The sequence below is a fragment of the Fibrobacter sp. UBA4297 genome (genome assembly GCF_002394865.1).
Taxonomy (GTDB): Bacteria; Fibrobacterota; Fibrobacteria; order Fibrobacterales; family Fibrobacteraceae; genus Fibrobacter.
Genome location: NZ_DGUZ01000021.1, coordinates 40,872 through 98,542, shown reverse-complemented (window position 1 = coordinate 98,542; position 57,671 = coordinate 40,872). Strand labels below are relative to the sequence as shown.

Here is a 57,671-nt window from a genome sequence, read left to right as displayed (position 1 = left end):
TGCATCCTGAAAACTACGCTCTTGTCGAAAAGATGGCTGAAAAGGTCGGCGTTCCGGTCAAGGAAATTGTCGGCAATGCAGACGCTGTGAAGGGCATCAAGCTCGACGAATTCCTCTCCGACGAAGTCGGTCGTGCTACTTTGGAAGATATCCTCAAGGAACTCCAGAAGCCGAGCCGCGACCCGCGTAAGGAATTCCGTTATGCTAAGTTCGATGACCGCATCAAGACCATCAACGACCTCGTGACGGGTAGCTGGATGGAAGGTGTCGTGACCAACGTTGCTAACTTCGGTGCTTTCGTGGACATCGGCGTGCATCAGGACGGTCTCGTTCACATTTCTGAAATCAGCGACAAGTATGTGACGGACGCTAAGGACGTGCTTACGGTCGGTGACGTGGTGAAGGTTCGCGTGGTTGCAGTCGATGCAAACCAGAAGCGCATCAGCCTTTCCATGAAGCAGGAACAGACGGACGGTGTTGCCGGTGCTGGCGCAAACGGTCCTCGTGGTCAGCGCGTGGGAGGCCCGCGTGGTAACTTCGGTCATCGCGACGGTGGTGCTCGCCCGCAGGGTGGCATCCAGGGTCATGCAACGATTGCCGACCTCAAGAACAAGATTGCCGGTAAGGAACGCCCGGGCTTTGCTCCGAAGAAGGCAAACGCCGCTCAGCCCGCCAAGCTGAATGCTCTTCTTAAGTCCATGAAAAAGGGCTTCTAGCCGAGAGTCGCGCTTTACACTGTCATGCCGGACTCCGTTCCGGCATCGCCTTTTTAACGGAAAAGGTGACCCCGGAATGAATCCGGGGTGACAAATGCGAAAACAAACAAAAACAGCACTCGATAGAATCGAGTGCTGTTTTTGTGTTCAATCTTACAAGATAAGCAAAGCTTCGTACCATCGCGGGGTTCCGCGATAACTTTGCCTAAATGCTCGAATTACGAGAACTTGATCACGCCGGCCGGGCAGCTGTCAGCTGCGTCCTTGATTTCGTTTTCGTATGCGCTGTAATCAACGCCTTCCTTAACGACCATCTTTTCCGGAACGGAGAAGACTGCATCGCAAGTTGCTTCGCAAGCGCCGCAGGAGACGCATTCGTCGCTAGATTCATCGAGCCAAACTTTCGTAATTGCCATAAAATACCTCTTATATTGGTTAGGTTTTCCCCAAAAATATAAAAAAATTACGCTTGAAGAGTGAAAAAGTGAAAGAAAAGGGAATATGTTTGCATTTTTTACCCAAATGCGAAAGTTTGTTTGCCTTCTATTACTTCTTTTCGTCGGGATAATAGAGCGTCGGCCAAGGATGGGGAGGGTGCAGGGAGGGGCCCGTGCGGCCTTCGCAACTCCGAGCTGGGGCCCCGCCCGCATGACGTGCTTTTTTTCATTTAAAAAATGAGTCTCTGGCGGTTAGCCGATAATTCCTTTTTCTAAATTTGCGGTAAATTTTTCGGGTTAATCCGGGCAATGGTGCTCGCTTTTCGCCTGAGAATTAAGAGGACATCGTAAGCGATGAAAAAAGTGGTTGTAAAAATTGGTGGCAGCTTGGCAATCGACGAAGCCAAGTTGGCCGATTTTGTGGCGGCAGTCAGCAAGCTTCCGGCTATGGGCTGCCAAGTGGCCGTGGTGCACGGCGGTGGCAAGGACATCAACGAAAACATCTCCTTGCTCCGAGAACAACCCACCTTTATCGACGGTCTCCGAGTCACGACGCCTTCTATCATGAAGATGGTCGAAATGACGCTCTCGGGACACGTCAACAAGAAGCTCGTGCGAATGCTCCTCGAAAACAATTGCAACGCTGTCGGCCTCAGTGGCGTCGATGGCAAGTTGTTTGAAGTGGTCAAGAAGCAGGGCAAGGTGGATCTTGGCCTCGTGGGCGAAGTCAAGAAGGTCAATCCGCAGATTGTGGAAACACTTTGGTCTGCAGGCTTTGTTCCGGTCGTAAGCCCGATTTCTATCGGTCCGGACGAAAACGGCAAGGCTGTGAGCTGGAACGTGAATGCTGATACTGCCGCAAGCGAACTGGCTGTGGCACTCCACGCTGACCAGTTCGTGCTGGTGAGCGATGTTCCGGGCGTGATGGACGACTCCAAGACCGTCATTCCTGAACTCACGGAAGATGCAAGCGAAGCCCTCATTGCTTCTGGCGTCATCAACGGCGGCATGATCCCGAAGGTCCGCGAAAGCTTCAAGAGTATTGAACGCGGCCTCAAGAGCATTCACATTGTCGGCTGGAAGGATGCCGACCACTTTGTAAAACAAATTAATGGAGAACTGAACTATGGCACAATCCTTGGCTAATTCCGTTTTTGAAGAAGACAAGCAGTTTATCGCCCCGCTTTATGGCAAGGCCAATATTGAATTTGTCCGTGGCGAAGGTTCTTACTTGTTCGACAAGAACGGCAAGAAGTATCTTGACTTTGTCGCTGGCATTGCCGTGAACGCTCTCGGTCACCAGAATGCTGCTATCAAGAAGGCTGTCGAAGAACAGATGGACAGCTTCTTCCACATTTCGAACCTTTATCCGAACTACCCGCAGGTGAACCTCGCTAAGGCTCTCCTCGCTGCAACGGGTTTCGACAAGGCATTCTTCTGCAACTCCGGTACCGAAGCTAACGAAGGCTGCATCAAGTTTGCTCGTAAGTATTTCGATCGCAAGGGTGAAAAGAACCGCCAGAAGATCGTAACGTTCATCAACAGCTTCCACGGTCGTACATTTGCTGCCCTTTCTGCAACGGGTCAGCCGGCCATCCGCGAAGGCTTTGGCTCTATGCCGGGTGACTTTGTTCACGTTCCTTGGAACGATGTGGCTGCCCTCAAGGCCGAAGTCAACAACGACACTTGCGCCATTATGCTTGAATCTCTCGCTGCTGAAGGTGGCGTGATGACCGTTTCCGATGAAATGGTCGCTGCAATCAACAGCTTGAAGAAAGAATTCGGCTGCCTCGTGATTGTCGACGAAGTCCAGGCAGGCATGGGCCGTCTCGGAACATTCCTTGGCCTCCAGAAGCATGGCATTGACGCTGACCTCGTGTCGCTTGCGAAGGCTCTTGGCGGCGGTCTCCCGCTTGGTGCAGTGCTCCTCCGCCAGAAGGTCGCTGACCAGCTCAAGGCGGGCGATCATGGCACGACGTTTGGTGGCAACCCGGTTGCTTGCGCTGTCGGTCTCGCTGTCGTGAACCAGATTGCAAAGCCGGAATTCCTCGCCAATGTCGAAGCCCGCTCCGCTCAGCTCAAGGCTGGCCTCGAAGCTATCGCCGCAAAGTTCCCGGCAGTGAAGGGCGTGCGTGGTGAAGGCCTTATTCTCGGTCTCGCTCTTGACGAATCGCTCCCGGTCGGTAACGTAATTGCTGCCGCCCGCGACGAAGGTATGATGGTTTTGAGCGCTAAGGGCAACGTGCTCCGTTTGCTCCCGCCGCTGAACGTCTCTGCTGCTGAATGCGACGAAGCTCTTGCTAAGCTTGGCGCGGCTTTCGCCAAGGTCGCAAAGTAATTTTTACGATAAGCTTCGCATTACGGCGTTGCAGAAATCCAATCGGCTCGGCAATGCATGCGTATAAATACGCTTGCGCTGCGCTCGCCTCATTGATTTTCTCGGACTCTCGCTGTACGATTTGTACAGCTTCGGTCCTGCGGCCTTGTTCTGCTCGCTTCTCCTAAAAATTTAAACAGTTGAATTGTCATGCCCGACCTGATCGGGCATCACCTTTTAAAAACAGCCTATGGATAAACTCCATAGGCTAAATTTTTTGCCATCAGCACGTGAATTTATGTAGTTTATACTGCGATGAAATTGTCCTCGAAGTTAATAAGCGTTTCTGTTGCAATCCTTTTGACCTTGTTTTGCGTTTCTTGTTCTAAATCGAACGAGGAATCAGTTTCTAGTTTAAAGGAGTCGGGATCTGTTTATACAAAAGATTTTTTTGTTCTGCCAGAATTTCATATTGCTTTGCCTAAGGGGTATTCTGTGAAAAAAACTCATCATTTTGAGTTGAGTTTTTACGAGATTAAAGACACTGCAGGGCGTAAGCTTATGACTTTCATTCAAATGACGTACTATCATGGTGCATATCCGATTTCGTTTTTGCCTCCAAAAAATCCTAATGAGTTTAGCGAGGCGGGAAGGCTTGATACGGTTGTAACTATCGATGGAGTAAAAACTAAAAAGCGACAAGTTTATATTTGGTCTGATCGAACTCCGTTAAAGCGAAAAAGTTGGCAACCTCCTGAAATAATTGAGTTTATTTATTATCCCGATCAGGTTGATTCGTCTATTTGTGAAAACATCATTCGTTCTGTAAAAATCCATAGTTATAATAAAGATTATATGTGCAATATTTATGTGCCTGAAAATAATTCTTTAGAAGGTGCAAAAATGTCTAGAATGCGCAATACGCAGATAAAAGATGTTCAATCTCTGACAAAAGATATCGAACTGTTGCCTGCTGTATCTGCAAATCAGGACTTCTTTGAAAAGAGCGGAAAATATCTGTTTCTTGCCGATTGCTTTATGAATGATGAATACAAGGGCTCTTTCCACATCGATGAATCCTGTGAAATCGGATGGAACGGTAAATACGCTGAAAAAGAAGATATCCTTGATTTGCTAGATGCTATGGAAGATAAACAGTTTAAAGAAAAGCTCGTGAAAAAGTGCGGCATTTCGCGATGAATTTTATCTATTGTAAAATTTAAAAAATTTTTGAGAATTTTTAGGCCAAATGGGTTTCTAAAACGTGTTAATATAAAGGACGGGGATCGGTTTTTTGTCTATGAACCCGACATTATCGGGTGTCTTAACACTGGAAAAATATGGGAAATAATATTGAGACCGAAACAAAAAATGGCCATGGTGAAATGATTAGCGAGGCCAAAACTTTCGAAGAATTCAAGGGCGCGGGTGTATTCGCGGACCTTCTTCTCGACAGAACTTTCAAGAAGGCTTTCAATCCTGACTCGCAGAACAAAGTATGTTTGATTGCGCTTTTGAACTCTGTACTTGAAGGAGAAATTGCATCGCCGATTGTGGATGTGCAGTCTCGTAACAAGGAATACAGCGACGGTTCGAATGAAAATCGGACTTCCATCTTCGACTTGCACTGCATCGATTCGGCTCAGCGGAGATTCATCATCGAAGTGCAGATCCTTTTTCAGAAAAACATTGTCAATCGTTCGATTTATTACGCTTCGCAGACGGTCGTTGCTCAGGGACAACGCGGCAAAAAGTACAATTACGAATTGAACCCTGTTGTTACAGTTGTGTTCATGGAATTTAATGTGTTTGCCGATGACCGCTACATTCGTCGGGCAAAGCTTCGCGAAATCAATGGGTCTTGCATTAGTGATACGCTCAATTTTGCGTTTGTGGAGCTTCCGAAGTTCAACAAGCCTTTGGACGAACTTGAAACGACGCTCGACAAGGCGCTTTATGCTCTTAAGAACATGAAAAATATGACGCAGATGCCCAAGCAGTACGCGAATACGGTGTTCGAGCTCTTGTTTTCGACAGCGAAATTGGCTAAATTATCGAAAGAGGAACAGAAAATGATCGATGAAGCTCAGAAAGCCAAGTGGGATGAATACGCAATCCATAAAGCGGCTATTGATAGCGGCTTGCAGCAAGGTCTTGAACAAGGTCTTGAACAGGGTCGCAATCAAAGAAATCGCGAAATTGCGAAGAAAATGCTGTTGAAAAACAAGCCCATCGAAGAAATTACGGAGTTCACAGAGCTTTCTGAAGCTGATGTTTTGGCAATTAAGGCTGATTTAGATAAAACCTGAATTGCTCACGTGCCTTCCTATAAACTTGAAAAAAAGACCTGGACTTAGTTCCAGGTCTTTTTGTATGTTTGGCGCATCGCCGCTTTCTGCGCGCATTCCTATAGCAAATCCTTCCTACCGCCTGCTGTCTACTTCTAACTACCTACTATCTTCCTTCCCGTGACGCCTTCTTTTGCAGGTACATCTGCCTGTCGGCGGCTGCGATGACCTCTTCTTCGGATTGCAAGCCTGTCGTGCGGACCGCAAAGCCGTAGGCGGCGCTTTCCGTAATTCCCTGAACTTGAGTTTGTTTGGATTCCTCAATGAAACGGCTTAAAAACGCTTCACATTTTGCGCGGTTGAATTTGGGAATAATCACCAAAAATTCATCCCCTCCGGTGCGGATGGCTTCGGCGTTTTCGGGGAGAATCTTCTTTAGAATCTCGGCAAAGTTTCGTATGTATTCATCACCCTTGCTGTGTCCGTAGTTGTCGTTAATTTCCTTGAGGTGGTTTAGGTCAAACATCACGTAACTGCATGGGAGCTTGCGCTTCACATCGTCGGGGTGCATCACAAGGTAGTTTCTGTTGAAAAGTCCCGTCATGGCGTCGTTGAAACTCAGCTTTTCGAACATTTTATGCGATGTGTTTTCGCCGACCTGAACACCGACAAAAAGGCAGACAATTACGAAGACCACGCTGACGATATCCACGCGGATCCCTTCGACAAACGGAGCTGCCGAGCCTGCAATAAAGGGCAGAATAAAGTAGATGATAAAGAAGATAAAAGTCCGTAGTCCAAACTGCTTGCGGTAATAAATGATGATTCCCGTCATGAGAATGCCCCAAACGCCTGTGGCAAGCCAAGAAACGATTGTCTCGTTTGAAGTCCAGTCGCGGGTAATGTCGCCTGTAGAGAAGTCTACGCCGACGTTCAGTAAAAAGTCAAGGACGCAAAGCGCATAAATCATGTAGTGTATGATTTTGTGCAGTTCGCATTTCTTGTTTTCGAGGAATGCAATGACGTATTGAGAAAAATAGTATATGCACAGCGCGCTTGAAACAAAGCTGACTAAATCGACAATGGTATAAACTGGGGCCGAAAGTTCACCGTCGCAAAAGTGGATGATGGCGTACGTGATAATCACGCCGTGGTAGGCGATTATCATGCCTGTAAAGTTGTACTGAAGCCTGTCGTTACGCCAATGCCCGACCCAGAGGAGAACCAAAATGAGGAACAATATGGAAAGGCTGAACAAGTCTATACAGATGTTTACCGCCTGGATAATATCGTTCATGGCTCCCTCCATAAAAAAATGTGTAATAAATCGCTAATATAAATATAGTCTATAAATATGGGATGTTTTAAACAGAAGTCGAAATAATTGAAAAACGTGATTAAATTCAGCCTCCATTTTAAACAATTGGAGGTTTTATGCGTTTTTTGGACTGTGCGCTTGACTATTTAAAGAAAGATGCTGATGAACTCGCACCTTTGACGGTACGCACGTATTACTGGAATTTGAAGAAAATTGCGCTTTTTGAACCGGAGCTCGAATGCGATGCTGTGACTTCTGAGACGGTGCGGAATTACAAGCGCTATTTGGAAACGCTCCACAATAAAGAAGCGACTGTGGTCAAGGCGCTTTCGGTGTTCCGTATTTTTTGCAACAAGATGAAGGCGGACGGAGTGATTCATGGCGACCCGTTTGAAAACGTGAAGGTGGGGCGTGCCTATTCGCGTCGTGGATTTTTGACGTTGCGTGAGCTGAAACATCTTTATTTGAGTTACATGGAGTCGCATGTCGCTTTGACGCGGGCAGAAGATGACGTGATGCGCGTGTTCCTGTTCAGCTGTTTTACGGGGCTCCGTTACGGGGATTTGCGTACGCTTGATGCGTCTGAAATTTTTGATTGGAAAATCCGTAAGCAGATGCACAAGACGGGCGAGGCGGTGTACATCCCGATTCCTGTGCAGGCGCGGCTGTTGCTCCCGAACCCGCTAACATCTGGGCGTGTGTTCCATGTGGTGGACAATTCGACATTCAATCGCACGCTCCGCAAGGCCGCTAAAAAGCTAGGGCATTACAAGCATGTCCATTGCCACTTGGCGCGGCATACATTTGCAACAACGTGCATTACAATAGGAATCCCGTTACCTGCGACAAGCAAACTTCTTGGCCACCGCAACTTGGATACGACGCTTATTTACGCCAAGTACGTCGATACCTTTTTGGACAAAGAAATGAAAAAGTTCAATCGGCTGAAATAAAGTGAGGGCGTTGTGTCGCTCTGTTTTGTGTAAAAAAACGACCCGCATTATTGCGAGTCGCTTTTGAAATTTAACTGGATTCTTCGAGGCTATTCGCCTCTCAGAATGACGTATGATTCCAAGGAAGGGAGTCTAGAGGGAAACCTCGGGGTTCCCTCTACTGCTTATTAGTCGGAGCCTGTCTTGCGACCGGGGCGAGTTCACCATGCTTCCTAAACAGGTGCTTCACGAGCGTGCCGAATCCACGGAGAACGCGGTAACGTTCACGCGGGTTCTTGATGGCCATGATGCCCTGACGAATGATGTAGCTCGGACGCAAGTAGAATTCACGGCGGGCCTTGTCGCAGAAGTCCACGAGGGCCTGGCTTGTGAGTTCGCCGCGCTGGATCGTAGTACGGTGGAAACCGTCTTTGTCGAGCCACTGGCTGTAATCCTTCGACTTCAAAGCGCCACTGGCGAGAGCTTCCTTGTAAGCTTCGGTGCCAGGGTATGCCATGATGGGGTAGAACTGGGCAGTGTTCGGGTTCAGCTTCTTGGCGTAGTCGAGCGTCATGCGGAGCGTTTCCGGCGTGTCGCCCGGGTTACCGACCATGAAGCAACCGTGAACGAGGAGTCCTGCCTTGCGGGCATTCTTCGTAAATTCAATAGCCTTATCGGTGTTCTTCACGCCCTTGTGAATCTTTTCGAGAACCTCGGGGGAGGCGCTTTCAAAGCCCACGCACATTTCGCGACCACCGGCCTTCTTCATGAGCTTGAGCAAGTCCAGCGGCACATCGGCGCGGGCGTTGCAACTCCACGTAATCTTGAGATTGCGTTCGAGAATCAAGTTGCAAATCTGGCGCACGTGTTCGTGGCTTGCCGTAAACGTATCGTCTTCAAAGAAAACCTCGCCTAAATCTTCGAAGTTTTCCTTGATGTACTGGAGTTCATCGACAACGTCCTTCGGGTCGCGGCGGCGGAACTTGTGGCCGTTGAGCGTCTGCGGAATCACGCAGTAGCTGCAGTGGTTCGGGCATCCGCGGCCACTGAGAATCACGATAAGCGGGTTCAGGTTTGCGCCGTAGAAATACTTCTTGTAGCAGCTGTAGAGGTGCTTGCGATAGACCTTGGAAACCCACGGAATTTCGTTCAGGTTTTCGATCTTCGGGCCTTCGGGCTGGAAGTCCACCTTGCCTTCTGCGGTGCGGTAGGCAAGACCTGCAAACTGACCGACGGGAGCGCCATCGCCACGGAGGGCGCGGACGAGGTTCCTACAGGTGTAGTCGGCTTCGCCAATTACAACGTAGTCCAAAGACGGTTCCATTTCCATGGATTCGAGCGGCTCTGCGGTCGCGTGCGTACCCATGATGGCCACCTTCACGTTCGGCATTTCTTGCTTGATGGCGTGGACCACCTTGAGGTCATTCAAAATGCTTGGGGTGCTCGTGCTGCAAATAACGAGTTCCGGGCCGAATTTCTTGATGCCCTCGAGCGTCTGGGGCAAGTCGAGTTCCATGGCGGGGCTGTCAATGAGTTGAATTTCATTACCGTCGGCTTCGCATACACCAGCTGCATAGCTCAAAAACATCGGCCAGTAAAGAGTACTGGACTTCGTAACACACGGAGATCTAGATTCCCGACTGAACATCGGGTGGAAGGGGGGATTTAAAAATGTAACGTTCATGACGCTCACAAAATACATAATCTGAATGGATTATGCTACATTATAAAGCAATGGAGAAGCGTTTTTTTACATTTTTAGCGTGTATCGTGATGAGTGGCACTGCAATATCTGCCTTTGCGGCGCCGAAGTCCACTGAAGTTGCGCTTGATACGGTCCGGACGATGTATGATGACGGGCGTGTGGCTCGAGTTTACACGGTCAAAAAGGGAACAGATGTGCGCGAGGGCGTGGCACTTTCTTACCATCCGAACGGGAAATTAGCTGTTGAAGCTCCGTATAGGGATGGCAAGTTAGATGGTGTTTTACGTTCGTACGACGAAAATGGAAATTTGCGCGAAACAGTTGGCTATCTGGACGGCGAAGAAGAGGGCTTTAGCATCGTCTATTTCGAAAATGGCCACAGAAAAAGCCGCGAAACGTATCGTCACGGCATTCTGAATGGCGTTTCGGAGACTTGGGACGAGAAGGGTAAGCTTCGTCGCCAGATTCCTTACGAAAATGGGCAGATTCACGGAGTCTATAAATCGTTTAACGACTTGGGCCAAATAGAAGAGGACATGAATTTTGTCCGCGGCATCCGCAATGGAACTTACCACCGCTACACCTTTGGAAAAGTCGTTTTCGAAGCCGAATTTAAAGACAACCGCTGCGTCAAGAATTGTGATTTTTAGCCATTGGTCAATGGTCGTTGGTCATTAGTTATATAAGTGCGCTGAAAGCGCCAAACTTAAAACTGATTACTAACGACTAACAACTAATGACTAACAACTAATGACTGCCCTCACTTTTTCTTTGGCTTCATGGCGTTCCAGACCATGTAACCGATGAAGAGTACACCGAAGCCGAGCAGCGCGATGGCGAGTTCGGAGTTGTACTTCTCGATGATGTCCTTCTGGCCATGGGCAAAATAGCCGAGCAGTGCAAGGACGCAGTTCCAGATGGCGGCGCCGAGGAACGTGTAAAGGGTGAATGGGGCGAGTTTCATCTTTGCAAGGCCTGCCGGAATCGAAATCAGCTGGCGGATGACGGTGATGAGGCGACCGACGAAAGTCGAGATGGCGCCGTGTTCGCGGAAATAGTTTTCTGCTTTTTCGACCTTTTCAACGTCGAGCAGCAAAAAGTGACCGAGTCGGCTATCGGCAAACTTGTATATAATCGGGCGTCCGAGAATCTTTGCGAGGTAGTAGTTGACGTAAGCACCAATCAAAGCGCCGAGCGTTGCAAAGAATACGATGAGTGCGATATTGAGGCCGGAACCTGGCTGGAGTGCTTTGTAAGCGGCGGGCGGCACAACGAGTTCCGATGGGAATGGAATAAACGAGCTTTCAATGGCCATCAAAAGCGTAATCGTTCCGTAGTTCAAGTTTTCGTTGTACCAGTCGATAATCTGGTTGTAAATCCCTGTCGATTTTGCGGTGTCGGCGGCGTTTGCGACTGCGGCTGCAGTGTCTACAGATGTTGTATCGGCTGCGAGTGAAAATGCGGTAAAGAGGAGTGCTAAAGCAATGGTTGTTTTGATAACTGTGTTTTTCATTGGGACAAATTTAGAAAATTAAAAATAGAAGTAAAGTCCGACACCGAGGAGGGCGGCGCCTGTACCGAGTAAAATGCCGCCTGCAATAGCTTTGTTGTCGCCCTGATCTACGAGTTTCTTGTTCTCTTTGACTTTGTTCTTATAGTTTTCGCCTTTGACGGCTCCTGGAATCTTGAGTTCTTTTTTGATGTCGTCTGCATCGCTATAATCCAGATGCGCAAAATACATCATCAGTGCTCCTATGAGGACTGTTCCTGCGGCGCCTCCAATGAAAGCTTCGCCAAGCGTTTGCATTTTTTTGTCGTGCAACCATTTGTTCTGTTTTTCAATTTCGTCAAAGTCCGTCAGCTTTTCTAGGTTGATGCTTAAGTCGATTTGTGAAACCGGTGCGACAAAGAAATTGATGAGTGTATCGCGATAACCGGCCCTGCGGATGAGTAGGCTGTCCATGCCCATGTTGTAAACCGGGATTTTTTCGGGAGTCTTGGCGATTGCCTTGGAGCGTTTGGTAATCGGTGCGCTTGCCTTGTAAACGTTGGCGCCTTCAGGGAATGTTAGGATTCTTATTTCGGGAGAAACGCGCTTGAGCTTGAGCGAAACGTAGACGGTGTCGCCTGGGAGCGGGAGGACGCTGGTGCTTGCTCCCCACAGATGCCTGTCGACGTTCCAATAGGCGTGAAGCGTAAATTTTGCTGTATCGGTTGTGACGAAAGTGCATGGTGATTTGCAAATGGCATCTTTGTTGGTGCGGGAAATCGTTGCACCGTCAGGGTCCGTCTCTATGTGAATGTAAGAGCGTCCTTTCTTTGTTTTTATGACATCCTTGCCTTGAGCGTCGAGTAACTGGTTCTTTAGTTTGTTGTTCGTAATGGCATCGCTAAATGCTGCGGTGCGCGAAACTTTTACGCTGGACCTGTGCAGCATCGGGAGTGAATCTTCGAAAAAGGCGTGGGTGAGATTTAGCGTCAGGCTGTCGGTCTTGATGTCTTGCACGATTTCGCCTGAGTATATAGACCTGAAACCATAGGCGGCCAGCTGGTTCTGCATGCAAATGTTGTCATTACAGTTGTTGATATCGCTTTTGCGGATGACATGCGGATTTTCGCCAGATTCCATTAGGAGTCTTGCGGTAAGGCCTGTAAACTGGTCGGCAACGGATTGGTCAATACCTTCTGCGGTGTAGGCGACAAGTACTGTCTTGACGGGCTTTGTTGCTGGTTTTTCGGTTGTCTTTGCGGCCAAAGAACTCGATGTGGCTGAGTTTGCAATGGACGAGCTTGAAATATGTGCTACTTTAGCGCTTGACGATGATACCGCCGCACTTGAAATCGGTGCGAGCTTTGCACTAGAGGAGCTTGCCAACAGGTCGATGCCTTTCTCGTCTACAATTCGCTTGAATTGCTTTTTTGCAATTTTGACGATGGTGAACTTGTTCTGGATGTAACCGCCAAGGCTTACGGTGTCATTGTCTATGCCCATGAGCCTTGCACGCTGGCGTGTCCCCGAAAGTAATTCTACGTCGACAAATATCCCTTCGGGGTCGGCGAAGGCGGCGGTTAAAGCGAATGCTAGCAGTAAGAAAATCTTTTTCATAATTTACCTAAAATGAAAGGACGAATCCTGCGGTGAGGAATGCTAAACCTGTGACGAAAAATATTCCTGATACCGTTTTAGCGGTCTTCGCGCTTTCGCGGTGATCGACAAATTTACGCATGTGGGCGTTGTAGCGTTCATTTAAAAAGCGCGTGTTTTCCATTGCTTTTTTATGGTCTTTTGCCTTGCTAATGTTGTAAAGCGAGGCTATTGCAGAAACTCCACTGATAGTAAATGGCACAATCGATGCCCACTTGAAGTACCCACCGAGAATGCGCCTGTTCCTGTGCTTTAGCATGTCGTGCTTGTTGGATATTTCTTCGTCGTCAAAACTTTGACGTAAAGCGACGATGATAAAAGAAGTGTCGTTTAGCGCAAGCGCAATATTTATCGTTGTATCCGCATAATCCGGATGGAAAAAAGAAACCGTAAGTGTATCCTTACCTTCGGGAATAGGAATGAAGGCGGGGGATACGTAATCAGGCTTGTCTGCAAAATCGGGGACAATCGTATTTGTGTATAAATCGACTGTGGATGGATTTGTGGAAATTTGCAAATAGCGCATTTTTTGTTGTGCAAAAATGTTGTTGCAAATTGTTAGTAGCAAAACTATTATGGCAGCGGAGGCTTTCCTAAAGGACATTAGTTTCCCTCCACAGATTTGGTAAATGGCCCTGAAATTTGTGTTGCGGATCCATTGACCTTGATTTTCCAATAAACATCTGGGGTCTTGTTTCGCGCGTAATCTTCAGTGCTTATGGAGAGGTTGCAATCCTTACCGCACTTGTTTGCAAATGTCACAATGTTGTTGTTGAATGTAGACTTGAGTGTGTCTGCGTTTAGGATAACTTGAATTTTCGATGCATTGACTCCGGAACCGTTGTCGAGAATGAAAAATTGTATAGAATCTGAAGAAGAAAGATCTGTTTTTACTGGAACTGTGTTTGGTTTTATTTTGTCTTGTAAAAACAACGTATCCTTGATGTTTTTTGTATTCGGAGCCAAATCAATTACTAGTGAATCACAACCGAATTCAGTACGGCCTTCGTCGCAGACTATAACTTTAATGTTGGATTCTGGTTGTAATGCTTTCTTGATAAGTATGCTCCCTGTGTAGCTTATAAAACTAGAAAGCGTATCGCCTGATGAAGAAACTATCACGCCTGACAATTTGGATTTTTCCGAAAATGGACTGAATTGACAGACTATCGGTAATTCAAGGATTGCTTCCCCGTTATTCTTTAACTTTGTTGAAAAATTGAACACTTCACTGTAGGCGTGTTCTTCGTGTCCTCTTTCATTTTTTGTCGTAGCTTGAACGCCCCAGTAAATTGTCGAAGGCTCGGTTCGGTGATCGATGGTGTCCCCTTTTTCTGTGATGATGGCGTCTAGCTCTCCAATCAAATTTGCGGATTCAGAACAATCTAAATTTCCAAGAGTAGATTCCCAGACCGACTCATAGTCATAACTTGCGTAAACAGTGCAGTAAGCGGTTTCCCAAGGGTCAATGCCTGTGACGTTCCACGAAAGTTCTGTACCGTTTTTGTTTGCTCCGTCAACTTGATTGTAATTGTTTGCGGGAGATTGAAGCGCAACCTTGGCGGGGGTGTTCACGTAAATCGTAGCGTGTGTGCTTAGTGTGTCGCCCAAATGATCTAAGGTCTCAAATGTGACTTCGTGAATTCCAGCTTTGTCAAAACTGTAATAGACTGCGGATGAAGTGGATTCGTCATTGTCTATAGTCCATTTGTGCGAGATGTAATAGGGCGTCGCCTTGTCGGTTGTTACATATTCGCCGTTGATTGCGTAGATGCCGCAAATCTTTATTTTGGCGTTGACATTGACATAGAATTTGTCAGAAGGCAAATAATGTGACGCGTAGGGTTCGCCGTAATAATTTTCAGGAACGATAAAAATGGATTGGGTTATTTCTGGAACATCCGAAGATTGAATTTCGGAATCGGAGCAAGAAAGAAATATTGCGGCTGTTGATGCTGCTAATAATTGGAGAAATTTGAATTTCATTATTCTTCCTCCTTTGTTGCCTTGAATTCCACTCGTAGTTTCCAATTCTTACTTTGTTTTAGACCGTTGCTGTAAACAACGGTTGATCTTATCGTCTGTTCGGGTTCAAAATAATTTGCTGAAATTACTGCGCTGAATTGCTTGTTGCCTGAAGCTGCAGCTGCAACGATAGGCGTATTTGTCGAAACATTGAAGAATTTTAGCGAGTCAGCGGTAAAACCATACGGATTATCGTCTCGTATAAATAGCTTGATCGTGTCATCGCTTGTAACAGTTGTGTCGTTGTTTGTTTTAAACCAAATTATGCTTGGGAAGATATAGAATGACTTGTTGTTGATATTCTTACTTCCGTCTGAAGCAGAAATGGTGAGAATGCGGTACGCCCAACTTTTGTCAGTCTCTTTAAGGATAACCGTTAGAATGCTATCTTGGTAGATCTTTTCAAGAACTGTTTCGTTATCAAGAATGGCGTTTAATGATGAATTTATAATTGATTTAGCGCCGTCTTTAATGACAAAGCGAAGCGAATCCTTAAAGTCAAGCGTGTCGTGCCCAGTTAAAGATGTTATTCTAGGCGGTATGGAATCTAGTAGCTTGAGGTCATTAACCGTTGTTACAAATCCATCTCTTATAACAATGTCTTTTTGTAACTGCCCGAAGTCAGTGTAGTCTGACAAAATTGTTAACTGGTATTTCCCTGCCGGAATTTCATCTAGTGTAAAAGAACTGTTCAATGATGACAATGTGAAGTTGTAGTCGAAATGCTTTTGCGTATTATCTTTGTCTTGTAGAGTCAAATGAAAGGGTGATGCTGGCGCTAATCCGATATTTATTGTGGCCTGTAACGAACCCTCGCCTGGAATGCCTTTGGTGAAAAAAGAGCTTTTAATTGTCTGCGCAGAAACTAGATTGTATTCATTGAAAGCCTGAACAGACCAATTGTATTTTTTTAGAGGATTTAGTTTGTGGTGATATACGAAATAAGGCTCGTTTAAAATGGTATCTATTCTCTTGAAAGTTGATTCCTCGTTTGCGTAACTTTGTTCGCTCAATACAAAACGGTAATGGTGTGAAAGTTTGATTCCCGGCGTCTTTGCGCTCCATGTGAAGTATATCGCTTCGAATGGGTCTATGGCTTGTGTCCCGTTGGCGGGCGTAAATGCACTGTCGTTTAAAACGGGATTGTCGGCAACCCAGATTTCAAGGGAATCGTAGTGCATGTCGCCGAAAAAGTCCTTGAGGATGAATTTGAATTTATGATAGCCGGGTTCGCTAACTTGTTTTTTGAAGTTGTATTCTGACGAGCAATATTTGTCATCCATGAGCCAGTGATAATCCTGGACTTTGATGATTTTGTTCGGATTAATTCTAGTGAGGAAAAAGATGGTGTCGTTGATGTGGAATGTGTCTGCTTTGACGTTCTCGTTTGTTTCGATAAGAGACTTTGCAAGAGTAGCTTGTATCTTAATATCTGTGGCTTCGGATTCGTTGAAAATGTAATCGTCGGAATTGAAGCATGACTGAAAAAAACTTGCTGTAACTGCTATGATGAATAACTTTATGAAATTCATTTTGCCTCCAGCGTATCGAAGACAAAGAATTTTTTATAGGAGAGCGTATCTGTGTCTCCATAGAGATCCCGAACGATGATGCGGAATTTGTGCTCGCCAGGTTTGAAACCAGATTGCTTGACTTGTAAAAGAGTTCCGACATCGTATTGAATGCTGTCAATTTCTAGAATGTGGAATAGCGTATCACCATTGGCTAAATCTAAGTCCAGACTCATCCATTCGAATAAAAATGCGGATTCCAATGCGCCGTAAAGCGTATCGCCATTGGCTGGGATTGTTGTATCGGCAAGGACTGGAGGCGTGTTGATGACAACCATGAAATTTTGAATCTGCTTGTTCCCTTCTCTGTCTGTAGTAATCAGTTTGTTTGGGACTGCGCTTCCGCCTCTTTGCGGGTAGAATGTATAGAATTGCCCGAGCATGAGCGAAGTGTCTCCGTTATTGCCGGTGTGTAGCCATTCAAAATTGAGATCTTCCTGGAATTTTTCGGGAATGACGCTTGCCTTGATCGTTGCGGAATCGGTTGGGTTGACTTTGAGGGTTGTCGTGAATTCGTTGTTTCCTTGTTGAACCATAATGTTGATGGATTCAACGGGCCTGGCCGTTTCTGGGTAGTCGGGGGCGTCGAGACACCCTGCCAAAAACACGTCAAAAAGTGCGGCAACAACAAAAAAGGGTAAAATGGGACGATTGAACAAATTCATTTGGTATAAATCTAACTATATTCGTGGATATGAGTGCGCAAAATTTTGAATATAAAAACGCAATGGAGCGTTTAGAGGAAATTCTCTCGAAAATCGACAATTCCGAGATGGAAATTGATGAACTTGCTGTTGAGGTTCAAGAGGCTACGCAGCTTTTGCGCAAGTGTCGTCAGATTTTGATAGCGACCGAAAAGAACGTTCAGGATGCTCTTGCCGAGTTGGATGGTTGATGAATACCGAAAATTTTGATAAAACGGTGCCGGCCATCGAGGTTAACGGGCTGACGGTCAAGTTCCCGATTCGCGGGGGCGTTTTTAGCAAGGTCAAGGATTATTTCACCGCTGTAGATAATGTTTCGTTCACGCTCCCGCAGGGCAAGATTCTTTCGATTGTGGGGGAGTCTGGCTGCGGAAAGTCGACTCTTGTGAAGTCTTTGGTCGGGCTAGTACCGGTTTCTAACGGTAAGGTTAATTTGTTTGGACTTCCGGTGAATGGCGGCAAGGCCGGCACCGGGAAAGATGCTGTGCGCATATCGGACCTCGTGCAGATGATTTTTCAGGATCCGTTCAGCAGCTTAAACCCGCGCCAGACGGTGACGGAAATCTTGACGGCACCTGTGATTGCCCGAGGTGTTTCGTTTGATGAAGCTTGCAAACGAGCTCGAGAACTTTTGGAACGCGTTTCGCTTCCGGCAGGGGCGATGGACAAGTTCCCCCATGAATTTTCGGGCGGTCAGCGCCAGCGCTTGTGCATTGCGCGCAGCTTGATGGTGCGCCCGAAGGTGTTGCTCTGTGACGAAGTGACGAGCGCTTTGGACGTGTCCGTGCAGGCGCAGATTTTGCATTTGCTCGATGATTTGCGCAATGAACTTGGACTTAGCATTCTCTTTATCAGTCACGATATGCAGGTGGTCCGTGCTTTGAGCGACGAAGTCCTGGTCATGTACTTTGGGCATGCCGTAGAGCATGGCCCCGCCGATATTGTCCTCACGAATCCGCAAAACGATTACACGAAAAAATTGCTCGCAAGCGTCCCGACTATCCGTCGAGATTAAAAAAAGGCGGACCTAAGTCCGCCTTGCAATTCTTCCTACTTCCTACTATTACTTCACTCTTGCGATATTCTCGAGTGCGTCTTGCATGTACTTGGCGTAGAGCTTCGAGAGCGCTTCGGCAGCAGAATGTGCGTCGCGCTTGTTCATGCTCTGGCGTTCGTCGTAGCGCTTTTCCCACAGCGGCGCATCTTCACCGACCTTGCGGAACGTGAGCTGCAAGGCGAGGTGGGCTTCTTGAGAGTTGCCTTCGTCAATTTCTTCAATTGCATCAACATTGCCCAAGAGTTCAAAGTCCGGCTTGCCCATCGGCTTCAAGTCCACGGACTTGAACATGTTGCTCTTGACCAGGTATTCACCTGCGACCTGCGTGAGCATCTGTTCCGGGCGCGTAGCCCAAAGGTCCAGATCGTAGAACATGAAGTCGTACGGGGATTCGCGATAGACAATGTTTGTGCGCTGGTAGGCGGGGTCAATCGTAAATTTCTTGACGTGTACGCGGGCATCGCTAGTCGCGCCTGCGACCGAGATAGATTCTGCCGAAACTGTGTAATAGCGGGAAGGTTCGGTCGAACCGCCGAGGCAACCCGTGAGCGTGAAAACGGAAAGGAGTGCAGCGACTGCTAACAAACGATTTGCTTTAAACATCTTGGATTCTCCTTTTTAGCGACCGTTCTTGCCTTCGGAACGGATAAGTACAGACGGGTTGTTCTTGATTTTCTGTGAAAATTCTTCGAGGTTTTCGAGAATCGTGTTGAGTTCATCCATGGCGTTTCCGACCTGGTCTTCGTTCTTGTAAACGATGGCGTCCACGCGCTGGGCGAGCTTGTTCATCGATTCGGCTGTCTGCATCAGGTTCTCGTTCAAGCCCTTGGTGTCTATTGCTTCGAGCTTTTCCTTGAGCACGGTGAGATTCTGTTCGGTCTTTGCGGCGAGTTTCGCTTCTTCGATTTCTGCAAGGATCTTCTGCAACGAAGCGGCGGACTTGCTCATGTTGCTGAGCGGCTTTCCGAGGTTTGCTGTTACGTAGCTCAAGTTTGCGGTCGTCTTTTCGAGATTTTGGAGAGTGCGCGAAATGCTTTCGGCGTTTTCTGGATTCAGTACACGGACTAGCCCGTCTACAATCGGATTGACTTTGCCAAAGATGTCGCCCATCTGGCCTGTAATCTGGTCGAACATCGAAGCTGCTGCCGGGACGAGGCCACCTTCGGGAACATTCGGTTCGCTGAAGGCTCCGCCGGAGAGAATCACCTGCTTTTCGCCGGTGAGGTTCATGCCTGCGGTCATGCCTGCGCGTGTACCAATCTTGATCGGGGTGCCGCGTTGCACCTTGAATTCAACGACGACCTGGTTCAAGTTCTGTTCGTTGATGGTAATGTTAGTCACGCTACCGACGGCAATACCGTTCAACTTCACCTTGGCATCGACAAAAAGCCCGTTCACGTCTGTGTCGAAAATGGTGTAGTAGTTGTCGAATTGCTCGCTCAGGTAACGCTTGAGCACGTAACCCAGGAACACGCAAATAAGCACTCCGCAAAAGAGCATAAATGCGCCAAGTTTTATTCTTTCGGATCGGGTGGTTTCCATTATTTCTCCAACTCAATCAATAAAATCAAAGTGGTAAAAGTCTTCGGCATTGTATTCTTTGGGGCACTGCCTATTGAAAAAATGCCTGAGGATGGGATCGTCGGATTCCATGCCTTCTTTCAAGGTCGCGTCTTTCAGGACGTAGCCGTCCTTGAGGTACACAAAGCGGTCGCAGACAATTTTGATGCTCTCGAGTTCGTGGCTCACAATCACCATCGAAACGCCGAGCGTGTCGCGCAGTTCGAGGAGCAGTTCGTCGAGCGAACGGGCGGTCACCGGGTCAAGACCTGTGGACGGTTCATCGCAGAACAAAAGTTCTGGCTTGAGCGCAATCGCGCGGGCAAGTGCGGCACGCTTTTTCATACCGCCCGAAATCTCGCCGGGGAACTTGTGGAACGCGTGGAGCAGGTGCACCTTCTCGAGGCGGTCTGCGACAATCGCTTCCATCTGGCTCTTGGGCATGTAGGGCATGCTACGCTTGAGTGGGAGCATCGCGTTTTCGGCGACGGTCAAGTCTGCTAGCAAAGCGCCACTCTGGAAGAGCACTCCGGTGCGCATACGCGTTTCGCTATCGAGGCCTTCTTTGGGCCCGAACGACTTTCCGAAGTACGTAATTGTACCTTCGTCGGACTTGATGAACTTGAGCACGTTGTTCAAAAGCGTCGACTTACCGCAACCGGAACTGCCGAGCACCATGCGGATTTCGCCCTTCTTGACGCCGAACGAAATATCCTTGAGGATAGTCTCGTTACCGTAGCTCGCTTTCAAATGGTCAACTTTTAGAATTTCGTCCATATTGACCTCTAATAGAAAATGAAGGCGAAAAGGGTATCCGAAATCACGATAGTACAAATGGCCGCCACAACGCTTGAAGTCGTCGCTTTACCGACAGCTTCTGCACCGCCGTGGGCGTTGAGGCCCTTGTTGCAGGCGATGAGTGTTACAATCCAGCCAAATACAAGCGCCTTGATTGTGCTCTTGAGGAACGTCATCGGGTCGATGCCGTCGCGAAGCCCCATCATGTAGTTCGAGAAAGAAATATCGCAGAAGAAATACGCAATGAGGAAGCCGGCGAAACTACCGACGATGGATGCGCTAAACGAGAGGATCGGTGTCGTGATGCTCAAGGCGATAAAGCGCGGGACCACGAGGTACTGCACCGGCGGGATGGCCATGGACTTCAAAGCCTTTACTTCTTCGCAGACGCTCATGTTTGCAATTTCTGCCGCCATGGCACTGCCGGAACGCCCGGCCAAAATAATCGTCGTGAGGAGCGGGCCAATTTCTGCAAAAATGAGGAACCCAAGCCCCGAAGCGAGGTAAGAGCCGCCACCGACCGCATTCAGCATCACCGAACTCTGGAGAGCCATCGTAAGGCAGATAAGTCCCACGAACAAGAAGCAAATTCCCATGGCTTCACTGCCCGACTTGAACATCTGCTTGGTGATACCGCCAAAGTGGATTTTACCCTTGTCGAACGGTCCGACGATGGTCCAGTAAATTGCCGTAAAGAGAAGCACGAGGACTTCGAAGACTTCTTTGAGCAGCGAAAAACCGACACCACCCATCATTTCGAGGATGTTGTTGGTTTCGCGCTGCGGTTTCTCGGGCGGAACCATCTTGCGGAGGTTCTGCAAATGCTGCCTGATTTCGGGCGAAAAATGCTTAAGGACGAGCCTGTTGCCCGTCTTTTCCGAAAGTTCCGCTAAAAGTGCAAAAAAGGCATCGGCGCTATAGTCCATCGAGGTAAGGCTTGATCCGTCCAGATGAAGCTCCCCTTTGGTGAGGGCGCTCCTGCAACTCGAAAGCAGCTTTTTGCTGTTCGCGGCAGTGAGAGCGCTAGGCAAAACTATCGATGTCGTTTCCATTGGGCGACAATTTAGAAAATTTTAAAACATGGCTGTGCTAAATCACCCCGTTTTCTTTTCTGAATGCTGAAAATTGGGCTAAAAAACGCAAAAAACGGGGATAAGAGGTTTAATTTAACTATATATGTTGTATGCTAAAAGAAAAAATGATGGAAAATGAGAAGGCGAATAAGCCCGGCTCTTTTCGAAAAAAGTTTGAATATGTAACTCAGGTTTGCGTAATCTTATTTACGGGGGTGTGCCTATTTTTGTTGTTCATATGTTGGCCTAAGCAGTCGCCTTCTCAAGATCCGACACTCATGTTGGCGAAAGATACTGATGGTAAATCGGTTCCCTGCGAAGTAGAAGGAAAGAAAATTTACCACTATCTAAAAGGCAATGAAACTGAACGTTTGTATGAATTTCATTATCATTTGGCGAGTGTAAAAGATGAAGTTGGCCTCCTGTACGAAGATGAAAATGGGCTACATCCGTTAGTGACTATTACAACACCCTTTCTAGAATTTCCTTGGTTTAAATTTTTCATCATGGAAAAGCAAAATGAATACGTTGTTTTCTATTATAGTGAAAGTGGCAAAGTTACACATGATATGAAAATAGAAGAGCAACCTTTTTCGAAAAAGGTTGTTGTTAAAGGTTTGATTGTTTCCTCGATAAATAAAAAGTATTTGAAGCGTGCAAATTGTTTTATGGGGGAGGACTAATGATGCAGTCTAAAGTTGTTCCTTTGTTGTGCGCTTTATCCTTGTGCTTTGGGGCGTTTGTTGAATCTCAGCTCATTTCGTTGGACCTCTCTTTGAACAATTATGGTTCAAAGTTGATTGTGAGTTGTATTACTTTGCCTCTTATTTGCTTTGCTGCGATTTCGCTTTTCTTGGATTCGATAAAAGTTCACAATCGTTTTTTAGCAAGAGGTTTGTGGCTTAAACTGGTTTGGATCATTGCGGCTGTGAATTTAATTGGGCTTTTTATGCCGTCTAGAAATGGGCAAAGCCAAAAGCAAACATCGACCGCAAATGCGGATTCGACAACGAGTCAACGGGTTGGCTGTTGGGATAACGACATGGATGTGCTCCTTGATATATATGAGAGTCAATGGGCTCGTGATTCTGGAAAAACGTTATCTGATAGAGAAGACTTTTATAGTAGTCTTTCTAGATATGACTCAAATTGCCTTTTAGATTCACTTTTGAAGATAGATGATTATCTTGGGTTTGTTGATGTTCAGTTATTATTTCAAACACCAGACAGTATTTTGAATTATCCTAAGGAAAAAGTAAAAAAAGATAGAGTATTAAATCTTTCTAAAGAAACGGTTGAGAATGTGAAAAAGTCGCCCGATTCCTGTGCACGTGAATTGTGGATGCTGGCGCTGAGTGAACGCGGAATTTTAGAATACGAGTTCAAAAATGAGTGCCGCATAAAAAAGTTTGAATCCGTCCAGCCAACGGCAGAGCAACTGAATTCATACTGGGTCTTTGAACATGACTTCGGTCCGAGCGCAGAATCGGATACCGCCAATAACTTTGCTTTGAAAAATAATCAACTGAGGAAAATTTCTAAAGTAGAAGGAAATTGCACAGGCCGAATTGTTGGTTCAAATGATAACGGCGTAGCTGTTGAACTTTCGGTTAAACTGAATGATGAAAATCGCGAATGTTGGCTTGGGGATAAAACGTTCCCTTATTACATATCATCAAGTGAAAAACTTCATTTTAAAATGACGCCTCCTTCAAGGAGTATTGCGCCTGTTACGGGAAAATTCATTAGGTATGATCGGGCGCATGAACAAGTAAAACCGCTGCTTGCGAGCGATTCTATTTTATTGCCATGGGAAGGCCTCAAAAGAGATTCCTCGTCAGAGGATGCAGAAATAGAACGAACTTTTTATCGTGAGGTGGGGGCTCGTTATCCCAAAGTGGTTCCGTTTGAACGCTTTACGAAAATTTCAAAAGGACAATCGATGATAATTGATATTCCGTGCCTTGATGAAAAGATCGCTAAAACGTATGGATCCAGTTTTAATGTCGTCCGGCCTCTATTCCCCATTCTCCGTTGCGAAATAGCCCCTGCGGATAAAGATTATTTTGGGGAATGATAAAATTTCTATTTTTACATTCATGGCAGATTTCCGCAGAAACAACCGCTTTAAGGGCAATGGCGGGGCGTTTAAAGGCCCGCGTCCGAACCGCAATAACGACCGTCGTGACTCTAGTCGTGAACCGCGTGGTGAATGTTTGACGCTCCGCATCGAAAAAATGGTGCAGGGAGGCGAGGGCATGGCGCGCTTGGAAGATGGTCGCGTGTGCTTTGTGGCGGGTGCGCTCCCGGGTGAACTCTGCAAGGTGCGACTCACGTTCCAGAAAAAGGACTTTACAAAGGGCCGCGTTGTCGAAGTTCTGGAAGCAAGCCCGGACCGCGTTGAGCCGCGTTGCCCGCTGTACGGCAAGTGCGGCGGCTGCAGCTTGCAACATCTCGCTTCCGAAAAGCAAGCGGAATATCTTGAAAAAGTCGAACGTGAAAATTTCAAGCGCCTCGCTCATGCGGAACTGCCCGAAGATTTTGTCATCCATACAGGGAATGCCTGGGGTTACCGAAACCGCGCTCGTGTCGTGTTCCGCGGCAGTTCTAATCGCGGCGCAGTCCCAGAAAATCGCGGCGCAAGCTCGGCGACTTTCGAAGGTGCAGGCTCGGCAACTCTTGAAGGTTCTGCTAACCGCGCAGTCTTTGGTTTCCGCGGCGAAGAAAGCAATAACATCGTCCCGTTTGAAAAATGCCCTGTGCTCACGGACGGCTTGAATGAATTCTTGCGTGGACCTGCCGCGACGCTTCTCGCGGGCGATTCTAATCGTAATTCGAGCGGTCGCGACGACTTTCACAGGTATTCTCGCGATATCGATGTAAACATCTTCGATAACGGTGCGGGCGAAATTTCGTTCTATTACCCAGGAATGCACAAGTCTGAATTCGATGCGCATGCTGTGAGCCTTGTCGAAATTGCAGGCCGCAAAATCGAAGCGGATGCGTCCGTATTTTTCCAGAGCAATTTGGGACTTTTGCCGGAACTCGTTGAATCGGTCCGCAAGGCTGTGGATGAAGGCTTGGCAAGTGGCAAGTCCTCTGACGCTTGGCTGATTGACTTGTTTAGCGGCGTCGGTTTCTTTGCCTGTATTTTGCAGGACAAGTTCAAGAAGATTACGACTGTCGAACGCGAAGAAGGCTGCCTCAAACACGCAAAGGTTAATTTGTCTGTCCCTGCGGCGTTCCCCGAAGATTCTGCGGCATCTCGGGATTGCGTGGCTTCTCGCACCCCTGAAATTGAAAACGTCTCGGCCCCTGCCGAAGATTGGCTCGTCGAAAACGTCGTCGATGTCCCCGCCACCCTCATTGTTGACCCTCCGCGAACAGGCCTCCCCAAAGAAGCTTTGACCGCCATCGTGAAAAGCTCTGTCAACCGCCTGATTTACGTTTCTTGCGACCCGGTGACGCTTGCACGCGACTTTGCCAAGTTCTCTGAGGCCGGATTTACCCTTTCTCACGCCGAAGGCTTCGCTTTTTACCCTCAAACGCCCCATCTTGAGATGATGTTTGTACTTGACAGATAGTTTTTTGCTATTTTAAAAAGTGCTGTTGGGCAAAAAAGAGAGGGATACAATGAACAAAAAACAGAAAGTCGTTATGCTTGCAACTTTAGCCTTGGGTGGGCTTTTTGCAGGTTGCTCAAAATCTGAACCCATTATCGCCTGTGGTCGTGAATGGAATCCGGCTGTGGGCTATGTTGCTGATACAGGTAGCGTATTCAGAATGGCTGATGAACTCATCATCCAGTTGCGTTATGGAACGGGTTTTGATTTTAATACGCTGAAATTTGCGTTCTACGAAGGGACTCTTGCTAACAAGGGGACTCAGCTTTGGGAACGTGATTTCCATGTTTCCAATAAAATGGAAGCGTTTACTCTTGAAGCGCGTTCGCGTCGAGGCGGTTATGCAACGGCCCGCGAAATGACAAAACTCAAAGCCCCTGGAACGGTTGTTCTTGAAATTTCTTCTGAAAGAGGCTTGATTGCTTCAAAACAGTTAACGATTGTCAATCAATAGTTGGTTAATTTAATGAATAAAATAAAACTCTTGAGTGGAATGTTTGTCGCTGCAATGCTTACCGCATGTGGGCAGTCTGAAGTATCTGTTGACTATAAATTAAACGCTCCTGTCACGCTCGAAATGTACACCGAAAGCTATTATGCGACGCTGGACTTGAAGGGCGAAGAAAAGGTGGGGACGATTACAGCGACGTATGCCGATTTGAACTACTCTTCAAAAGGCGATACGACGTTTGTCAAGCGCAATTACGTGATTGACAAGTCTCGCGGATACCTCAAGAATTTTATGCCGACGGAACTTGCCTGGCGCATCAAGGAAGTGAACCTAGCCGCTGTAGACCGCAATGTGACGAGCCTTACCGGCATTGATGATGGCTATGATACGTTGCTGGCCCATATCCCGATGCCGAGCCGCTGGCGCGATCAGCTCTTGAATCCTGAATTCAAGCCGCACCTCAAGCGCTTGGAAAAGCACCGCTGGGAAATGGACCACTTGCTCAAGGGTGTTGTGCCGGTCAAGGGCAATGTGACTGAACTCCTCAAGCAGCAGGGCCGTCTGAACTTTGCGCTTATCAAGGTGGATTCTGTGGTGACGAGGGGCTTTACGAATCGCGACCACCGCAAGTGCCTGGACTACGTCGTCTACTTGCAAGAAACTGAAAGTTTCCCGTACTTCATTTGGGAACAGCACGTGGGTAGCAAGATTGTGCCAGACAAGTTCAAGGCTTATACCTCTGGACTTAAGGGCGAATATCGCACCGAGTTCGAAGTCATGATTGAACCGGAAACAGGTCTCCCGTGCCAGGAACGTGAAGTCAAAGTCGGAACGCACACGATGATCCACCCCGAAACAAAGGATACCGTCACGTTCACGAGCCATGTCTCGTACGAAAGACTTTACAATATTAAGCGCGATATCCCCGAAGCCGCTGAATAAATTGCAATTGTCATGCCTGCTACCGAGCAGGCATCTCCATTCAATGTCATGGCAGCATTCTAATAACCATTGACTAATAACTAAGTTCTGCTTATTATTTTTTGTACCTTTATTTTATGCGTTTGACAATCCCTCTCTTCCTTCTCCCTGTCGCGATGAACTTCATCGGTTGCGCAACTCACGTCTCCTCGCAGCAGACCATGGCTGATGACCGCAATCTCGTTTACGAAGATACGTACAAGGCGTACCGCGAAGCCGAAGAAAAGTATTTGAACTTGCTGTTCAATATCGAGCGCATGCCCGAAGAAGAAGAACTTTGGGTGATGAAGCGCGAACGCATGCTTGAACTCATGCAGCTCAAGGAACTCATGTTGAACGCTCGCGTGGAACTCGATGGCGCTATTCAAGAATGGGAACGCCACTTGCTTGATGTCCAGGCCGAAGTGAAATCTCGTGAAATCAAAAAACTGAATCCAAATTTCAAGGGCCGCGATGCCGTACGTACAAGTCCCGGCCAACTCCTCCCCGAAGACAAAAACGCCAAAAGCTTTAACTACTAAACCAAAAAAACGGCGGCCTTCGCCGCCTTTCGTTTATGCTAATCTAGAACAGCATACACAATTATAGTTGCTGATACGTTTTATAATGCAATAAGCGTCGGCCAAGGATGGGGAGGGTGCAGGGAGGGGCCCGTGCGGCCTTCGCAACTCTGAGCTGGGGCCCCGCCCGCGTGAAGTACTATTTTGATTTATAATTGGCAATTTTTTATTGCCAACTATTTTGGAAACCCATCCCAATGGAAAACTTGATTCTCGTCGGGCGGAGCGCTTTTGGCAAGAATGTCAGGTGGACTGGGTCCAACTTCGTTCCCCCGTGGAAATCCTTGTCCTCACCGATGCGACTCAAACCGCGCGCAAGCGTAAGCGTTATGTCAAGAGGAATGTTGTCCCAAATCTTGTTGCCCATGCGGAAGCTTAAACCCACGGAACGGTCCCAGAATTCATGCTTGGTGAATTTGTTTGTGAAAAAGTCTCCATTCCAGGCGGCGCCAATCTGAGCGAACAAATCTACGTACAAACTGCGAGTCGAGAAAATCCAGAGGTCGTGTCTCCAGTCGTCATAAATCGGGTAGAGGTAATGGAGCTCGGCCATCGCCGTCTTTGTGCCTGAAAGTGTGTAATCCTCATCGCTTCTCAAGTACGGGTAACCGTCCAGGAACACTGGAGTGTAGTAGTACGAATCTAGCGTGTCGCTGACGTCATCTGTATTCCAGTGAAGGTAGCTTGTGATTTTTCCGCCGGCGGCAAGACGAGCGTGGAGGAACGGCGTTTGTACGCTCCCATAAAGATTCAGACCGAATTGGTGGAGCGCGAAGTTTCTGTAGTGTGTTTCAATTCGACCATTTTCGGTGACGTAGAGCGTTCCTGGTTTACTGAGATCACTGTTGGCGTATTGGTAATAAACGAAGAGTCCGTTCCCTTGGCCCGAAATTCCCGAGCCACCTTCGCCTTCGTGGTCGCCATAAAGCCCGAGGCCGACAGTTGCGCTAAATCGTTTTTGGTACGTCCATTCGATTCTTTCATCGTAGAAGTTGACGTTTGCCCAATCGTAGCTGACTGCGGCCTGCAATGTATCGATGCTCTTGAAAATGCTGTAGCCAGCGGTACCCGTAATGGCTTGTGTTGCAAAGGCGTAGTAGCTTGTTTTTAAGCTGTCTCCTCCGTTTCCTCCAACATCTTCGACACGAATGGTATCTTTGTTTGTGTAGTTCGCATAGCTGTACGAAAGTCCAAGGTCAATAGGCGTGCTGCGGTTATCCCATGCGATAAAGAATTCCTTTTCGATTTTGGGATTGAGTCCGTCACCATTGATGTAGTCGATGCCTTTCCCGAGTTCAAGCAACAACCCGAGTTGCACGGTGTTTTTCTTGAGAGCGTCACTGATGACAACGGCAAGGCCAAGCTTAGCCTTGATTTCGCCTTCGCCAAAGACGGTCATGCTCGGGGCGTTTTCGGAAATGCTGAAAATCGGTACGAACAGCGGAATGTTCGGGATTGGTTTGTAATTGCGTTCGGCGCCTGCAAATTCACGATCGACGAGTTCAAGATTTTTGTGAATCTTTTGCGGGAGCGTTCCGTGCAAGATGATTTCGCGTTGTGTCGAATCTGTAACGGCCACCTTGATGGTGTCGCGGTGCTCGACTTGAATCACGTCCTTGCGTAATACCTCTTCTGTGCATTTTGCGGTGTCGGCAACATTGCTTGCGACGTTTGCGGTCTTTGTTGAATCGACTGTTGTGGCTGTGTCTGCGCATGCGACTTGAAGCGTATCGGCCATTTGCAATACGCTATCACGTACGGTCACGACAACGCTATCGCGGAACATCGGCTCTGCTTCTTTTACGTATGGCAATTTGTAAAGAGAAAAACCGTCCTTGTCGTATTGCGTAAAGAAAATCGTGTCACCAGCAAGTGTCGGAGTGAATGCGCCACCGACCACGTTTGTGAGTGCGCGTTCCTTGCCGGTGTTCAAGTCTTTCTCGATCAAGTTGAAAATGTTGTTGCGGTTGCTGGCGAAAATAATCTTGTCGTTGTCAATCCAGTTGACATCGCGCTCGTCGTAGCCTGCAGTGCTTACGACTTTGAAGTTTGCTCCGTTCGTGTCAATTATTGCGATGCCTCGTTGCTTGTCATCAAAGAAACTGAAGGCGATGCGCTTTCCGTCCGGGCTGAACTTGGGGCTGTAAATATTATAGTAGAGGAACGAAGAATCGGGCTTGAAAATGTCAATGGGATCTTCGGTGGAGGCGTTCTTCAAATCGCTATTGAACGGAATCTTGCTCAAGACGAATCTTGTGCTGGATGGCTCGCGTCTTACGAATACAATTGCGGAACCTTGTTTATTGAATGACGGGTAAACGGCATCAACAAGGTATGTGAGGGCGACTTCGTTCTTGTTCGTATCGCTTACGGCAACGTCAAAATGCGCATGACCATCCTTGTCGCGGTTCTGGTAGCTGATGTAGGCGAGAATTGGACCGTGCGTGCTGTCATCGTAAACATCGATGCCCTTGTCGAACCAGGGCTTTTTGGCCTTGAAGCCGGACTTTGCAAAATCGGTGATGTTGATAAGGCTACTGTCGGCGCCTTCTACCTTGATTTCACCAACATCAACCTTCGCAGAATCTTGAACTTTATCGGTTTTCGCGGAATCTACGACTTTTTCTGAATGTGTCGCGGTACTATCTCTTGTCTTTAAAGTATCTTCCAGCGGAATCTTGAAAACAGCTCCGTCAAACCACGGACCGCCAAAATTCGAAACGCCGTAGAGGTTCTTGCCGCTCACGACAGGGAAGTCCTGCCAGAAGGCGTCCTTGGTAATCTTGGTGCCCTCGACAAGTGTGCCGAGAGAATCTTTTTGCGCCTGGTATTGCTCGGTAATTTCTTTTTTCCAGGCGTCGTAAAGTTGCTGTTCGCTGATGCCAAGAACGCTCTTGATGGCTCCGTTGAGCGTTGCGCGGTAAGGCTTTCCAAGTTCGTGCCAAATTTTTGGAATGGCGTCATCGCCGTAATGTTTGGCGATGTAGAGCACAAGCGAAAAGCCTTGCGTGTAGGGCCCGAGTTCGGCGAGTAGCGAATTGTCCGAAAAGTCGTGCATGTACGGGAGCGTCATGAGGCTATCGTTCAGTGCGGCCGTGCGGAGGAGCATGTCGCGGTGCGTGTCCCAGGCGTCAAAACCCATGCGCGAAGATTCGTATTGTGCAGTACCTTCGGCAAGCCAAAGCGGCTGCAACGTAAACGGAATCATCGTGAGAAAGTCGCTTCTCGTGCGTTCATTATAATAGTCGGTATAGCTGAATTGGAATCCGTAAAGGTTCGGGACAATTTTAGCCCCGCTCTCAATGCTCACGAGATGGCTGAATTCGTGGGTCACCACGTCCGAAATCCAGCCGTGGCTGCTGCGGATCTTAAAATCCCAGTTGGTGAGCCAGAGGTTTATGGCGTTCTCGCTCGGGACGGCGCTTCCGTTGCTATAAAGAGCGTTGTTCAAAACGGCGCTGATTCGTGGGAGCGGCTTGTTGTAGCGGCTCGTGACGGAATCGTAGACGGCCTCGGCGTATGCGGATACTTTAGCGGCGTGCGTTGAATATTCGACAGGGTAGATAAACTGGAAATGTTCCGTGCCTGCGGTTTTCCACTGGATATCGCTCTGGTTGCCGTAAAAACCGGCGGCGCTTGCTGTCCCCGCCAACAATGCGGAACAGGCTGCCAAAATGCTCTTTATTTTAAACTTCATAACGGTAATTTAGAATTTTGGGAACGTGTAGAAAACACGTGTATGTAGAAAATGCCATGTACAGAAAAACCGCATGATTGCTCATGCGGCCGTTTGGAGGAAGATGAGGATCTTCTGTGTTTCTAAAGATACGAATTCATCTTGCAACTTAAAGACTTAAAAGTGATTTTTAATAATTGGTCTGTATCAGCTGTACTTGTTGCGCTATTCTTCCTATTGTCTACTTCCTACTGCCTACTACGAAAAAAAAGCCACGCATTTCTGCGTGACTTTAGATGATTTAAGGTGTGATTTCAGTTTTGATGCTTTGGGCGTTTACGCCCTTATTTTCCGACGCCGAGAGCCTTGTCGAGGCCTTCAATCAACTTGCCGTTTTCAATCACGGAGAAGTTGCCGGTGTAGCCCCAGTGCGTCCAAGGAATCTGGAGGGTATCGCAGATTTCACGCATGGCTGTGAGGTAGTTGATGCGGGATTCTGCGGTAGAGCGGAGGTTCAATGCACCGAATTCGTTGATAATCACCGGAACATTGTTCGTTGCAGCCCACTTCTTGGCCTTGAGAATCTGTTCCATGATGGCTTCCTTGCTGCCGGTCTTGTAGTAGTTCTTGATGTTCGTCTTCACGTAAGATTTTGTGCTCTTGTTGACGCCGAAGTCGCCAGAAACCGTAGACCACTTTGCCGGATCGTAGGGGAACGGAAGGTCGTGAATCGTGGCGTAGTCGGTCCAAGAACCACCCTGATGCGTGAAGGCGAACGGTTCGTAAGTGTGGATGACATAGATGATATTGTCGTCGGTGAACGGAGTGCGCTTGGTGAGGAGAGTAATGGAGTACCACTGAGCATCACCGAAGAGAATGGAATGCTTGGTATCAACCGTGCGGATGGCGTCAATCATGGCCTGGGCTGCAACGGTCCACTGGGCTGCGGTAACCTTTCCATCGCTCATGTCCGGTTCGTTCAAAAGTTCGAAGAACAAGTCTTCGCGAGTATTTTCAGCATAGTGGGCGGCCACATGCTTCCACGTTTCTGCCATCATCTTGATATAGTTCGTGTCCTTGGCGCTTGTGGTGTTGTAGCTATTGTCATATTCGTGATAATCAATTACGAAAGACATGTTGTGCTTGGCGGTCCATTCTACGAAGGAGTCGAGAACCATGAACAATGTGTCGTCATCGAACTTGAGTTCTGTATCGGTGCCTTTTACGAATGCATCGCGGTTCGTGGCGTACAGGTCGAGGTCAATCGGCAAGCGGAGGCTCTTGAAGCCGTTTTCGGCAAGAATCTGAACGTCCTTTTCGCCCAATTCAAAAGACTTGAACTTGCCATCGGCATTTTCGAGCCAGTTGGTAAAGTTGACGCCCTTGTTGAGGTACTTCATGGCCTTTTCTTGCAACGGATTCGTTACTGTAATTTCAGCTTCTGTGAAGGTTACGTTCGGAATGACCGGGTCCTTGATTTCCATATCCGGCTGGTCCTTTTCGACTTCAGAGGAGTCTTGCAAATAAATGTTGTCGATGAAGAGGGAATCGGTTATGACCTTGCTCTTGTTTCCCTTTGCCTGGAAGCTGATAGCCATGATGTGCTTTGCGTCGAACGGGACTTCCTTGCCCCAGCCGCCCTGAACGAGATCCTTGAAGCGGACAACTGCCTGCTTCCAAGTGCGAGATGCCGGGAACTTGGCGAGATGCACGTCATAGTCTTCGACGTCAGTAATTTCGACATGCACTTCGTGGGCGCCGCCCTTGTACCAGTAGGTAAGGCCGCCAAAACGTCCGTTGGCTTCGTCCGGTGCGACTTGAACGCCCCAGCCAACATACGGATCAAATTCATAATCCCCTCTGTCGAGCGTGTAGTTGACTTGCAAGGCAAACTTGGAGCCGTTATTGACGCTAGCCGGAATGATGTTTTCTTCGGCGTTGAGTGGAGTCGTGATGATGGATGCTCCGCCATTGTCATTATCATTGTAGGTGTACCAGTAATCAAAAACGCTCAGGTTGTCCCCGTCTTCGAAGTCATCGACCAAGACGCCAAGGCCTTGCGGGAGTGTAATCGGACCTTCCGCGGGGAGGGTTGAGGGATCAACCGCTGCGGCTGAGCTAGAGGTCGGTTCTGCTAAAGCGTCGCTGGAGGTTGGTTCCATGGCGCTGCTGGAATCCGGAAATTGTGGTGTGTTTGCAAACGGGGTGCTTGGATTGTCATCGCTACAGGCTGTAAGTGCCATTACAGTTGCGATTCCGAGAATGCTCATTTTGGGGTAGAAATTCTTGAGTTGCATAAAGCCCTCTTAATGTGTTTTTCTTTTTCCTTAAGATATATTTCGCTGCGTTCCGTATAGTGATGAAAAACTGAAGTCTACATTAAAAGTGTATTAAGTGTTTTGGTCGAAAAATCCTTTTTTTGTAAGAAAAACACACAAAAAACTTTTATTTAAGTGTCCAAGGCCGTTGCCCCCACTGTAAACTTTTTATCTTGCATTTTGAATGCGCTATTTTTCGGAAATTTACCACGAATCGACCCAGTACATTCCTCGCGGAAGCGGGGATCCTATCATTATGCATTGGGAAAAGCAGGCGTATGCCGATAAGCGTTATGAAGGGTGCGAACGTCATCCGTTGACGGCCGCGTTCATGCCGCTTTTGGCACCGGTTTCGGCGGATTACCTGAATCCGGTTTGCGTCTATGCCGTGGTGCATGGGGGAGAGGTTCCCGATGGCGTTTACTACGTGGACCGTGCAGAATCGAAGCTTGTCAAGATTGGCGGTGTCGATGTCCGCAAGGCGATTCTTGCGTCGTTTCCGGAACAGGAATTTATAACCGAAGCGCAGACGATTTTCATTTACACAGGGCTCCTGGAACGTGCGGTTTGGCGATTCCGCGAGGCCGCGTATCGTCAGGTGCAAATGGATGTGGGCTCTGCTTGCGCAAACACGATTCTCCTTGCAAAATCCCGTGGACAAAAAGTTTTTGCATTGGGCGGGTTTGTCGATGATTCCATTGCGGTCTCGCTCAAACTTGGGGCGACCGAAATGCCGATGGCGGCGATTGCGGTGTTCCCTGAAAAGAGCATGGTCGCGTTCAATTCCGTCGATGATGGTGTTGGTGAACTTGCTTATTCGAATCATGCGGAGATGGGTGCGTACATTGGCGAAGATGAATGCCGCATGGAAATTTCGCGTTATCCGTCGCGATTCATGTTGCAGAATCGTCTTGAAAACATTGACGACTTGAACCTTTGCATGAAGGTGCGCCGTTTGAATGTGCAGGCGCTCCCGGGCGATGAATTTCCGCTGACGCCGTCGAAGTTTACGAATGAGTATTACTTGCGTGAACTGTGGTATTTGCGTGCCGATAAAAAAGTCGCCACTCCGTTTACACACGGAACGCTGGACTTGGACGATTTTTCGTCGATGTTGCGCTGGCTGGAACTTGCTCAGTTAAACGCTTTTGGTGCTGGACTCATAAAAATTTGGGTGGTGGTTTTTGATGTGATGTTCGTGTATGCTGGCGTGTACCGCTACATCCCGGTTCGCAAGTCCATTTACATGCAAAGTGGTTCTGCCAATCCGAAAAAGTTTAACAAATGCTTTGCCGTTCCCGAACAAGTTCAAAATGCGATGTTCGCAGTAGTTCTCACGTCTAATTTGAACGAGTCCTGCAATGTGCTTGGCAACCGCGGCTACCGCTACATGAACTTGAACGCGGGCGTGCTCACTGAATCGCTTTACGTCTCCGCGCGTCTCCTCAACAAGACTGCCCGTGAAGAGCATTTCTTCTACCATGACGAATTGAAAAAATTGCTTGAAATTCCGGAAAGCGAAAGCATCATCTCGACTGTGCTCATCGGAAAAAGTCCCGCGAGATAGCGGATTTTGAAACGCCCGCGCATTGTCACCCCGGATTCTGTTCTGGGAGGGCACCTCCCTCTCGTCATCCTGAGGAGCGTAGCGACGAAGGATCCATTATTTCTCGTTCTTGCATTGTCACCCCGGATTAGTTCTCTTTGACTACTTGCAGCTATGCTGCTTAGTAGTCATGATCCGCGAATGGGGACGGGGTCGGCATACACGTTTTATCCGAAGATATTCAGCATTACCGGTGTCACGAACACTGTCATCACGCCCGCGACCCCTATCGACAAGCTACTCATCGCGCCCTGAACTTCTCCAATTTCCATAGCCTTAGTCGTTCCAAGTGCGTGGCTCGCCGTTCCAATGGCAACGCCTTGTGCAACCGGATTCCCGATGCGGAAAAATCTGCAAACGAGCGGTGCTGTCACGGCGCCTGTAATTCCCGTAATGACTATTGCCACAATCGTGATTGACGGAATACCGCCAATCTGCTCGGATACCACAGAACCCATCGGAATAGTGATGGACTTAGGAATGAGCGAAAGCATCAGAGTCTTGCTGATGTTGAAAATCTTGGCGCAAGCGATTACGCAGGCAATGCTTGTGATGCAGCCCACGAGAATCCCAGTTAAAATTGGGAGCCAGTTGTTTTTGAGTGCCTGGATGTGTCTGTACAAAGGAACGGCAAGCAGAACTGTTACAGGTCCAAGGAAAAATGAAATGTAATCGCCACCGACTTTGTATGTATCGTAACTGATTCCTGTAATCGTCAAAAAAACGATGATGAGAATGGTTGCAATGAGAATCGGGTTCAAAAGCGGATTACGCCACTTGTTGCGGATGGTAACGCCAAGCTCAAAAGCGATGATAGTAAGAATGATTCCAAACATAGCGCGTAAAAATCAATTTTTGTCTTTGGATTTTTTGCTTAAAAGTTGAACGGTCCAGCCTGTTATTGCCATCGTCGCAATCGTAATTACGATGCAGAGGAACAGCAATAGGGGCCACTGGCTTTTGACATCGTCACCGACGAGCATAAGCCCGATTGCTGGCGGCAAGAAGAAGAACGAAAGGCGTTTCAAGAAGAAATCGCTCACTTCGCGAATCTGGTCGAGTTTCACGATTTTTAGGCAAAGTAACAAGAGCAGGATGAGCATTCCGAGAATGTTACCGGGGACGGGAATGCCCGTGTAATCATGAATGAGGTCGCCTGCGTAGCAAATCCCCAAAATCAGGGCTAATTGTAATAATACTCGCATGCGGCCAAAGATAGAATAATGCTTAAGGCGTGTAAAGACTATGTTTTCCTTATTTGTCATCCCCGCCTCCGTGCGGGGATCACCATTTCAATAACTATATTTCCCAGTATGAAAATTGTATTTATGGGAACGCCCGCGTTTGCGGCTCAATTCTTGGAGCACCTCGTTGCTTCCGATAACGAAGTTTTAGCTGTTGTCACTCAGCCCGATCGCCCGGCAGGCCGTGGTCGCGTGCTTACGCCCCCGCCTGTGAAAGAGGCTGCGCTCAAGCACAATTTGTCGGTCTTACAGCCGACGGACTTGAAGTCTCCTGAATTCGAAGCTGACCTCCGCAAGTACGATGCCGACCTCTATGTCGTTGTGGCGTATTCCATCTTGCCCAAGAATATTTTGGGCATCACGAAGTTTGGTGCCGTGAACGTTCACGGCAGTTTGCTCCCGAAGTACCGCGGCGCTGCTCCGGTGCAGCGTGCTATTGCCGATGGCCTCAAGGAAACTGGCGTGACTGTTTTCCGCCTGGACGAAAAAATGGACCATGGCCCGATTCTTGCTCAGCGCACGGTTGTGATTGACCATCAGGACACAACCGCAAGCTTGCTCGATAAAATGGTCGCTCCGGGCTGCGATGCCTTGGACGATGCCTTGAACCAGCTCAAGAACGGTTGCGAAAAGGATTTGACGCAAGACCACGCTCAGGCAAGTGGCGCCCCGAAAATCAAGAAAGAAGAAGGCTTGATCGACTTCAATTTGCCGGCTCGCACGATTCACGATCGTATCCGCGCGTTCAATCCGTGGCCGGGTGGATACGGAAAGCTCGGTGGCCGCATGGTGTACTTGCGTGAAACAGACACTCCCGAAAACGGTCCGAAACTTGCTCCGGGCGTTGTTGAATTCAAGGATAACCGATTCTTTGTCGGCACAGGTGATGGCGTTCTCGAAGTGATTGTAATACAGGCCGAAGGCAAAAAGCCAATGCCTGTGGCTGACTTTATGCGTGGCATTCAAAAGCGCGAGGGGTTACAGTTTTGCTAACGGAACGTGAAGAAGCCTTTCGAGTCCTTTTGCTTTGGCTAAAAGAAGGCTCGTTCATCAAGGAAAGCGGACTTTCTCCATTTGCGATGGAACTTGCGCTTGGCGTTTGCCGCAGGCACTTGTACCTTGAATATTTTGTCAAGTCGCTCACGAAAAAATTGCCGTCGCTCGAAGCCCGCGTGATTCTTGAAATGGGCCTCTTCCAGATGTTCTTTATGGACGTGCCGGATTACGCTGCAATCAATGATAGCGTGGAACTTGCAAAGTCTGCAAATCTCGGCGAGAGTACTGCGCGGCTTGTGAACGCAGTGCTTCGCACTGCTCGCCGTCAGGGCGAGCCTGCGCTTCCACCGCAGCGCGTTCGCCGCGTGAGCGTCGAGAATTCCGTGCCTGAATGGCTTGTGCGTCGTTGGTTCGACGTGTATGGAGGCGACCGCGCCGAAGCCTTGGCGAAGGCGACACTGGAGCGCCCGACTGAATGGATCCGCGTGAATTTGCAAAAGACGAGCGCTCCGGTGCTTGCCGAAAAAATCGGCATTATGGGCGCCTCGATTCTCTACGACCGCTTTATTGAAATCCCGCGCGACGTGGGTGTGAAGCTCTTGCTTGCGCTTCCGGAATTTGTGAAAGGTGAATTCTCGTTCCAGAATCCGTCCGCATTTGAAGTCGTGAAACTCCTCGACTTGAAGCCTGGCTTGAAAGTCTGGGACGCTTGTGCCGCTCCCGGCGGCAAGACCGCTCTCATGGCTGAAATGGATAGCTCGCTCGAGATTCTCGCGAGCGATTCGTCCGCCTCGCGCCTCGAAAAAATGCAGGACCTGATGAACCGCCTCGGCCTTACAAACATCAAGACCGAAGTCATCGACCTTGCGCCTGCTCAAGATTCCGCGACCGCTCCGCAGCATTCGTTTCTCTCGTCTCTAGTCTCTCGTCTTTCGTCTAAATTTGACCGCATTCTTCTCGATGTTCCCTGTAGCAACATGGGCGTGATTGCTCGCCGTCCGGAATCTGTGTACCGCATGACTCCGGAATCCATCAATGAAGTCGCCGAACTCCAGTTCAAGATTCTCGAAAACGCATCGACTGCACTTGCTCCTGGCGGGCGCCTTGTGTATGCCACATGCAGCCCCGACCCGACGGAAACAACGCGCGTCATTGCTCGATTCGTCAAGGCTCATCCCAAATTCGCGAAGGTCGGCGAGCCAGTCTTGCCGGGACAAAAAGATCCTCGCCTCGATGGCTTTTTCGCACAAGCTTTGGAATATAAAAAATGAAAAAAAACATTACGATTCTAGCAATAAGTCTGGCTTCGCTTTTGCATGCGCAAGCGCCAATGAGTGCGTCAGAACTTACGCCCAAAGATCCGCTTGCCTTTAGAAAAGATTCCCTTGCCGTTGCAAACGACATTTCTTTTTCGCATTTTTCTGTGTTCCTTGAAGGTGGCGAAATTTATCCGATGGGCCGCTTGATGGATGCCGTCGAAAATGCTTTGTATGGTGGTATTGGCATTCGCTATACTTATTGGGAAAATGTCGATGGAATTGTTATGTTCCAATACACTTATTTCAAACCTCACGCCGATATTAAATATGATGGAGCTCACCAGTTTATGGGACGTGTCGGTGCCGATTGGAAATGGCGACTGATTCGGCCTGTGGTCATTGGTGGCGGTTTCACTTGCAGTTGGGCCCGCGCCGATGTCGAAAAGTTTAATTGGTTTGAAAAAGGTGGCTCCTTGACGGACAATGAAACCGAATTTGGATGGTATGCAAGAATTAGTTTACCTGTGTTTAGATTCAAGGAATATAGCGCTGGATTCCACGTTATGTGGGAACAGCTATGGACGCTTCCAAAAAGATCTAATATGTTGTCTGCTGGTGTAACTTTTGAAAGGAGCATTTGGTAATGAACTCCTTTGTGAATAAAATATTCTTCACTATTGCTTTTTTGGCATGCTATGCTATTGCCTTTGTTGATGCTGAAATGGAAGGTATGGAGGTTGTCTCTCGTGATGACGGAACTTTCCTGATTAGTTCACCTACTTATTACTTTGATCGTGCTTTGGGTGCCGGCGGAATCCACTCCGAAAGTGAACTGTGGACCCCTCAAAAACTACGTTACCGTTTGCTTCTGAATCGCATGTCGTTCTTGCCGAGCTGGAATCCGATAGAAGCTCCGTCTATCTGGATGAAAACAGGGAATGAACTAGGTGATTTGATATATCAAGATTTTTTGACGGAATACAAAGATCGCCCGCCAAATAGAACGCCTATTTTGGAAGCCGGCGTACGCACGCCTGCGTTCCACGGATTTTGGGCAACATTCCGCTTGTTCCAGGATGATCATTACAGCACTAGAACTTTTGGTTATCGGCAACGACAAGTCAAAGGTAGTTTCTCCTATTTTGGGGATAACTGGCCGATGTTTAGTTCGGCGTACGGTGGCCTTGGCTATACCAATGATTTTATAAATGCTTCAGTTCTTGCTGGTATGGAATACCTTTGGATCTTTACAGAAAGTTCAAGGTGGATTCCGGTTCAGTACAAACCGCGTATTGAAACACGTGCAGATTTCTGGAATTTCTCGACAACGCTTGTGTTTGAAAATGCAAAATTTCAGAATAAACGTAAACAAGAACAAGGCGAACGTCACGAACTGAATGGTTCCATTGTCTATAATTGCAGTGAAACGTGCAGACAAAGTATGCTTCAACTTTCTGCGGGACTAGCTTTCCGATTTGTTGATGACGATGGAGTTGTTTATACAGGGCTTGATGATGGTCGCGTCATGTGGCCGTTCTTGGAAATGCGATTCAAACCGATTTCACAACTCAAATTAGACGTGATGTTTGGTGTGAATAATAGAGATTGGCTTATTCAAGATAGCATTGAATACCAAGTGCCAGCCTTAGAAAAAATGAATATCACAATTGGTGTAAAAAATGTTTCTGGGACGCGCCTGAACCCGCTTGCCGATACGCATGAATTCTTTGACGGCGATACGATTTCGCTCACGGCTGCTGGTCGTATGAATTTGTTGCAAGGCTATGCCCAATTTGAAGATTCATTGACAAATTTCCTTGGCTTTGGGCTGCGGGGGAGTTTCTGGGCAGAACATGGTGCGGAAATATTTGAAGTTGAAAAATTTGTTGTTGACAGCGGCTTTATATTCCGTCATGGAGATGTTTCGCGCTATAATTCTTGGATAAAAGGCGTTACAGGTGAATTTTGGCTGAATCTTTGGTATAAGGATATGTTCAAGTTTACAGCACTCACGGGCTTTGAACGCATTGACGGAAATGACAAGCGCTTTGAAGTCACTCCCGCTGAATTCTTTGTGGCGTTTAATGCCGATTGGCTTATTAAAAGGTCCTTCCGCATTTCTCATTCCTTGCGCTACAGAAGTGATGCTGAATGGAACCTCCGTTCAATTAATCCTTATGTCGTAAAGGGCGACTGGTTCTGGGACGTGACTTTTGAACAACGTTTTCCGAAGTGGGGTATATCTTTAGCCGGCTCGATTATCCAGGTCATTGGCAACGAAGTTGTCGAAGTTCCCAATGGCGGGTATAGCCGCCTCCGCTTCTATTGCACTGCAAAGAAAGCCTTCTAGTCCCGACTGTCATGCCTGCCGGAGCCTGTCCTGAGCGAAGTCGAAGGATGCAGGCATCTCCTAAAATATTTTTTTTAAAGCTTTTAAACTGAATGAGTTCGCGAAAGTCTCCAAGGCTTTCGCTTTTTCAATCCATTCAAATGCGGTGGGCTTACCGCTATTCGTGTTCGATTTTGGCAAATGCGTGGCCTTTACTTTTGTCGAAAGTCGCACATGCAACACGTCGCATTCTATTTTATGCACCGTAATGCTGTGGCGGAATGTTCCGCAATGTTTAACACTCTCGACTTCGTCGGCATTGATGTAATCTTCTGCTTTGGCGGGGAGCGCTACTGTAGCGTGTCGAGCGCTTTCAAAATGCGGTAGTGCAAGTTGCCCATCCAAGAATTTTTGTCCACCGTTTACGGCAAGGATTTTTTCATCGGCACTCTCGACAACGAGTACCGTTCCGTGCCAGCTTTTTTCAGTGCGCTTTTTTGCTGGTGGAAATTCTGCAGTGCGGCCATCCAAAAATGCGCGACATTCTTTTTGGAGTGGGCAGTTTTCACAGAGCGGAGACTTTGTCTTGCAAACGGTTCGTCCAAGTTCCATCAGCGCTTCGTTGTGCAAGTACGCTTTTGGCGAATCAGCAACTTCACGTGCATATTCCCAATAAATCTCGGACGTAGATTTTTCTGTCACGCCCGTTTCGTTACTTGTCATGCGTGCTTCTTTGACTGTCATGCCCGCTTCTTTGACTGTCATGCCCGATTTAATCGGGCATCTCCTTTCTTTGACTTTGTCAGTCGGCAGAAAGTCAAGTTCGTACAATCTGCTGAAAATTCGAACAAGGTTTCCATCCAAGATTGCTTCTCGCTGGTGGTAGGCGAGGCTTAAAATCGCCCCTGCCGTGTACGCACCAATTCCTGGCAACGCTTCCAGTTCCCTGCGCGTCTCGGGCATCTTGCGCACTCCCGTCATCCTCGAAGCGGAGCGAAGGGGATCCAGTGAATTTTCGCATACGATTTTCGCGGTCTTCAGTATATTCCTGGCGCGGCTGTAATAACCAAGTCCCTGCCAATACTTGAATACTTCGGTTTCATCCGCCTTTGCAAGAGTTTCTACATCTGGAAATCGCTTCATCCATCGGATAAAGTAATCCCTGACCGTTGAAACTTGTGTCTGCTGCAACATCGTCTCGCTAATCCATACCGCATACGGATCACGGGACGCATCCAAGTCCGCTGGCCTCCACGGCAATTCTGCCGCGTTCGCCCTGAACCACTCGCGCAAACGTTTCAAAGAATCTGGAGTCATTAGTTGTTAGTCAATGGTCTTTAGTCAATAGTCAATAGTGGGTTTGTGCATTTCAAAAAATGAGTTAAGAGCTTTGAGTTATTAGAGAATTTTATATTAAGATATTCTAATAACTACTGACTATTAACTAGTAACTGCGCTTCCGGCGCTCAAATCCCGTACGTTTCTCGCTTGAGTTTCCTAAAGAATTCAAACTGCGTCTTGGTTGAGCTTTCAAGCGTGTACTTTTCGCTACGCTTATGGCTATCGATTCGCATCTGTTCGTAAACTTCCGGCTGCTCAAGCTTGATGTTGCGGCATTCTTCGAGCGTTTCCAGCCACTTTGCTTCGTCAATCGGCAAAATGCGTCCGCACTTGTTGTCGTTTTGCACAATGCTTCTCGGACCGCCGTAATTGCTTACGATGGCGGGCGTGCCTGTAGACATCGCTTCTACGACCACGTTTCCAAATGTGTCCGTCGTGCTAGGGAACAAGAAAAAGTCCGCATCCGCATAAAGGCCTGCAAGAGTCTCTCCGCCCTGTTCGCCGGCAAAGCAAACGCTCGGATTGTCCTTGAACTGTTCCTTGATTTCTTCAAGGTACCAACCGTAGCCCACGTACATGAGTTCCACGTCGTCGTGCTTGGCAGAGAACTTGCTCCACACGGCGTTCAAAAATTCAAGATTCTTTTCCTTTGAAATTCTTCCAATAAAGGCAAAACGCACGGGTCTCTTGGTGCGGCCGGAACCGAACTTTTCCCAAGCGCCTTTGCCGCGCAAATCCGGCGAGAATTTCTCCAGCGGGAGCCCGCGTGGGAGAATCTGCACTTGGTTTGCAGGGACCTTCAAGTCTTTTTTCAGAATGTCGGCGTAATCTTCGCACGGGCTAATGACCGGGCGCGCCATCCAGTAGAAAATGCGCATGAGCCAAAGCACGTATGTGTGCATCCACTTCGCTTTTACAAGAGTCTTCGCGTAAGTCGGCACGTCGGTGCGGTAGTGGCTAAAGACCTTGATGCCTGCAATCCATCCGCAAAGGCAAACCACCCAAGCGCCTGGGCTCGGTGTTTCAAGTTCTATCATGTCGATGGGGTAGCGCTTGAGCAAGCGGAGAATCGGCGAAATGCGCGGAATCGCAAGTTCGCTGTTTGCGTACCCGAGCTGCTCCATGCTGAACAGGCGCGGCAATAAAATGCAGTAGCTGTTTTCCACGACACCGCATGGGCGCGTGTTGAATGCACTGCCGGCGAGGTAAGCCTTCATGCCGTGTGCGCGCATGTACGGAATCACGTTCCTCAAGTTGTTCGCGATGCCGTTTGTCTCGTCCAGATTGTCTGAGTAAAACAAAATGCGCACATCGTTTGGGTCTCTTTTTTGGCGTTCCTTTTTCAAATAGAAACGCAATTTTAGGAGCTTTGGCAAATTCAAGAGAGGCGTAAGCGCCACCAGAGGCGGGATCCAGCAAGTGCGGATGTTTCCGGGCGGTCTGTGGTCAAACGAGAAAATCTTGCGGAAGGTACTCGTGACCTTGCGTCCAAAAATTGCCGGGCGTGTATCGAGCTTGTCGCTAGCCTTGAGCTTTGTTGAACTTGACGCAGTCGTCATACTTCACTCCTTTGCCACCGAACAAGTCTAATGCACTACCAATGGTAAGGTCAATCTTGCCATTCGAAATTTCTTTGCAATGAATCAGGTCTTCAAGCGATTTTGCGCCACCTGCATACGTTACAGGAATCGGGCTATTCTCGGCGAGGAACTTGATGAGCTCGTCATCCATGCCCTGCTGCTTGCCTTCGACATCGGCTGCGTGAACCAAGAATTCATCACAGCTCTTGGCGAGGTCTTCGAGCGTTTCCTTGTTGATTTCGATATCGATAATCGTCTGCCAGCGGTTGGTGGCAATCTTCCATTGCGGCTTGCCATCGACCATGCCGGTGCGCTTGCAACTCAAGTCCAAAATCAGGTGTTCCTTGCCGACGGTCTTTACAAGCTCGTCAAGGCGCGAGCGGTCGAGTTTTCCGTCCGGGAAAATCCAGCTCGTCACAATCACGTGCGAGGCTCCGGCTTGGATGTACTCCAGTGCGTTCTGTGCGTTAATGCCACCACCAACTTGCATACCCCCTGGATACGCCGAAAGCGCGTCCTTTGCCGCGCTCTCGTTTCCCTTACCAAGCATAATCACGTGTCCGCCCTTGATGCCGTCTTTCTTATAGAGTTCGGCAAACCATGCGGATGACCTGTCTGTTTCAAAATTTGTCTTGAGTCCCGCTCCGCTATCGGAGAGCGAACTGCCGACGATCTGCTTTACCTTGCCATCGTGCAAGTCAATGCACGGCCTAAACTTCGTCATTAGTCCTTGACCCCTGTAATAGCCCAGTCGATATTCTTGCCGAGACCGTTCTTGCTTCTGCCACGGTAGAACAAAACTTCGCCACCTGCAGCAATCTTCATGGCCTTCTTTGCAAACCATCCGTCAATCTTGTCCAAAAGCGACGCCTTCTGCAACACCTTGTTCACGGGGAACACCATGGCCGGGACGCCGTTCTTCCATTCAAAGGAGAGCGTGGTCTTCGGGAACTTCTTGCCGTTGTAATCAGCACCGCCTTCCTTGACCTTCGTCGGGATGGCAACCTTCATGCCCTGCGGACCGTTGTACAAGGCGTAACCCATGAGCTGGCCGTCTGTCGTTAGCGTAATGCGTCCGGCGTGCATCGGCGATTTGTCGCTTGTGCTAAAGTTGATGGTGCGCGATGCGAGTTCCGTTGCCTGTGCGGTTTGCCAAGTCTGGTCCATGTAGGCGTAGCCTTTGACCACCAAGGTGTCTTCGTTGTAAGCAATTTTGCCCGTCACGCGGCCGTACGGAATATGAATGTACTGGGCAAACTTTTCCTTGCCGAATGTCCAAGTGCCGTTACCCGGAACCATACCCTGGACAGCGCTTTCGAAAGTTACGTCAAGGAGGAATTTTCCGCCCTTGTCGGCGCTGTAAAGCACACGGTGGCCCTTGCCTGGCTTGTTCTGGAGCATATATTCGCCCTTGATATCAATCGTAGCCTTTTCCTTGCTTGCGACAAGGCGTTCAGGCGGGTACTGGCGACCGACAGAATAAGTTTTTCCCTTGAAGTTCCAGAAACTCAAGTCGCAACCGATTTTACGGCCCGATCCCGGCACGTGAAGCAAGGAGTAGTTCACAAAGGCGCGAGTGCCGTTGTCGAACACGAACTGGTAACTCCAAGTTTCGTTGAATTCCTTGGTGATTGCCTTGTGTGGCATAAAGTCGCTTACAGTGAGGGCTCTGTCGTTACCCTGCGGTCCTGTAACTTCTGCGGCGTGTGTTGTCGCAGAAATAGCAAGCAGGGAGCAAATCCCCAAAACAATATTTTTTATTTGTAATCTCATACTTGAAAAAATAAAAAAAAGCTGTTCTTGTGGAACAGCTTCATTCTAGAAATTCGCTGAACGGCGGTTATTATGGAATGAACTGCCGATAATCGGAACAAGTTACAGGCGCAAGTCGCGGCCCATGCCCATCTTGAGTTCCACGCGACGGCGGACGACCATTTCGTTGAACAAGTCCGAGAGGCAATCTTCCATGCAAATCATGGGCTTCCAGCCGAGATTCATGATCTTGGTGGGGTCGCCAATCAAGAGCGGAATGTCGTTGCAACGGTCGTAACCCGGGTCAAAACGGAAGTCTACGCTCACGCCAGAGATGTCCACGAGCATTTCCACGAGTTCGCGGAATGTGTAGGACTTTCCACAGCAAATGTTGAATGCTTCGCCGGATTCTGCGGTATTCAAAATTTGGATGGCGGCGCGGGCAACGTCACGCACGTCAACCACGTCACGACTGACATCGAGGCTTCCCGAATAAATGACCGGTTCTGCGCCGTAATACTTTATCTTCACCAGTTGGTAGGCTATGGAAGGGAGCACAAAGCGGCGGCTGTGATGCGGCCCTGTAAAGTGGAATGGGCGGGCAAACACGATGTGGAGCCCGTTTGCGTTGCGGAACTGGTTCCCGAGAATTTCCATGCATGCCTTGGATGTGGCATACGGAGTAAGCGGGTTAGGAGGGTCCGTTTCCTTGTGCAAGTAGGTCAGTTGCTGTTCCGTTCTGCCGTAAATTTCGCTACTGCTGAGGAGCAATACTTTTGCCTTCGGCACAACCTGTCGCACCGCTTCGAGGAGCGTCTGCGTACCCAACAAGTTGATGTTGAGCGTTTCGTAAGGCTTCTTGTAGCTGAGCCCCACAGAGGATTGGCTTGCCAGATGGTAAATGTGCGTCGGGGAAACTTTCTGAATCATTTCCAGCACATTCCTGAAGTCCAGCAAATCACCGGTCAGGTACTGTACTCCTTCGACCTTTTGCCACGGCTGCGGAAGTTCGTCACTGAAGCTGTACAGCTCGTGATTGGTGCCGCTTAAGTTAGATAGAATACTGTACCCAAGTGATCCCGTTCCCCCGGTAACCAATATACTCATCTAAACCTCACTTGCCTGGATGGCTTTCCAGGCATCTGCAATAATACCCTTATCAATATTACAAACTTTTTCGACCTTTCCGATCTTTGTAGGCAAAATATAAACTCTAGTGCCTTTTTCAGCCTTCTTGTCGACTGCCATTGCAGCCCAAGCCGCTTCGACATCCGTGTTGTATGTCTTCGGGAATCCGAGATCGTCGAGCAACTTGTTTTGGCGCTGTTCGTCTTCCTTCGAAAGCTTTCCGAGGAGAACTGCCGCGCGTGCGGCAACTCGCATGCCCAAAGAAACGGCGATACCGTGGCTGTAAAGCTCGTAATGCGTGAGCTTTTCAATGGCGTGACCGAACGTGTGGCCGTAATTGAGGATAGCGCGGAGTCCTGCTTCCTTTTCGTCGATGCCGACCACTTCGGCCTTGATTTGGCAACTGCGGAAAATCATGTGCTTCAACACGTCAAAGTCGTGTGCCTTGATCTTTTCGACGTTGTTTTCAAGGTAGGTGAAAAATTCTTCGTCGTAAATCACGCCGTACTTGACGATTTCGGCGAGACCTGCAAGGTATTCGGTGGGAGGGAGTGTGTTCAGCACAGAAATGTCGCAGACAACTGCTTTCGGCTGGTAGAAAGCGCCAATCATGTTCTTGCCTTCGGCATGGTTCACGGCGACTTTACCGCCAACGGAACTGTCGACCATCGACAAGAGCGTTGTCGGAAACTGCACAAACGGAATGCCGCGCTGGTAGGTGGCGGCTCCAAAGCCTGCCATGTCGCCTACGACGCCACCGCTGAACTGCAAAAGGCAACTCTTGCGGGTGTAACCGCGGTGCAGCATAAAGCTGTAAAGCTGGTTCAAGTTGTGGAGCGTCTTGTGGCCTTCGCCGGCCTGGAACTTGAAAATCGGGCAACGGCCTGCCTGGCCGCGGAGTTCCGAAAGCTTCGTGTTCTGTTCCTTGGCAATCGTTGTGTCCGTGCAAATCAGGAATTCGTAAGTCGGCGCAAGACGCAAGCCTTCAAGCATGATTGCTGCGTCCGGCACAATGTTCTTGCCGATGAAAATCGGGTAGCGGCCTCCTTCGCTCGGGTGTACGTCAAGTGCGTGGCTTTCCCAGAACTTGAGCATGTGCATGATGCGTTCCGTGACGTGCGTTTCGGAATAGTCGTTCGAGCTTTCGACGCTAAAGTCCGCATTGGCGTAATTCTTTTCGCGGTCTTTCAGCATCTGCTTGATCTTTTCAAGGCGTTCTTCGTCCGAAAGGTTTGCAAGGAGCGGTCGCGTGTTCTTGCGGCCAATGCGTTCCGAAAGCACTTCGGGCTTTGCCCACAGGCGGATGATCGTTCCGTTTTCGCGGATGACCTTCAAGTTTTCGGCCTGCGTGAGAGCGCCACCGCCAAGGGAAACGACAAGAGGCTTTTCGCTCTGTGCAATTTCGGCAATCACGTCGCGTTCCATCTTGCGGAAAGCGGCTTCGCCATCTTGTTCAAAAATTTCGCTAATGGACTTGCCAGCGCGTTCTACAATGACGTTGTCTGTATCGACAAACGGGCGTCCGAGGCGGTCTGCGAGGGCGCGACCTGTACGGCTCTTGCCGCTGGCCATGAATCCGGTAAAGTATAGATGCTTCTTCATTTTAGCCCTGCATTCCTTTGCGCATAATCGCAGTCAGTTCTTCGTTTGTTTTGTTTTCGGTTTCCTTCGGGAACCACTTTTTAAAGCTTTCGAGGCCCTGGTGTACGAGCATGCCTTCACCCGTTACAATCTTGCAACCCTTGGCTTCTGCCATCTGCAAAAGCTTGGTGTGTGGCGGCGTGTAAACGATGTCGCAGACGACCTGCCCCTTATGCAGACATTCGTCTGTAATGGGGGAGGCATCAATGTTTGGGCTCATGCCGACCGATGTCGCGTTGATGATGATGTCAAAGTTTGCAGAAATACTTGCAAATTCACCAAACGTCGTGACTTGAACTGTCTTGAAATTCTTGTCGCCAGCATTGCCGGACCGGAAAAACTTGTTCAAAGAACCCGCAAGTGCGTCACCTTTTTCCTTGGTGCGGCAAACTATAGTAAGCTCGTTTTCTTGTTCCACAAGCGTAAATGCAATCGACTGGGCGGCGCCACCGTTTCCGAGGAGTGCAATCTTCTTGTTAGACGGACTTACGCCATTCTCTTCGAGATTTCGCACGCAACCATAAGGGTCCGTTGTCGTTCCGCAGAGTGTCCCACCGACAATGCCCTCTTTCCAGTACAGCGTGTTCACGCTGCCGGTGAACTTCGAAATTTCCGAAAGTTCATCGACCAGGCGGGCTGAACCGTCTGCATTGAAAAATTCCGTCTTGTAGGGGATGGTGACGTTTGCACCATGGAACTTCATCGCCTTGAAGCCTTGAATCGCCTGGGCGAAATTTTCTGGTTCGGGTGCGTAGGGGAGATAAGCCGCATTGATGCCAAGGGCGTCAAAAAGGGCGTTGTGCATAGCGGGCGATTTGCTGTGAGCAACCGGATGCCCGAAAATGCAAAGAGTTTCCGTCTTTCCGTTTATGGAAGCCAAAGTAACCTCGTATGTCCTTCCCACCTGTGGGGAAAAACTCTAAATAATACACTACAAAGATATATTATTCTAGGCTAAAAAATATGCAATAAGAAATTAACAGAGGGGTCTGAGTTAAGAGTTCTAAGTTACTAGTGACTAGAATTTTATTTCTAGAATCACTAGTAACTATTGACTGGTAACTAGTAACTGCGCCGTAGGCGTGCCACCCCCTAGACACAATTTCTATATTTGTGCCCGATGAAATTACCTATCGTTTGCATAATTGGACGTCCGAACGTCGGAAAGTCCTCCCTCTTCAACCGCATTCTTGGCCGCCGTGCCGCCGTGGTGAGCGACCGCGATGGTGTTACCCGCGACCGTCATTACCAGAATGCGATTTACAAGGGTCACGAATTTACAGTCGTCGATACGGGTGGATTCTTGCCCGATGATTCTATCGACGTCTTGGCGGACAGCGTCCGCGCCCAGATTTTTAACGCCGTGAACGAAGCCGACTTGGTGCTCTTCATGGTCGATATCCGCGTGGGCATCACCAAGCTCGACCAGCAGTTTGCACGCCTCATCCGCAAGCTCGACAAGAAGGTCATCCTCGTCGCGAACAAGAGCGAATTGCAGGGCGATCGTCAGGAAAGCTACGAATTTTTGAAACTCGGCTTTGGACAGCCGCGTACGGTCAGTGCCTTGACCGGCTACGCTTGCCTCTCACTCTTGGACGAAGTGGTCTCCGTGCTCCCGACTCCGGTGCGTGGCGAACGCCGCGAAGAACGCCCTGTGCGTTTTGCCATTCTCGGCCGCCCGAACGCAGGCAAGAGTACGCTCCTCAACCGTCTGTTGAACGAAGACCGCGCCGTGGTCTCCGACATCCCGGGTACGACCCGCGACTCCATCGACTGTGACTTTGTCGTTGACGGACAAAAGTTCGTGGTTACCGATACCGCAGGCCTTCGCAAAAAGGCTCGCGTCGAAGACGAAGTGGAAGTCTTCAGCAACATGCGTACGCTCGAAAGCATCCGTCGTTCTGATTTGTCTGTGCTCGTCGTCGATTGCACGCGCGGCATGGAAATCCAGGACTACCGCATCATCACGGAAATCCGCAAGGCCGGTAAGGGCCTCGTCGTTGTGCTGAACAAGTGGGATATCCTCCCGAACAAGAACGACAAATCCTTCGACCACATGGTCAAGGAACTCCTCGAACGCGAACCGATGCTTGAATTTGTACCGATTCTTTCGATCAGTGCCAAGGAAGGCCAGCGCGTAGGCCGCGTGATTCAGGCAATCCAGACCGTCTATGCCAACTGCCGCCGTGTGCTTGGCCGTGACCGCGTTGCCGAAAGCTTTGCGAACTTCTTGCAAGAAAAGGCTCCTCCGAGCCACAACGGCCGTGTCGTCATGCTTACCCGCGCCTGCCAGATCATGGTGGAACCGCCCGTCATCGACATCGAAACCCGCACGCCGGAACTTGTCGACGAATCGTACAAGCGCTACTTGCTCAAAAAGTTTTATGACGAATTCCAGTTGCAGGGCGCTCCGCTCCGCTTGAATTTCGATAGAAAGTTAACCCTCAGAAAGGATGAAGAACTTGAACAGTTTACTGAGTCTTCCAATAGCGTACTTGCTGGGGTCGATCCCCAGCGCCATATGGGTAGCAAAACTCGCGAAAGGTAAGGACTTTGATATTCGTGACTACGGCTCCAAGAATGCGGGCCTCACGAATACATTCCGCGTGCTCGGCTGGAAGCCTGCTCTCCCGGTCGTGTTCATGGACCTTTTGAAGGGCTTCTTTGGACCGTTTATCGCCCAGAAAATGTGCGAAGCTCAGGTCGCCGCTGGCGGTGCCGATTACAGCGCTTGGGTGCCGCTCCTTGCTGGCCTCCTCGTGATTCTCGGCCACAGCTTCACTTGCTTTGCCGGTTTCCGCGGTGGTAAGGGTGTGCTTGCGGCCCTCGGCGTGTTCCTCGCGATTTTGCCCTTGACGGTTCTTTGCGCATTTGCCCTCTGGATTATCCTCACGGTCACCACGAAATACGTCTCCGTTGGTAGCATCTTCGGGTGCGGACTTCTCGGCGCACTTTCCATCTTTGGCTATGTCTGCCCGGAATACTATTTCGAAAGCATCAACCTTGGCCAGATGATCCTCGCCGTGATTGTCGCCGTGTTCGTCATCGTGAAGCACAAGTCGAACATCAAGCGCCTCCTCAACGGCACCGAGAACGGCTTTGGCTCCAAGCGTAAGGCTAAGTAGGAAGTCGACGGTAGGAAGAATCCTTTTGTTCGTGCATGTCACCCCGGACTCCGTTCTCTTTGACTACTTGCAGCTATGCTGCTTAGTAGTCATGATTCGCGAATGGGGACGGGGGCTCCTTTCTAGGATTATCTTTCTGGAATCCAGTAATTTTCGCAATTGAAAATGGCTATACCCATTTAAATATTGTAGATTATATGCGGCAATGATTTTTGGCAATGTTGAGCATTGCCTACGAACCATTAACTATTGACCAATGACTAATGACCATTGACTAAGGAACGATATTATGAAAGTTACAGTTTTAGGTACCGGTGGCTGGGGTCTGACCCTCGGTCAAGTTGTTTACGAAAACAAGAACGAACTCACTTTTTGGACCAATTCCCAAGCAGAAGTAGATCTTCTCTCCACCGAACACCAGTACAAGGACAAACTTCCTGGCGTTATTTTCCCGGCTGATTTTAAGTACACGACCGACATGCACGCCGCTCTTGATGGTTGCGACATGGTCCTTATCGTTGTTCCGTCGCAGTTTATGGCAAGTGTTGCTGCAAATCTTGGCTCTTGGACCCCCGCAAAGGGCAAGGAACCGATTGTCGTCTGCGCCACGAAGGGGATTCTCGAAGGCACGGACCAGCTCATGAGCGAAGTCATCCTCGAAAAGGTTCCTTGGCTGACCGAAGACAAGATGGTTGCCTTTAGCGGCCCGTCTCATGCCGAAGAAGTGAGCCGCCACGTGCTTACCGCCATTGTCGCAGCCTGCGTGAACGAAGAATCTGCAAAGATTGTGCAGCAGGCAATGAGCTGCTCTTACCTCCGCGTTTATACCTCGACTGATATTGTTGGTGTTGAACTTTGTGGCTCCGTGAAGAACGTGATTGCAATTGCTTCCGGTGTGCTTTACGGCCTCGAAGCGAGTGGCAAGTTCAAGATTGGCGACAATACCCGCGCCGCAATCCTCACGCGTGGCCAGGCTGAAATGTGCCGCTTGGGCAAGGCTCTTGGTGCAAAGCCCGAAACATTCGCCGGTCTTGCCGGCATGGGCGACCTTATCGTGACGTGCCTTTCGCAGCATAGCCGTAACCGCTACGTGGGCGAACACATTGGTAAGGGCGAAACGCTTGACCAGGTGCTTGCCGGCATGAAGATGATTGCAGAAGGTGTGCCGACTTGCCGCAGCACGCGTGCTCTCGCCAAGAAACTCGGTGTAGAAATGCCGATTGTCGAAGCAGTTTACCAGATGTTGTTCGAAAACCGCAAGGTCGAAGACGTGGTCAAGGAAATCTGGGGACGCGAACTCAAGGCCGAAAACTGGGCTTAGTTTAAACAAACTAACGAATGCTCTGTCACGAGCGGAATTCACCTTTACATTGTCACCCCGGCCTCCGTGCCGGGGTCATCTTTTTATCTAGGAATTGTCATTCCCACTGTTATAATGTCATTCCCGCCACAAAAGGCTGTCATTCCCGCCGCCTGTCCTCGCGCCTGTCCTCGCGCCTGTCCTCGCTTGACGGGGATGACGGGGATGAGCGGGAACCTCCAAAAAATCGAAAAAAAAGCAAAAAAGTCAAAAAAATATCAAAATGTAAACTAAAATTTACTTTCAAAAAAAGAAATTCGATTTTGTTCTCTTGTCCGGAATCGCGAAAAATCAAAAATGCCCTATATGCTCAAATTTTGCCAAATATTACCAAAAATTTACCTTTTGTATGTGTAATCTTTTTGTGAGAATTTTGGCGTGAAATTGCAAACTTATTCCAAGTTGAAATAAATTTTTGTAAGAAAAACTTAACTTTCTCGAAAAATTAATGTAAACTTTGTTTTGTGAAAGTGATTTCACAAAGATTGGAGAAAATTAACAAGGGAGCATATTATGCAAAACAAAATCCTTGGAGTTGCTGGTTGTGCAGCACTCATGTTTGGTCTCATCGCATGTTCTGGCGAAGACGGAACTGACGGTGTTAATGGCGTCGATGGTAAGGATGGCGCAAGTTGCGAAGTCAAGTCCTTGAAGGACGCTTCCGGTTATAAGGTACTTTGCGGAGGGGACTCTGTTGGTGTCTTGCTGAACGGTAAGACCGGCGCCACCGGTAAGCAGGGCGTTGCTGGTCCGCAGGGTAAAGATGGGGCTACGGGTAAAACCGGCCAGAGCTGCGTGGTTCAGGAATTGTCCGATAAGTCTGGTTACGATGTGCTTTGCGGTGGCAAGTCTGTCGGTAAGCTGAAAAATGGTGCGCCTGGTGAATCTTGCACGACGAATCGTTCTGAATATGGCGTTGTCGTGAAGTGCGGTAACCAGGAAGCAACTCTCCTTGATGGTAAGAGCTGCACGGCTGCAACCACCTCTAAGGACGGTAGAGACGGTATCATCGTGACTTGCGATGGCGAAGTTGTTGGTACTGTATGGAACGGCGTGAACGGCGTTGCCGGTGAAAAGGGTGCCGATGGTACAAGCTGCTCGGCAAAGGCAATTACCGAAGATGCTACGGGCAAGACCGGTTTCTCTGTGTTCTGCGATGACAAACTCGTCGGAAACGTGTGGGATGGTGCCGATGGTACGAACTGCGTTAGCGAAAAGGGCGAAAAGAATGGTACTGTTGTCGTTAAGTGCGGCGATGCTGAACCTGTAACCCTTTACAAGGCTATGTGCGGTGCTGACTCCTATGATCCAGAAGACCAGTTCTGCGTGCTTGGTAAGCTCTATGACAAGTGCGGAAAGAAAACATATGTCATTAATGAAGAGTACTGTGAAGACGGCAAGGTGTTCAGACTTTGCGGTGAGTACAAGACTCTTAAAAATGGTGAATATGAATTCGTAAAGAATCGTGCTGTTGCCGAAGGTGAATTCTGCTGGAACGGCATAATCACGCCGAAGTGCGATGGTAAGGAATTCGGTATGAGGGAATTCTGCGGCAAAACATTGGATGGCTTGAAGGACTCTGTTGTGTCGTTTGATGCTTGCCCGAATAAGAACATATCTCCAATGGATGTTGAAACGAACCTCAATGAACTTTATAATATATTGGGTATATCTTTGTCCTCGTCTAGTAGCGAAAGCGGTGATGAAAATTCCAATGAAAAGGTCGACTTCTTTGGTGGTTTGATTGGCCATAGTTTAAAATCGTATACCCCTGAAGATCTTTCTCGTTTTAATGATCAGTTAACCCGTTATGAAGATATTTGCCTTAGAGGTTTTGGTTCTGAGGTGTGCGGTACAACAATGTACGATCCTGAAAAGGAAATCTGCGATATCCGTGATAACCATGTCTACAAATATGAAATGATTCCGGGTGGTGAAAGAGATCTCCTTTGGATGACCGAAAACCTCGCATTCGAATACAAACTGCCGAAGGTTGATACAACGAAGAATAGCGAAGGTCAGGTTACCAAGTTGGCTCTTGATATCGTCGGTGGTGATCTTCTCTATGAAGAAAATGCTTTCGAAAACTTCAGTGTTGATGGTAATCGCTACTATACCTGGAACTCTGCAATGGGTGTCGGCGACTTCAGAAATGGTTTGGACATGGCTAGTCTCAATCTTAAAGAAAAGGATGTGGTCTTTGGTGCGTGCCCGGCTGGCTGGAGATTGCCTACTGAAGATGAATTTAGTTACGTAAGTGATTTGGCTGCAAATGCTCAGGATGGTTTTGCCGCTATTGCCACTATTCCGGGTGAAAATGACCCTGTGGACTTTAACGTAGATTTCTGGGGTTATTATGACGTTTCGAAAAAACAGAAGGTGTCCGATGATAAGACTTTCTTCTGGTCTCAGTCTGCTGTCACGGATGATCCGGAAGAAGAAAACTTTGACCAGGCTTATGGCTTTGTCATTACCGATGTAAAGGGTGAAAGCTCTGTAAAAACATCGAACAAGAAGTATGCATTCACTATCCGTTGCGTAAAAGATGTCTCAAATTAAGCGATAGTTAGAATTCTCACATAATACAGCTCCAAGGCACCTGGCTCTCCACCAGGTGCCTTTTTGCGTTTAAGCAGTTTACCCCTAAAGAGCGTCCAAAAGCTTAAACCCCTAAAATGAAAGAGTCCGGGAAGTCAAGAAAAAACGGCTCGCGTTCGCGAACCGTTTTAATGAATAATGGAAATTGTTGTTACTTCTTGAAGACGCGCTGGGCGTTGGACTTTGTCTTCAAAATGTAGGCGCCTTGGCGGATGCCCGGCTTGAGCGTTCCGTTGTCGTTGAGCGCTTCGCTCTTGATGCCTTTCCACACAAGGTTGCCGTTTAGGTCAAAAATCATGACTTGCATCTTGTTGTCATTGGTCGCTAGGCGGCGGATAGTCTTGATGGCGGAACCATCACCGGTGCAGCCGGTTGCAACAATCTTTGCGATGTAGATGCCTGCGGATTCACTGTTGAAGGTAAGAGCGGTAGAACCGTTTTCGCCTTCTTTTTTGAGGGAAACTTTAGTTTCGCTCCACTTGGAACCAGCGGCGAGCTTACCGTATTCGTAATCAACCCAGCTTCCGCCTGCGGCACCGCCCACGTTCACGTATGCATCAGAGGAGCCTTGACTGCGCATGGTTATCACGAGGCTTGCGCAAGAGGCTAGTGCCTTGGCGCCTTCGGTGCTGATGTTCAAGAGCTGGTTCTGGTAGCCGCAAGATTCTTCGGACTGGTCACAGCCGGCGAGCGGTACGCTTGCGTAGCCTGCGATGCCGTCGATGGCGGTCGTGCCGTAGGTGACCGGGGAGAGCTTGTCGCTTATGGCTTGCCATGTAGAAACATCAGTTGTTGCCGTGTAATCGACAATTACGATGTCGGCTGTTGGAACTATAACCGGTTCGGTGTAGGTCGGGTCAGTCGTTTCGTCCTTACATGTGGCGACTGTGGATGCTGTGGCGCCTTTCTTATAGACGAGTGTTGTGATGGATCGTGCCGGGAGAACAGTGCAGCTTGCGACGGTGATGTTCTTGCTTTTGAATCCGTTTTCCTTGGATTGTACCGCGGTGATGACGCCGTAGCCTGCGATTGCTGGATTATCAAGCTGGATGGCGGCATTGCCCGAGTTGATGAGGACCGTCGTAATGGAATCTCCGCTAGCACTGAGGAAGGCGACCGTCTTGAGGTTTGTTTCGGCGGTTGCTGTAGCTATAACGCTAGAACCCGGATTCACGAACTTGGAATAGTGACGCATGGCGTGGTATTCCGGGAAAATTTTGAAGCCAGCTTCTTCACAAACATATCGGCCACTGCCGTCCAAATCCCAGCCTGCACCTGGGCAGATGCCAATCATTTGGGAATGGTGGCCCCAGAAAAGCTGCCATGCAATGTAGCCGGAAAGGCGACCGTCGGTAAAGCCGATTTGCATAATCTGGGCAAGGCCGAGCATGTCCTTTTCGCGTGGTTCGTCGAGCATGGGGCAGAATTCCGTCATGATGATGGGCTTGTTGCCAATACCGTAGATGTCGGCGATAGCCTTCATGGGCTTGCGAAAGTTTTCCGGGTCAAGGTAGTTGTTGCCAGAGTTGTCGTTGCCATCACCGGCGTGGTAAAGGTGGTAGGCGTAACCGTCGAGCTTGTTTGCGTCAAGTTCCTTGGCGTACTTTTCAAAGTTACTGTAGCCGATGCCGAGCGGTTCAGGGCCGAGAAGTTTGGTTTTGCCCTTCACAGCATCGTAGACGGCGTTCAAGGCTTCCTTGTAACCGGCAATTTCATTAGTTTCTGTCGGTTCGAAGAGAGTTTCTTCGTATTCTGCTTCCATGTCGGGCTCGTTCTGGAGGCTGATGTAGTCCGGAGTGATCCCTGCTGCGGTATAAGCGTCAAGGCTTCTCTTCCACCAGTTGGCAAAGTCTGTGTAGGCATAAGCGCCGTAGGCGTCGCCGTTTGCTTTTTTCAAGGTCTTGTCGGATTTGGAGTGACCATCATTGCCATTGAGGCTTCCGCTTGGTTTGAGTTTGCCCGGAGCGGACCAGCTGGACATCTGGATCTTCATGTGGTCGCCGAGACGTTTCTTGGCTGCCTTGACAATGTCAATATCGTCCTGCAATTTCGTGGCATCTTCATCTTGATACCAGTTGCCGACGCGGAGCAGGGAAAGGTTAAGGCCGGTAAATGCTGTGTCAAAAATAGCTTCTTGGTCTTCGACAGGGAGGTTTTTAAGCCAGCTTTGGTAGTAAACGCTTGCGCCACCGAAACCTGTTACTTTTTGGGCTGCTGCACTTGGGTTGACTGTTACGGTTGCAGCAAGGGCGCTAGAGGCGAGCAACGCCGTAGAGAGCAAAAATTTCTTCATAATACTCCTTAATTACACCGGATAATTTTCCATACACCGGTATTGCCATACACCGAAAAGGAAAGATACTAAAAGTAACAAGGAGTTTCAAGAATTTTAGAACTTAGAACTTAGAACTTAGAACTTAGAACTTAGAACTTAGAACATAGAACATAGAACATAGA

The 57,671-nt window shown here is 48.6% G+C and carries 49 protein-coding genes (1 of these 49 only partly in view); 24 read left to right on the top strand and 25 right to left on the bottom strand.

Features of this window, described 5'->3' with window-relative positions; genetic code table 11:
- Positions 1 to 716, top strand: partial view of a Tex family protein gene (locus tag B3A20_RS12395; protein WP_290765320.1) — the end only. Its footprint begins 1,675 nt before the window's first position; only the last 716 of its 2,391 coding nucleotides appear in the window; its start codon lies off the left edge, out of view; it ends in the stop codon at positions 714 to 716.
- A 218-nt stretch (positions 717 to 934) separates the two neighbouring features.
- Here B3A20_RS12395 and B3A20_RS12390 read toward each other — a convergent pair whose 3' ends face one another.
- Entirely contained in the window at positions 935 to 1,132 is a 198-nt protein-coding gene (locus tag B3A20_RS12390) for a ferredoxin (RefSeq protein ID WP_173562927.1), read from the bottom strand.
- Between the two features lie 375 nt (positions 1,133 to 1,507).
- Between B3A20_RS12390 and argB the strand changes: the two genes are divergently transcribed.
- The 4 genes from argB (at position 1,508) to B3A20_RS12370 (ending at position 5,779) form a co-directional block, all read left to right on the top strand.
- Complete coding sequence (argB, locus tag B3A20_RS12385; RefSeq protein ID WP_290765316.1) at positions 1,508 to 2,299, top strand: acetylglutamate kinase; 792 nt, start codon at positions 1,508 to 1,510, stop codon at positions 2,297 to 2,299.
- Complete coding sequence (locus B3A20_RS12380; RefSeq protein ID WP_290765313.1) at positions 2,280 to 3,491, top strand: aspartate aminotransferase family protein; 1,212 nt, start codon at positions 2,280 to 2,282, stop codon at positions 3,489 to 3,491. Before argB ends, B3A20_RS12380 begins: the two co-directional genes overlap by 20 nt.
- A 474-nt stretch (positions 3,492 to 3,965) precedes the next feature.
- Positions 3,966 to 4,670 (top strand): hypothetical protein, encoded by a 705-nt coding sequence (locus B3A20_RS12375; protein ID WP_290765311.1) that lies wholly within the window; start codon positions 3,966 to 3,968, stop codon positions 4,668 to 4,670.
- A gap of 140 nt (positions 4,671 to 4,810) precedes the next feature.
- The gene (locus B3A20_RS12370; protein WP_290765309.1) at positions 4,811 to 5,779 is read left to right on the top strand and encodes an Rpn family recombination-promoting nuclease/putative transposase; all 969 of its coding nucleotides are present in this window, start codon (positions 4,811 to 4,813) and stop codon (positions 5,777 to 5,779) included.
- Between the two features lie 145 nt (positions 5,780 to 5,924).
- Here the strand turns inward: B3A20_RS12370 and B3A20_RS12365 are convergent, their stop codons facing one another.
- Positions 5,925 to 7,055: a GGDEF domain-containing protein gene (locus B3A20_RS12365; protein ID WP_290765306.1), complete on the bottom strand. Its 1,131-nt coding sequence runs from the start codon at positions 7,053 to 7,055 to the stop codon at positions 5,925 to 5,927.
- A 137-nt stretch (positions 7,056 to 7,192) separates the two neighbouring features.
- Between B3A20_RS12365 and B3A20_RS12360 the strand changes: the two genes are divergently transcribed.
- The gene (locus B3A20_RS12360) at positions 7,193 to 8,029 is read left to right on the top strand and encodes a site-specific integrase (RefSeq protein ID WP_290765303.1); all 837 of its coding nucleotides are present in this window, start codon (positions 7,193 to 7,195) and stop codon (positions 8,027 to 8,029) included.
- 157 nt (positions 8,030 to 8,186) lie between these two features.
- Here B3A20_RS12360 and B3A20_RS12355 read toward each other — a convergent pair whose 3' ends face one another.
- A complete protein-coding gene (locus B3A20_RS12355) occupies positions 8,187 to 9,692 on the bottom strand; it encodes a B12-binding domain-containing radical SAM protein (RefSeq protein ID WP_290765300.1) in 1,506 nt (501 codons plus the stop codon).
- Positions 9,693 to 9,742: 50 nt separating this feature from the next.
- Between B3A20_RS12355 and B3A20_RS12350 the strand changes: the two genes are divergently transcribed.
- The gene (locus B3A20_RS12350; RefSeq protein WP_290765298.1) at positions 9,743 to 10,363 is read left to right on the top strand and encodes a toxin-antitoxin system YwqK family antitoxin; all 621 of its coding nucleotides are present in this window, start codon (positions 9,743 to 9,745) and stop codon (positions 10,361 to 10,363) included.
- 110 nt (positions 10,364 to 10,473) lie between these two features.
- Here the strand turns inward: B3A20_RS12350 and B3A20_RS12345 are convergent, their stop codons facing one another.
- The 6 genes from B3A20_RS12345 to B3A20_RS12320 form a co-directional block, all read right to left on the bottom strand.
- A complete protein-coding gene (locus B3A20_RS12345; protein WP_290765297.1) occupies positions 10,474 to 11,226 on the bottom strand; it encodes a DedA family protein in 753 nt (250 codons plus the stop codon).
- A gap of 18 nt (positions 11,227 to 11,244) precedes the next feature.
- Complete coding sequence (locus B3A20_RS12340; protein WP_290765295.1) at positions 11,245 to 12,819, bottom strand: hypothetical protein; 1,575 nt, start codon at positions 12,817 to 12,819, stop codon at positions 11,245 to 11,247.
- A gap of 7 nt (positions 12,820 to 12,826) precedes the next feature.
- On the bottom strand, positions 12,827 to 13,384 hold the full coding sequence (locus B3A20_RS12335) for a hypothetical protein (RefSeq protein ID WP_290765293.1): 558 nt from the start codon (positions 13,382 to 13,384) through the stop codon (positions 12,827 to 12,829).
- 77 nt (positions 13,385 to 13,461) lie between these two features.
- On the bottom strand, positions 13,462 to 14,844 hold the full coding sequence (locus B3A20_RS12330; protein ID WP_290765290.1) for a hypothetical protein: 1,383 nt from the start codon (positions 14,842 to 14,844) through the stop codon (positions 13,462 to 13,464).
- Entirely contained in the window at positions 14,844 to 16,415 is a 1,572-nt protein-coding gene (locus B3A20_RS12325) for a hypothetical protein (protein ID WP_290765287.1), read from the bottom strand. Before B3A20_RS12325 ends, B3A20_RS12330 begins: the two co-directional genes overlap by 1 nt.
- On the bottom strand, positions 16,412 to 17,119 hold the full coding sequence (locus B3A20_RS12320; RefSeq protein ID WP_290765285.1) for a hypothetical protein: 708 nt from the start codon (positions 17,117 to 17,119) through the stop codon (positions 16,412 to 16,414). Before B3A20_RS12320 ends, B3A20_RS12325 begins: the two co-directional genes overlap by 4 nt.
- 62 nt (positions 17,120 to 17,181) lie before the next feature.
- Between B3A20_RS12320 and xseB the strand changes: the two genes are divergently transcribed.
- Entirely contained in the window at positions 17,182 to 17,349 is a 168-nt protein-coding gene (xseB, locus tag B3A20_RS12315; protein WP_235002902.1) for an exodeoxyribonuclease VII small subunit, read from the top strand.
- Positions 17,349 to 18,173, top strand: a complete 825-nt coding sequence (locus B3A20_RS12310) for an ABC transporter ATP-binding protein (RefSeq protein WP_290765280.1) — start codon at positions 17,349 to 17,351, stop codon at positions 18,171 to 18,173. The genes xseB and B3A20_RS12310 overlap by 1 nt, the downstream gene beginning before the upstream one ends.
- Before the next feature lie 48 nt (positions 18,174 to 18,221).
- On the opposite strand, the gene B3A20_RS12305 is transcribed toward B3A20_RS12310, so the two are convergent.
- Genes B3A20_RS12305 through B3A20_RS12290 form a run of 4 tightly spaced genes read right to left on the bottom strand, consistent with a single transcriptional unit; the run spans position 18,222 to position 21,625 of the window.
- Positions 18,222 to 18,818, bottom strand: a complete 597-nt coding sequence (locus B3A20_RS12305; protein ID WP_290765277.1) for an ABC-type transport auxiliary lipoprotein family protein — start codon at positions 18,816 to 18,818, stop codon at positions 18,222 to 18,224.
- 15 nt (positions 18,819 to 18,833) lie between these two features.
- Positions 18,834 to 19,757, bottom strand: coding sequence for an MlaD family protein (locus B3A20_RS12300; protein WP_290765274.1), 924 nt, complete (start codon positions 19,755 to 19,757; stop codon positions 18,834 to 18,836).
- A 12-nt stretch (positions 19,758 to 19,769) separates the two neighbouring features.
- Positions 19,770 to 20,552 (bottom strand): ABC transporter ATP-binding protein, encoded by a 783-nt coding sequence (locus B3A20_RS12295; protein ID WP_014546866.1) that lies wholly within the window; start codon positions 20,550 to 20,552, stop codon positions 19,770 to 19,772.
- Positions 20,553 to 20,560: 8 nt separating this feature from the next.
- Entirely contained in the window at positions 20,561 to 21,625 is a 1,065-nt protein-coding gene (locus B3A20_RS12290; protein ID WP_290765270.1) for an ABC transporter permease, read from the bottom strand.
- Positions 21,626 to 21,756: 131 nt separating this feature from the next.
- On the opposite strand from B3A20_RS12290, the gene B3A20_RS12285 reads away from it, so the two are divergent.
- The 6 genes from B3A20_RS12285 (at position 21,757) to B3A20_RS12260 (ending at position 27,222) form a co-directional block, all read left to right on the top strand.
- Positions 21,757 to 22,329 (top strand): hypothetical protein, encoded by a 573-nt coding sequence (locus B3A20_RS12285; RefSeq protein ID WP_290765268.1) that lies wholly within the window; start codon positions 21,757 to 21,759, stop codon positions 22,327 to 22,329.
- The gene (locus B3A20_RS12280; RefSeq protein ID WP_290765266.1) at positions 22,329 to 23,723 is read left to right on the top strand and encodes a hypothetical protein; all 1,395 of its coding nucleotides are present in this window, start codon (positions 22,329 to 22,331) and stop codon (positions 23,721 to 23,723) included. Before B3A20_RS12285 ends, B3A20_RS12280 begins: the two co-directional genes overlap by 1 nt.
- 22 nt (positions 23,724 to 23,745) lie before the next feature.
- The gene (locus B3A20_RS12275; protein ID WP_290765264.1) at positions 23,746 to 25,230 is read left to right on the top strand and encodes a class I SAM-dependent RNA methyltransferase; all 1,485 of its coding nucleotides are present in this window, start codon (positions 23,746 to 23,748) and stop codon (positions 25,228 to 25,230) included.
- A gap of 49 nt (positions 25,231 to 25,279) precedes the next feature.
- A complete protein-coding gene (locus B3A20_RS12270) occupies positions 25,280 to 25,723 on the top strand; it encodes a hypothetical protein (RefSeq protein ID WP_290765262.1) in 444 nt (147 codons plus the stop codon).
- Positions 25,724 to 25,735: 12 nt separating this feature from the next.
- On the top strand, positions 25,736 to 26,662 hold the full coding sequence (locus B3A20_RS12265) for a hypothetical protein (RefSeq protein WP_290765260.1): 927 nt from the start codon (positions 25,736 to 25,738) through the stop codon (positions 26,660 to 26,662).
- 116 nt (positions 26,663 to 26,778) lie between these two features.
- Positions 26,779 to 27,222 carry a hypothetical protein gene (locus tag B3A20_RS12260; RefSeq protein WP_290765258.1) on the top strand — a complete coding sequence of 148 codons (444 nt, stop codon included), beginning with the start codon at positions 26,779 to 26,781 and terminating at the stop codon, positions 27,220 to 27,222.
- 205 nt (positions 27,223 to 27,427) lie between these two features.
- Here the strand turns inward: B3A20_RS12260 and B3A20_RS12255 are convergent, their stop codons facing one another.
- Together B3A20_RS12255 and B3A20_RS12250 are read right to left on the bottom strand one after the other, a co-directional pair.
- Positions 27,428 to 30,958, bottom strand: a complete 3,531-nt coding sequence (locus B3A20_RS12255; protein WP_290765256.1) for a hypothetical protein — start codon at positions 30,956 to 30,958, stop codon at positions 27,428 to 27,430.
- Between the two features lie 323 nt (positions 30,959 to 31,281).
- Positions 31,282 to 33,234, bottom strand: coding sequence for a cellulase family glycosylhydrolase (locus B3A20_RS12250; protein WP_290765254.1), 1,953 nt, complete (start codon positions 33,232 to 33,234; stop codon positions 31,282 to 31,284).
- A 205-nt stretch (positions 33,235 to 33,439) separates the two neighbouring features.
- Here B3A20_RS12250 and B3A20_RS12245 point away from each other — a divergent pair, with 205 nt between their 5' ends.
- On the top strand, positions 33,440 to 34,822 hold the full coding sequence (locus B3A20_RS12245; protein ID WP_290765252.1) for a nitroreductase family protein: 1,383 nt from the start codon (positions 33,440 to 33,442) through the stop codon (positions 34,820 to 34,822).
- Positions 34,823 to 35,028: 206 nt separating this feature from the next.
- Here B3A20_RS12245 and B3A20_RS12240 read toward each other — a convergent pair whose 3' ends face one another.
- Positions 35,029 to 35,697 carry an LrgB family protein gene (locus B3A20_RS12240; protein ID WP_290765250.1) on the bottom strand — a complete coding sequence of 223 codons (669 nt, stop codon included), beginning with the start codon at positions 35,695 to 35,697 and terminating at the stop codon, positions 35,029 to 35,031.
- A gap of 12 nt (positions 35,698 to 35,709) precedes the next feature.
- Positions 35,710 to 36,126 (bottom strand): CidA/LrgA family protein, encoded by a 417-nt coding sequence (locus B3A20_RS12235; RefSeq protein WP_290765248.1) that lies wholly within the window; start codon positions 36,124 to 36,126, stop codon positions 35,710 to 35,712.
- Positions 36,127 to 36,174: 48 nt separating this feature from the next.
- On the opposite strand from B3A20_RS12235, the gene fmt reads away from it, so the two are divergent.
- The 4 genes from fmt to B3A20_RS12215 are packed head-to-tail and all read left to right on the top strand — an operon-like array spanning position 36,175 to position 40,710.
- Entirely contained in the window at positions 36,175 to 37,098 is a 924-nt protein-coding gene (fmt, locus tag B3A20_RS12230; RefSeq protein ID WP_290765246.1) for a methionyl-tRNA formyltransferase, read from the top strand.
- Positions 37,092 to 38,372, top strand: a complete 1,281-nt coding sequence (locus B3A20_RS12225; protein ID WP_290765244.1) for a transcription antitermination factor NusB — start codon at positions 37,092 to 37,094, stop codon at positions 38,370 to 38,372. Before fmt ends, B3A20_RS12225 begins: the two co-directional genes overlap by 7 nt.
- Positions 38,369 to 39,004 carry a hypothetical protein gene (locus B3A20_RS12220; RefSeq protein ID WP_290765241.1) on the top strand — a complete coding sequence of 212 codons (636 nt, stop codon included), beginning with the start codon at positions 38,369 to 38,371 and terminating at the stop codon, positions 39,002 to 39,004. Before B3A20_RS12225 ends, B3A20_RS12220 begins: the two co-directional genes overlap by 4 nt.
- On the top strand, positions 39,004 to 40,710 hold the full coding sequence (locus B3A20_RS12215; protein WP_290765238.1) for a hypothetical protein: 1,707 nt from the start codon (positions 39,004 to 39,006) through the stop codon (positions 40,708 to 40,710). Before B3A20_RS12220 ends, B3A20_RS12215 begins: the two co-directional genes overlap by 1 nt.
- Before the next feature lie 60 nt (positions 40,711 to 40,770).
- On the opposite strand, the gene B3A20_RS12210 is transcribed toward B3A20_RS12215, so the two are convergent.
- The 7 genes from B3A20_RS12210 to aroE all read right to left on the bottom strand — a co-directional run bounded on the left by B3A20_RS12210 (position 40,771) and on the right by aroE (position 49,011).
- A complete protein-coding gene (locus B3A20_RS12210; RefSeq protein WP_290765236.1) occupies positions 40,771 to 42,006 on the bottom strand; it encodes an A/G-specific adenine glycosylase in 1,236 nt (411 codons plus the stop codon).
- 149 nt (positions 42,007 to 42,155) lie between these two features.
- Positions 42,156 to 43,589, bottom strand: coding sequence for a glycosyltransferase (locus B3A20_RS12205; protein WP_290765234.1), 1,434 nt, complete (start codon positions 43,587 to 43,589; stop codon positions 42,156 to 42,158).
- Positions 43,552 to 44,334 (bottom strand): phosphoribosylformimino-5-aminoimidazole carboxamide ribotide isomerase, encoded by a 783-nt coding sequence (hisA, locus tag B3A20_RS12200; protein WP_088660539.1) that lies wholly within the window; start codon positions 44,332 to 44,334, stop codon positions 43,552 to 43,554. Before hisA ends, B3A20_RS12205 begins: the two co-directional genes overlap by 38 nt.
- Positions 44,334 to 45,383, bottom strand: a complete 1,050-nt coding sequence (locus B3A20_RS12195) for a hypothetical protein (RefSeq protein ID WP_088660538.1) — start codon at positions 45,381 to 45,383, stop codon at positions 44,334 to 44,336. The genes hisA and B3A20_RS12195 overlap by 1 nt, the downstream gene beginning before the upstream one ends.
- 102 nt (positions 45,384 to 45,485) lie before the next feature.
- Positions 45,486 to 46,469, bottom strand: coding sequence for a GDP-mannose 4,6-dehydratase (locus B3A20_RS12190; protein ID WP_173561554.1), 984 nt, complete (start codon positions 46,467 to 46,469; stop codon positions 45,486 to 45,488).
- Positions 46,470 to 48,092 carry a 3-dehydroquinate synthase gene (gene aroB, locus B3A20_RS12185; RefSeq protein WP_088630684.1) on the bottom strand — a complete coding sequence of 541 codons (1,623 nt, stop codon included), beginning with the start codon at positions 48,090 to 48,092 and terminating at the stop codon, positions 46,470 to 46,472.
- Position 48,093: 1 nt separating this feature from the next.
- Positions 48,094 to 49,011: a shikimate dehydrogenase gene (gene aroE, locus B3A20_RS12180; protein WP_290765226.1), complete on the bottom strand. Its 918-nt coding sequence runs from the start codon at positions 49,009 to 49,011 to the stop codon at positions 48,094 to 48,096.
- A 240-nt stretch (positions 49,012 to 49,251) separates the two neighbouring features.
- Here aroE and der point away from each other — a divergent pair, with 240 nt between their 5' ends.
- The 4 genes from der to B3A20_RS12160 all read left to right on the top strand — a co-directional run bounded on the left by der (position 49,252) and on the right by B3A20_RS12160 (position 55,175).
- Positions 49,252 to 50,679, top strand: coding sequence for a ribosome biogenesis GTPase Der (gene der, locus B3A20_RS12175; RefSeq protein WP_173561548.1), 1,428 nt, complete (start codon positions 49,252 to 49,254; stop codon positions 50,677 to 50,679).
- A complete protein-coding gene (gene plsY, locus B3A20_RS12170) occupies positions 50,627 to 51,256 on the top strand; it encodes a glycerol-3-phosphate 1-O-acyltransferase PlsY (RefSeq protein WP_290765222.1) in 630 nt (209 codons plus the stop codon). Before der ends, plsY begins: the two co-directional genes overlap by 53 nt.
- Positions 51,257 to 51,545: 289 nt before the next feature.
- Positions 51,546 to 52,577: an NAD(P)H-dependent glycerol-3-phosphate dehydrogenase gene (locus B3A20_RS12165; RefSeq protein ID WP_290765219.1), complete on the top strand. Its 1,032-nt coding sequence runs from the start codon at positions 51,546 to 51,548 to the stop codon at positions 52,575 to 52,577.
- A 552-nt stretch (positions 52,578 to 53,129) separates the two neighbouring features.
- The gene (locus B3A20_RS12160; RefSeq protein ID WP_290765216.1) at positions 53,130 to 55,175 is read left to right on the top strand and encodes an FISUMP domain-containing protein; all 2,046 of its coding nucleotides are present in this window, start codon (positions 53,130 to 53,132) and stop codon (positions 55,173 to 55,175) included.
- A 190-nt stretch (positions 55,176 to 55,365) separates the two neighbouring features.
- On the opposite strand, the gene B3A20_RS12155 is transcribed toward B3A20_RS12160, so the two are convergent.
- On the bottom strand, positions 55,366 to 57,507 hold the full coding sequence (locus B3A20_RS12155) for a glycoside hydrolase family 30 beta sandwich domain-containing protein (RefSeq protein ID WP_290765214.1): 2,142 nt from the start codon (positions 57,505 to 57,507) through the stop codon (positions 55,366 to 55,368).
- Between the last annotated feature and the right edge of the window lie 164 nt (positions 57,508 to 57,671).

Excerpts from the sequence above, each read along its gene's own strand:
- B3A20_RS12285 (WP_290765268.1), top strand. The coding sequence starts at position 21,757 with ATGCTAAAAGAAAAAATGATGGAAAATGAGAAGGCGAATAAGCCCGGC.
- xseB (WP_235002902.1), top strand. The coding sequence starts at position 17,182 with ATGGAGCGTTTAGAGGAAATTCTCTCGAAAATCGACAATTCCGAGATG.
- B3A20_RS12165 (WP_290765219.1), top strand. The coding sequence starts at position 51,546 with ATGAAAGTTACAGTTTTAGGTACCGGTGGCTGGGGTCTGACCCTCGGT.
- B3A20_RS12355 (WP_290765300.1), bottom strand. The coding sequence starts at position 9,692 with ATGAACGTTACATTTTTAAATCCCCCCTTCCACCCGATGTTCAGTCGG.
- B3A20_RS12310 (WP_290765280.1), top strand. The coding sequence starts at position 17,349 with ATGAATACCGAAAATTTTGATAAAACGGTGCCGGCCATCGAGGTTAAC.
- B3A20_RS12295 (WP_014546866.1), bottom strand. The coding sequence starts at position 20,552 with ATGGACGAAATTCTAAAAGTTGACCATTTGAAAGCGAGCTACGGTAAC.
- B3A20_RS12335 (WP_290765293.1), bottom strand. The coding sequence starts at position 13,384 with ATGCGCTATTTGCAAATTTCCACAAATCCATCCACAGTCGATTTATAC.
- B3A20_RS12270 (WP_290765262.1), top strand. The coding sequence starts at position 25,280 with ATGAACAAAAAACAGAAAGTCGTTATGCTTGCAACTTTAGCCTTGGGT.
- B3A20_RS12380 (WP_290765313.1), top strand. The coding sequence starts at position 2,280 with ATGGCACAATCCTTGGCTAATTCCGTTTTTGAAGAAGACAAGCAGTTT.
- B3A20_RS12235 (WP_290765248.1), bottom strand. The coding sequence starts at position 36,126 with ATGACAAATAAGGAAAACATAGTCTTTACACGCCTTAAGCATTATTCT.
- B3A20_RS12250 (WP_290765254.1), bottom strand. The coding sequence starts at position 33,234 with ATGCAACTCAAGAATTTCTACCCCAAAATGAGCATTCTCGGAATCGCA.
- B3A20_RS12325 (WP_290765287.1), bottom strand. The coding sequence starts at position 16,415 with ATGAATTTCATAAAGTTATTCATCATAGCAGTTACAGCAAGTTTTTTT.
- B3A20_RS12280 (WP_290765266.1), top strand. The coding sequence starts at position 22,329 with ATGATGCAGTCTAAAGTTGTTCCTTTGTTGTGCGCTTTATCCTTGTGC.
- B3A20_RS12195 (WP_088660538.1), bottom strand. The coding sequence starts at position 45,383 with ATGAGATTACAAATAAAAAATATTGTTTTGGGGATTTGCTCCCTGCTT.
- B3A20_RS12300 (WP_290765274.1), bottom strand. The coding sequence starts at position 19,757 with ATGGAAACCACCCGATCCGAAAGAATAAAACTTGGCGCATTTATGCTC.
- B3A20_RS12220 (WP_290765241.1), top strand. The coding sequence starts at position 38,369 with ATGAAAAAAAACATTACGATTCTAGCAATAAGTCTGGCTTCGCTTTTG.
- B3A20_RS12160 (WP_290765216.1), top strand. The coding sequence starts at position 53,130 with ATGCAAAACAAAATCCTTGGAGTTGCTGGTTGTGCAGCACTCATGTTT.
- fmt (WP_290765246.1), top strand. The coding sequence starts at position 36,175 with ATGAAAATTGTATTTATGGGAACGCCCGCGTTTGCGGCTCAATTCTTG.
- B3A20_RS12345 (WP_290765297.1), bottom strand. The coding sequence starts at position 11,226 with ATGAAAAACACAGTTATCAAAACAACCATTGCTTTAGCACTCCTCTTT.
- aroB (WP_088630684.1), bottom strand. The coding sequence starts at position 48,092 with ATGAAGAAGCATCTATACTTTACCGGATTCATGGCCAGCGGCAAGAGC.
- B3A20_RS12210 (WP_290765236.1), bottom strand. The coding sequence starts at position 42,006 with ATGACTCCAGATTCTTTGAAACGTTTGCGCGAGTGGTTCAGGGCGAAC.
- B3A20_RS12255 (WP_290765256.1), bottom strand. The coding sequence starts at position 30,958 with ATGAAGTTTAAAATAAAGAGCATTTTGGCAGCCTGTTCCGCATTGTTG.
- B3A20_RS12360 (WP_290765303.1), top strand. The coding sequence starts at position 7,193 with ATGCGTTTTTTGGACTGTGCGCTTGACTATTTAAAGAAAGATGCTGAT.
- B3A20_RS12260 (WP_290765258.1), top strand. The coding sequence starts at position 26,779 with ATGCGTTTGACAATCCCTCTCTTCCTTCTCCCTGTCGCGATGAACTTC.
- B3A20_RS12350 (WP_290765298.1), top strand. The coding sequence starts at position 9,743 with ATGGAGAAGCGTTTTTTTACATTTTTAGCGTGTATCGTGATGAGTGGC.
- B3A20_RS12190 (WP_173561554.1), bottom strand. The coding sequence starts at position 46,469 with ATGAGTATATTGGTTACCGGGGGAACGGGATCACTTGGGTACAGTATT.
- B3A20_RS12340 (WP_290765295.1), bottom strand. The coding sequence starts at position 12,819 with ATGAAAAAGATTTTCTTACTGCTAGCATTCGCTTTAACCGCCGCCTTC.
- B3A20_RS12390 (WP_173562927.1), bottom strand. The coding sequence starts at position 1,132 with ATGGCAATTACGAAAGTTTGGCTCGATGAATCTAGCGACGAATGCGTC.
- B3A20_RS12215 (WP_290765238.1), top strand. The coding sequence starts at position 39,004 with ATGAACTCCTTTGTGAATAAAATATTCTTCACTATTGCTTTTTTGGCA.
- B3A20_RS12305 (WP_290765277.1), bottom strand. The coding sequence starts at position 18,818 with ATGTTTAAAGCAAATCGTTTGTTAGCAGTCGCTGCACTCCTTTCCGTT.
- B3A20_RS12240 (WP_290765250.1), bottom strand. The coding sequence starts at position 35,697 with ATGTTTGGAATCATTCTTACTATCATCGCTTTTGAGCTTGGCGTTACC.
- B3A20_RS12245 (WP_290765252.1), top strand. The coding sequence starts at position 33,440 with ATGCGCTATTTTTCGGAAATTTACCACGAATCGACCCAGTACATTCCT.
- B3A20_RS12290 (WP_290765270.1), bottom strand. The coding sequence starts at position 21,625 with ATGGAAACGACATCGATAGTTTTGCCTAGCGCTCTCACTGCCGCGAAC.
- B3A20_RS12275 (WP_290765264.1), top strand. The coding sequence starts at position 23,746 with ATGGCAGATTTCCGCAGAAACAACCGCTTTAAGGGCAATGGCGGGGCG.
- argB (WP_290765316.1), top strand. The coding sequence starts at position 1,508 with ATGAAAAAAGTGGTTGTAAAAATTGGTGGCAGCTTGGCAATCGACGAA.
- B3A20_RS12155 (WP_290765214.1), bottom strand. The coding sequence starts at position 57,507 with ATGAAGAAATTTTTGCTCTCTACGGCGTTGCTCGCCTCTAGCGCCCTT.
- B3A20_RS12205 (WP_290765234.1), bottom strand. The coding sequence starts at position 43,589 with ATGACGACTGCGTCAAGTTCAACAAAGCTCAAGGCTAGCGACAAGCTC.
- B3A20_RS12330 (WP_290765290.1), bottom strand. The coding sequence starts at position 14,844 with ATGAAATTCAAATTTCTCCAATTATTAGCAGCATCAACAGCCGCAATA.
- der (WP_173561548.1), top strand. The coding sequence starts at position 49,252 with ATGAAATTACCTATCGTTTGCATAATTGGACGTCCGAACGTCGGAAAG.
- B3A20_RS12320 (WP_290765285.1), bottom strand. The coding sequence starts at position 17,119 with ATGAATTTGTTCAATCGTCCCATTTTACCCTTTTTTGTTGTTGCCGCA.
- B3A20_RS12365 (WP_290765306.1), bottom strand. The coding sequence starts at position 7,055 with ATGAACGATATTATCCAGGCGGTAAACATCTGTATAGACTTGTTCAGC.
- B3A20_RS12370 (WP_290765309.1), top strand. The coding sequence starts at position 4,811 with ATGGGAAATAATATTGAGACCGAAACAAAAAATGGCCATGGTGAAATG.
- B3A20_RS12265 (WP_290765260.1), top strand. The coding sequence starts at position 25,736 with ATGAATAAAATAAAACTCTTGAGTGGAATGTTTGTCGCTGCAATGCTT.
- hisA (WP_088660539.1), bottom strand. The coding sequence starts at position 44,334 with ATGACGAAGTTTAGGCCGTGCATTGACTTGCACGATGGCAAGGTAAAG.